The organism is Enterobacter cloacae complex sp. SHL022, from assembly GCF_049237785.1.
Lineage (GTDB): Bacteria > Pseudomonadota > Gammaproteobacteria > Enterobacterales > Enterobacteriaceae > Enterobacter > Enterobacter hormaechei_C.
Genome location: NZ_JBMKJH010000008.1, coordinates 1 through 50,978 on the forward strand (window position 1 = coordinate 1; position 50,978 = coordinate 50,978).

General features: G+C 53.4%; 80 protein-coding genes and 1 tRNA gene (1 of these 81 running past the window's edge). 26 read left to right on the forward strand and 55 right to left on the reverse strand.

From position 1 onward, the window contains the following. Positions 1–169: 169 nt before the first annotated feature. From ACOTZD_RS16465 to ACOTZD_RS16595, 27 genes are all read right to left on the reverse strand, one after another. Positions 170–1,438, reverse strand: a complete 1,269-nt coding sequence (locus ACOTZD_RS16465) for a Y-family DNA polymerase (RefSeq protein WP_126501134.1) — start codon at positions 1,436–1,438, stop codon at positions 170–172. Beyond that, a complete protein-coding gene (locus tag ACOTZD_RS16470; RefSeq protein ID WP_126501133.1) occupies positions 1,438–1,761 on the reverse strand; it encodes a hypothetical protein in 324 nt (107 codons plus the stop codon). Before ACOTZD_RS16470 ends, ACOTZD_RS16465 begins: the two co-directional genes overlap by 1 nt. After that, a complete protein-coding gene (locus ACOTZD_RS16475) occupies positions 1,761–2,000 on the reverse strand; it encodes a hypothetical protein (protein WP_022650864.1) in 240 nt (79 codons plus the stop codon). The genes ACOTZD_RS16470 and ACOTZD_RS16475 overlap by 1 nt, the downstream gene beginning before the upstream one ends. Positions 2,001–2,082: 82 nt before the next feature. Beyond that, positions 2,083–3,396, reverse strand: coding sequence for a phage tail protein (locus ACOTZD_RS16480; protein WP_421636340.1), 1,314 nt, complete (start codon positions 3,394–3,396; stop codon positions 2,083–2,085). Between the two features lie 59 nt (positions 3,397–3,455). Beyond that, complete coding sequence (locus ACOTZD_RS16485) at positions 3,456–4,421, reverse strand: DUF6453 family protein (protein WP_149912261.1); 966 nt, start codon at positions 4,419–4,421, stop codon at positions 3,456–3,458. Position 4,422: 1 nt separating this feature from the next. After that, positions 4,423–8,322 (reverse strand): phage tail protein, encoded by a 3,900-nt coding sequence (locus tag ACOTZD_RS16490; RefSeq protein ID WP_149912262.1) that lies wholly within the window; start codon positions 8,320–8,322, stop codon positions 4,423–4,425. 55 nt (positions 8,323–8,377) lie between these two features. Further along, the gene (locus ACOTZD_RS16495; protein ID WP_047642171.1) at positions 8,378–8,971 is read right to left on the reverse strand and encodes a tail assembly protein; all 594 of its coding nucleotides are present in this window, start codon (positions 8,969–8,971) and stop codon (positions 8,378–8,380) included. Further along, on the reverse strand, positions 8,959–9,690 hold the full coding sequence (locus tag ACOTZD_RS16500; protein ID WP_149912263.1) for a C40 family peptidase: 732 nt from the start codon (positions 9,688–9,690) through the stop codon (positions 8,959–8,961). The genes ACOTZD_RS16495 and ACOTZD_RS16500 overlap by 13 nt, the downstream gene beginning before the upstream one ends. A 12-nt stretch (positions 9,691–9,702) precedes the next feature. After that, positions 9,703–10,473 carry a phage minor tail protein L gene (locus ACOTZD_RS16505; protein ID WP_188348060.1) on the reverse strand — a complete coding sequence of 257 codons (771 nt, stop codon included), beginning with the start codon at positions 10,471–10,473 and terminating at the stop codon, positions 9,703–9,705. After that, entirely contained in the window at positions 10,473–10,823 is a 351-nt protein-coding gene (locus ACOTZD_RS16510; RefSeq protein ID WP_023295181.1) for a phage tail protein, read from the reverse strand. The genes ACOTZD_RS16505 and ACOTZD_RS16510 overlap by 1 nt, the downstream gene beginning before the upstream one ends. 63 nt (positions 10,824–10,886) lie before the next feature. Continuing rightward, positions 10,887–11,294 (reverse strand): hypothetical protein, encoded by a 408-nt coding sequence (locus tag ACOTZD_RS16515; RefSeq protein WP_149912265.1) that lies wholly within the window; start codon positions 11,292–11,294, stop codon positions 10,887–10,889. Positions 11,295–11,370: 76 nt separating this feature from the next. Then, the gene (locus tag ACOTZD_RS16520) at positions 11,371–14,424 is read right to left on the reverse strand and encodes a phage tail tape measure protein (RefSeq protein WP_149912266.1); all 3,054 of its coding nucleotides are present in this window, start codon (positions 14,422–14,424) and stop codon (positions 11,371–11,373) included. Then, positions 14,424–14,711: a DUF1799 domain-containing protein gene (locus ACOTZD_RS16525; protein WP_022651625.1), complete on the reverse strand. Its 288-nt coding sequence runs from the start codon at positions 14,709–14,711 to the stop codon at positions 14,424–14,426. The genes ACOTZD_RS16520 and ACOTZD_RS16525 overlap by 1 nt, the downstream gene beginning before the upstream one ends. 17 nt (positions 14,712–14,728) lie before the next feature. After that, positions 14,729–15,067, reverse strand: coding sequence for a phage tail assembly chaperone (locus tag ACOTZD_RS16530; protein ID WP_016042143.1), 339 nt, complete (start codon positions 15,065–15,067; stop codon positions 14,729–14,731). Positions 15,068–15,132: 65 nt separating this feature from the next. Beyond that, the gene (locus tag ACOTZD_RS16535) at positions 15,133–15,924 is read right to left on the reverse strand and encodes a phage tail tip fiber protein (protein WP_225247914.1); all 792 of its coding nucleotides are present in this window, start codon (positions 15,922–15,924) and stop codon (positions 15,133–15,135) included. A 143-nt stretch (positions 15,925–16,067) separates the two neighbouring features. After that, positions 16,068–17,000: a phage tail tube protein gene (locus ACOTZD_RS16540; protein ID WP_149912267.1), complete on the reverse strand. Its 933-nt coding sequence runs from the start codon at positions 16,998–17,000 to the stop codon at positions 16,068–16,070. A 46-nt stretch (positions 17,001–17,046) separates the two neighbouring features. Further along, a complete protein-coding gene (locus ACOTZD_RS16545; RefSeq protein ID WP_126501506.1) occupies positions 17,047–17,493 on the reverse strand; it encodes a phage tail terminator-like protein in 447 nt (148 codons plus the stop codon). Continuing rightward, the gene (locus tag ACOTZD_RS16550) at positions 17,483–18,082 is read right to left on the reverse strand and encodes a hypothetical protein (protein ID WP_126501504.1); all 600 of its coding nucleotides are present in this window, start codon (positions 18,080–18,082) and stop codon (positions 17,483–17,485) included. The genes ACOTZD_RS16545 and ACOTZD_RS16550 overlap by 11 nt, the downstream gene beginning before the upstream one ends. Positions 18,083–18,084: 2 nt before the next feature. After that, positions 18,085–18,438 carry a hypothetical protein gene (locus ACOTZD_RS16555; protein ID WP_149912268.1) on the reverse strand — a complete coding sequence of 118 codons (354 nt, stop codon included), beginning with the start codon at positions 18,436–18,438 and terminating at the stop codon, positions 18,085–18,087. A 1-nt stretch (position 18,439) separates the two neighbouring features. Beyond that, complete coding sequence (locus ACOTZD_RS16560) at positions 18,440–18,922, reverse strand: DnaT-like ssDNA-binding protein (protein WP_111995326.1); 483 nt, start codon at positions 18,920–18,922, stop codon at positions 18,440–18,442. Positions 18,923–18,924: 2 nt separating this feature from the next. Then, the gene (locus ACOTZD_RS16565) at positions 18,925–19,182 is read right to left on the reverse strand and encodes a hypothetical protein (RefSeq protein WP_198479661.1); all 258 of its coding nucleotides are present in this window, start codon (positions 19,180–19,182) and stop codon (positions 18,925–18,927) included. A 39-nt stretch (positions 19,183–19,221) separates the two neighbouring features. Further along, positions 19,222–20,358, reverse strand: coding sequence for a P22 phage major capsid protein family protein (locus tag ACOTZD_RS16570; protein ID WP_126501500.1), 1,137 nt, complete (start codon positions 20,356–20,358; stop codon positions 19,222–19,224). 16 nt (positions 20,359–20,374) lie between these two features. After that, a complete protein-coding gene (locus ACOTZD_RS16575) occupies positions 20,375–21,127 on the reverse strand; it encodes a DUF6651 domain-containing protein (protein ID WP_149912269.1) in 753 nt (250 codons plus the stop codon). A gap of 320 nt (positions 21,128–21,447) precedes the next feature. After that, entirely contained in the window at positions 21,448–22,554 is a 1,107-nt protein-coding gene (locus ACOTZD_RS16580; protein WP_149912270.1) for a hypothetical protein, read from the reverse strand. 1 nt (position 22,555) lies between these two features. Next, the gene (locus ACOTZD_RS16585) at positions 22,556–23,959 is read right to left on the reverse strand and encodes a DUF4055 domain-containing protein (protein WP_048218134.1); all 1,404 of its coding nucleotides are present in this window, start codon (positions 23,957–23,959) and stop codon (positions 22,556–22,558) included. Between the two features lie 4 nt (positions 23,960–23,963). Further along, a complete protein-coding gene (locus ACOTZD_RS16590) occupies positions 23,964–25,535 on the reverse strand; it encodes a terminase (protein WP_048218138.1) in 1,572 nt (523 codons plus the stop codon). Continuing rightward, positions 25,532–26,104: a terminase small subunit gene (locus ACOTZD_RS16595; protein ID WP_048218140.1), complete on the reverse strand. Its 573-nt coding sequence runs from the start codon at positions 26,102–26,104 to the stop codon at positions 25,532–25,534. Before ACOTZD_RS16595 ends, ACOTZD_RS16590 begins: the two co-directional genes overlap by 4 nt. A 32-nt stretch (positions 26,105–26,136) precedes the next feature. Between ACOTZD_RS16595 and ACOTZD_RS16600 the strand changes: the two genes are divergently transcribed. Both ACOTZD_RS16600 and ACOTZD_RS16605 read left to right on the forward strand, forming a co-directional pair. Then, positions 26,137–26,355, forward strand: coding sequence for a hypothetical protein (locus ACOTZD_RS16600; RefSeq protein WP_126501490.1), 219 nt, complete (start codon positions 26,137–26,139; stop codon positions 26,353–26,355). 90 nt (positions 26,356–26,445) lie between these two features. Further along, a complete protein-coding gene (locus ACOTZD_RS16605) occupies positions 26,446–27,039 on the forward strand; it encodes a hypothetical protein (protein ID WP_058691318.1) in 594 nt (197 codons plus the stop codon). Positions 27,040–27,214: 175 nt separating this feature from the next. Here the strand turns inward: ACOTZD_RS16605 and ACOTZD_RS16610 are convergent, their stop codons facing one another. From ACOTZD_RS16610 to ACOTZD_RS16740, 27 genes are all read right to left on the reverse strand, one after another. After that, positions 27,215–27,466, reverse strand: coding sequence for a hypothetical protein (locus ACOTZD_RS16610; RefSeq protein ID WP_137041944.1), 252 nt, complete (start codon positions 27,464–27,466; stop codon positions 27,215–27,217). Positions 27,467–27,643: 177 nt separating this feature from the next. Next, complete coding sequence (locus ACOTZD_RS16615; RefSeq protein WP_039268941.1) at positions 27,644–27,793, reverse strand: hypothetical protein; 150 nt, start codon at positions 27,791–27,793, stop codon at positions 27,644–27,646. Between the two features lie 4 nt (positions 27,794–27,797). Then, positions 27,798–28,070 (reverse strand): hypothetical protein, encoded by a 273-nt coding sequence (locus ACOTZD_RS16620; protein ID WP_137041943.1) that lies wholly within the window; start codon positions 28,068–28,070, stop codon positions 27,798–27,800. Beyond that, positions 28,067–28,609: a glycoside hydrolase family 108 protein gene (locus ACOTZD_RS16625; protein ID WP_137041942.1), complete on the reverse strand. Its 543-nt coding sequence runs from the start codon at positions 28,607–28,609 to the stop codon at positions 28,067–28,069. The genes ACOTZD_RS16620 and ACOTZD_RS16625 overlap by 4 nt, the downstream gene beginning before the upstream one ends. Before the next feature lie 2 nt (positions 28,610–28,611). Next, positions 28,612–28,887, reverse strand: coding sequence for a phage holin family protein (locus ACOTZD_RS16630; protein WP_137041941.1), 276 nt, complete (start codon positions 28,885–28,887; stop codon positions 28,612–28,614). After that, on the reverse strand, positions 28,884–29,285 hold the full coding sequence (locus tag ACOTZD_RS16635; protein WP_001514183.1) for a putative holin: 402 nt from the start codon (positions 29,283–29,285) through the stop codon (positions 28,884–28,886). The genes ACOTZD_RS16630 and ACOTZD_RS16635 overlap by 4 nt, the downstream gene beginning before the upstream one ends. 430 nt (positions 29,286–29,715) lie before the next feature. Then, positions 29,716–29,958, reverse strand: a complete 243-nt coding sequence (locus ACOTZD_RS16640; protein WP_040117303.1) for a hypothetical protein — start codon at positions 29,956–29,958, stop codon at positions 29,716–29,718. A 189-nt stretch (positions 29,959–30,147) separates the two neighbouring features. Then, positions 30,148–30,837, reverse strand: a complete 690-nt coding sequence (locus tag ACOTZD_RS16645; protein WP_421636341.1) for a bacteriophage antitermination protein Q — start codon at positions 30,835–30,837, stop codon at positions 30,148–30,150. Next, the gene (locus tag ACOTZD_RS16650; RefSeq protein ID WP_094881377.1) at positions 30,834–30,950 is read right to left on the reverse strand and encodes a hypothetical protein; all 117 of its coding nucleotides are present in this window, start codon (positions 30,948–30,950) and stop codon (positions 30,834–30,836) included. Before ACOTZD_RS16650 ends, ACOTZD_RS16645 begins: the two co-directional genes overlap by 4 nt. Continuing rightward, positions 30,947–31,171 (reverse strand): hypothetical protein, encoded by a 225-nt coding sequence (locus tag ACOTZD_RS16655; RefSeq protein WP_045357552.1) that lies wholly within the window; start codon positions 31,169–31,171, stop codon positions 30,947–30,949. The genes ACOTZD_RS16650 and ACOTZD_RS16655 overlap by 4 nt, the downstream gene beginning before the upstream one ends. Beyond that, positions 31,168–31,809 carry a recombination protein NinG gene (locus ACOTZD_RS16660; protein WP_126293242.1) on the reverse strand — a complete coding sequence of 214 codons (642 nt, stop codon included), beginning with the start codon at positions 31,807–31,809 and terminating at the stop codon, positions 31,168–31,170. The genes ACOTZD_RS16655 and ACOTZD_RS16660 overlap by 4 nt, the downstream gene beginning before the upstream one ends. Further along, positions 31,802–31,972, reverse strand: coding sequence for a NinE family protein (locus ACOTZD_RS16665; RefSeq protein ID WP_033486599.1), 171 nt, complete (start codon positions 31,970–31,972; stop codon positions 31,802–31,804). Before ACOTZD_RS16665 ends, ACOTZD_RS16660 begins: the two co-directional genes overlap by 8 nt. Next, positions 31,972–32,427: a YbcN family protein gene (locus ACOTZD_RS16670; protein WP_023277185.1), complete on the reverse strand. Its 456-nt coding sequence runs from the start codon at positions 32,425–32,427 to the stop codon at positions 31,972–31,974. Before ACOTZD_RS16670 ends, ACOTZD_RS16665 begins: the two co-directional genes overlap by 1 nt. A 179-nt stretch (positions 32,428–32,606) precedes the next feature. Continuing rightward, complete coding sequence (locus tag ACOTZD_RS16675; protein WP_058671426.1) at positions 32,607–33,086, reverse strand: hypothetical protein; 480 nt, start codon at positions 33,084–33,086, stop codon at positions 32,607–32,609. 1 nt (position 33,087) lies between these two features. Further along, on the reverse strand, positions 33,088–33,336 hold the full coding sequence (locus tag ACOTZD_RS16680; RefSeq protein WP_063407868.1) for a DNA polymerase III subunit theta: 249 nt from the start codon (positions 33,334–33,336) through the stop codon (positions 33,088–33,090). A gap of 41 nt (positions 33,337–33,377) precedes the next feature. Next, the gene (locus ACOTZD_RS16685; RefSeq protein WP_421636342.1) at positions 33,378–33,878 is read right to left on the reverse strand and encodes a hypothetical protein; all 501 of its coding nucleotides are present in this window, start codon (positions 33,876–33,878) and stop codon (positions 33,378–33,380) included. 45 nt (positions 33,879–33,923) lie between these two features. Beyond that, positions 33,924–34,223 carry a hypothetical protein gene (locus tag ACOTZD_RS16690; protein WP_049110418.1) on the reverse strand — a complete coding sequence of 100 codons (300 nt, stop codon included), beginning with the start codon at positions 34,221–34,223 and terminating at the stop codon, positions 33,924–33,926. A gap of 151 nt (positions 34,224–34,374) precedes the next feature. Further along, positions 34,375–34,590, reverse strand: coding sequence for a hypothetical protein (locus ACOTZD_RS16695; protein ID WP_063407870.1), 216 nt, complete (start codon positions 34,588–34,590; stop codon positions 34,375–34,377). After that, positions 34,583–35,365 carry a hypothetical protein gene (locus ACOTZD_RS16700; protein WP_275378131.1) on the reverse strand — a complete coding sequence of 261 codons (783 nt, stop codon included), beginning with the start codon at positions 35,363–35,365 and terminating at the stop codon, positions 34,583–34,585. The genes ACOTZD_RS16695 and ACOTZD_RS16700 overlap by 8 nt, the downstream gene beginning before the upstream one ends. Beyond that, the gene (locus tag ACOTZD_RS16705) at positions 35,362–35,571 is read right to left on the reverse strand and encodes a hypothetical protein (RefSeq protein WP_063932246.1); all 210 of its coding nucleotides are present in this window, start codon (positions 35,569–35,571) and stop codon (positions 35,362–35,364) included. Before ACOTZD_RS16705 ends, ACOTZD_RS16700 begins: the two co-directional genes overlap by 4 nt. Before the next feature lies 1 nt (position 35,572). Next, the gene (locus ACOTZD_RS16710; RefSeq protein ID WP_341483838.1) at positions 35,573–36,109 is read right to left on the reverse strand and encodes an ead/Ea22-like family protein; all 537 of its coding nucleotides are present in this window, start codon (positions 36,107–36,109) and stop codon (positions 35,573–35,575) included. Next, entirely contained in the window at positions 36,106–36,306 is a 201-nt protein-coding gene (locus ACOTZD_RS16715; protein WP_057059828.1) for a hypothetical protein, read from the reverse strand. The genes ACOTZD_RS16710 and ACOTZD_RS16715 overlap by 4 nt, the downstream gene beginning before the upstream one ends. Next, entirely contained in the window at positions 36,303–36,647 is a 345-nt protein-coding gene (locus tag ACOTZD_RS16720) for a transcriptional regulator (RefSeq protein WP_421636343.1), read from the reverse strand. The genes ACOTZD_RS16715 and ACOTZD_RS16720 overlap by 4 nt, the downstream gene beginning before the upstream one ends. A 1-nt stretch (position 36,648) precedes the next feature. Continuing rightward, the gene (locus ACOTZD_RS16725; RefSeq protein ID WP_421636344.1) at positions 36,649–37,338 is read right to left on the reverse strand and encodes a replication protein P; all 690 of its coding nucleotides are present in this window, start codon (positions 37,336–37,338) and stop codon (positions 36,649–36,651) included. Next, complete coding sequence (locus ACOTZD_RS16730) at positions 37,335–38,300, reverse strand: replication protein (RefSeq protein ID WP_421636345.1); 966 nt, start codon at positions 38,298–38,300, stop codon at positions 37,335–37,337. The genes ACOTZD_RS16725 and ACOTZD_RS16730 overlap by 4 nt, the downstream gene beginning before the upstream one ends. 185 nt (positions 38,301–38,485) lie before the next feature. Continuing rightward, positions 38,486–39,028, reverse strand: a complete 543-nt coding sequence (locus ACOTZD_RS16735) for a toxin YdaT family protein (RefSeq protein WP_421636346.1) — start codon at positions 39,026–39,028, stop codon at positions 38,486–38,488. 30 nt (positions 39,029–39,058) lie between these two features. Continuing rightward, on the reverse strand, positions 39,059–39,292 hold the full coding sequence (locus ACOTZD_RS16740; RefSeq protein ID WP_013095954.1) for a transcriptional regulator: 234 nt from the start codon (positions 39,290–39,292) through the stop codon (positions 39,059–39,061). A gap of 38 nt (positions 39,293–39,330) precedes the next feature. Between ACOTZD_RS16740 and ACOTZD_RS16745 the strand changes: the two genes are divergently transcribed. From ACOTZD_RS16745 to ACOTZD_RS16855, 23 genes are all read left to right on the forward strand, one after another. Further along, a complete protein-coding gene (locus ACOTZD_RS16745) occupies positions 39,331–40,101 on the forward strand; it encodes an XRE family transcriptional regulator (protein WP_013095953.1) in 771 nt (256 codons plus the stop codon). Between the two features lie 10 nt (positions 40,102–40,111). Further along, positions 40,112–40,408, forward strand: a complete 297-nt coding sequence (locus ACOTZD_RS16750; protein ID WP_032638902.1) for a hypothetical protein — start codon at positions 40,112–40,114, stop codon at positions 40,406–40,408. Between the two features lie 681 nt (positions 40,409–41,089). Further along, complete coding sequence (locus tag ACOTZD_RS16755) at positions 41,090–41,491, forward strand: hypothetical protein (protein ID WP_154818531.1); 402 nt, start codon at positions 41,090–41,092, stop codon at positions 41,489–41,491. Between the two features lie 149 nt (positions 41,492–41,640). Next, a complete protein-coding gene (locus tag ACOTZD_RS16760) occupies positions 41,641–41,889 on the forward strand; it encodes a DUF7446 family protein (RefSeq protein ID WP_022651079.1) in 249 nt (82 codons plus the stop codon). Beyond that, positions 41,886–42,044 carry a hypothetical protein gene (locus ACOTZD_RS16765; protein ID WP_058655456.1) on the forward strand — a complete coding sequence of 53 codons (159 nt, stop codon included), beginning with the start codon at positions 41,886–41,888 and terminating at the stop codon, positions 42,042–42,044. The genes ACOTZD_RS16760 and ACOTZD_RS16765 overlap by 4 nt, the downstream gene beginning before the upstream one ends. Next, positions 42,041–42,250 carry a cell division protein FtsZ gene (locus ACOTZD_RS16770; protein ID WP_047633456.1) on the forward strand — a complete coding sequence of 70 codons (210 nt, stop codon included), beginning with the start codon at positions 42,041–42,043 and terminating at the stop codon, positions 42,248–42,250. Before ACOTZD_RS16765 ends, ACOTZD_RS16770 begins: the two co-directional genes overlap by 4 nt. 70 nt (positions 42,251–42,320) lie before the next feature. Then, positions 42,321–43,292: a hypothetical protein gene (locus ACOTZD_RS16775; protein ID WP_063436914.1), complete on the forward strand. Its 972-nt coding sequence runs from the start codon at positions 42,321–42,323 to the stop codon at positions 43,290–43,292. A 7-nt stretch (positions 43,293–43,299) separates the two neighbouring features. Beyond that, positions 43,300–43,584, forward strand: a complete 285-nt coding sequence (gene gamL, locus ACOTZD_RS16780) for a host nuclease inhibitor GamL (protein ID WP_045346704.1) — start codon at positions 43,300–43,302, stop codon at positions 43,582–43,584. A gap of 18 nt (positions 43,585–43,602) precedes the next feature. After that, positions 43,603–44,448 carry a phage recombination protein Bet gene (gene bet, locus ACOTZD_RS16785; protein WP_022651074.1) on the forward strand — a complete coding sequence of 282 codons (846 nt, stop codon included), beginning with the start codon at positions 43,603–43,605 and terminating at the stop codon, positions 44,446–44,448. Then, positions 44,445–45,125, forward strand: coding sequence for a lambda exonuclease family protein (locus ACOTZD_RS16790; RefSeq protein WP_421636347.1), 681 nt, complete (start codon positions 44,445–44,447; stop codon positions 45,123–45,125). Before bet ends, ACOTZD_RS16790 begins: the two co-directional genes overlap by 4 nt. After that, entirely contained in the window at positions 45,122–45,550 is a 429-nt protein-coding gene (locus ACOTZD_RS16795; RefSeq protein WP_421636348.1) for a regulator, read from the forward strand. Before ACOTZD_RS16790 ends, ACOTZD_RS16795 begins: the two co-directional genes overlap by 4 nt. Further along, entirely contained in the window at positions 45,547–45,699 is a 153-nt protein-coding gene (locus ACOTZD_RS16800) for a DUF1317 family protein (RefSeq protein WP_049125852.1), read from the forward strand. The genes ACOTZD_RS16795 and ACOTZD_RS16800 overlap by 4 nt, the downstream gene beginning before the upstream one ends. After that, complete coding sequence (locus tag ACOTZD_RS16805; RefSeq protein WP_421636349.1) at positions 45,696–46,355, forward strand: MT-A70 family methyltransferase; 660 nt, start codon at positions 45,696–45,698, stop codon at positions 46,353–46,355. Before ACOTZD_RS16800 ends, ACOTZD_RS16805 begins: the two co-directional genes overlap by 4 nt. Beyond that, a complete protein-coding gene (locus ACOTZD_RS16810; protein ID WP_047720562.1) occupies positions 46,352–46,570 on the forward strand; it encodes a hypothetical protein in 219 nt (72 codons plus the stop codon). Before ACOTZD_RS16805 ends, ACOTZD_RS16810 begins: the two co-directional genes overlap by 4 nt. Then, on the forward strand, positions 46,567–46,863 hold the full coding sequence (locus ACOTZD_RS16815; protein WP_032665544.1) for a DUF4406 domain-containing protein: 297 nt from the start codon (positions 46,567–46,569) through the stop codon (positions 46,861–46,863). The genes ACOTZD_RS16810 and ACOTZD_RS16815 overlap by 4 nt, the downstream gene beginning before the upstream one ends. Further along, positions 46,860–47,051, forward strand: a complete 192-nt coding sequence (locus tag ACOTZD_RS16820; protein ID WP_148744645.1) for a DUF1382 family protein — start codon at positions 46,860–46,862, stop codon at positions 47,049–47,051. The genes ACOTZD_RS16815 and ACOTZD_RS16820 overlap by 4 nt, the downstream gene beginning before the upstream one ends. A gap of 91 nt (positions 47,052–47,142) precedes the next feature. Further along, a complete protein-coding gene (locus tag ACOTZD_RS16825) occupies positions 47,143–47,358 on the forward strand; it encodes a TraR/DksA family transcriptional regulator (RefSeq protein WP_421636350.1) in 216 nt (71 codons plus the stop codon). After that, positions 47,358–47,720, forward strand: a complete 363-nt coding sequence (locus ACOTZD_RS16830; RefSeq protein WP_421636351.1) for a hypothetical protein — start codon at positions 47,358–47,360, stop codon at positions 47,718–47,720. The genes ACOTZD_RS16825 and ACOTZD_RS16830 overlap by 1 nt, the downstream gene beginning before the upstream one ends. Beyond that, on the forward strand, positions 47,683–47,922 hold the full coding sequence (locus ACOTZD_RS16835) for a DUF4222 domain-containing protein (RefSeq protein ID WP_058683360.1): 240 nt from the start codon (positions 47,683–47,685) through the stop codon (positions 47,920–47,922). Before ACOTZD_RS16830 ends, ACOTZD_RS16835 begins: the two co-directional genes overlap by 38 nt. Before the next feature lie 8 nt (positions 47,923–47,930). Beyond that, positions 47,931–48,161, forward strand: coding sequence for a hypothetical protein (locus ACOTZD_RS16840; protein ID WP_047746161.1), 231 nt, complete (start codon positions 47,931–47,933; stop codon positions 48,159–48,161). Between the two features lie 375 nt (positions 48,162–48,536). Continuing rightward, entirely contained in the window at positions 48,537–48,737 is a 201-nt protein-coding gene (locus ACOTZD_RS16845) for a hypothetical protein (RefSeq protein ID WP_045341128.1), read from the forward strand. An 8-nt stretch (positions 48,738–48,745) separates the two neighbouring features. Then, entirely contained in the window at positions 48,746–49,081 is a 336-nt protein-coding gene (locus ACOTZD_RS16850) for a helix-turn-helix domain-containing protein (protein WP_071888795.1), read from the forward strand. Beyond that, positions 48,964–50,121, forward strand: a complete 1,158-nt coding sequence (locus ACOTZD_RS16855) for a tyrosine-type recombinase/integrase (protein WP_421636355.1) — start codon at positions 48,964–48,966, stop codon at positions 50,119–50,121. The genes ACOTZD_RS16850 and ACOTZD_RS16855 overlap by 118 nt, the downstream gene beginning before the upstream one ends. Positions 50,122–50,136: 15 nt before the next feature. Here ACOTZD_RS16855 and ACOTZD_RS16860 read toward each other — a convergent pair. Next, positions 50,137–50,213: transfer RNA gene (locus ACOTZD_RS16860), tRNA-Arg, on the reverse strand. Positions 50,214–50,516: 303 nt separating this feature from the next. On the opposite strand from ACOTZD_RS16860, the gene ACOTZD_RS16865 reads away from it, so the two are divergent. Then, a protein-coding gene (locus tag ACOTZD_RS16865) for an EAL domain-containing protein (RefSeq protein ID WP_032608685.1) crosses the window boundary here: on the forward strand, positions 50,517–50,978 show its 5' portion. The gene runs 201 nt beyond the window's last position; only the first 462 of its 663 coding nucleotides appear in the window; its start codon is at positions 50,517–50,519; the stop codon falls past the right edge of the window.

Below are 50,978 nucleotides of genomic sequence, written 5' to 3' on the forward strand. Positions count from 1 at the left end.
TTTCTGTACTGTATTAGACAATCCCATATCTTGCCCCTAAATCCCTTTAAACCTCAGCAATATTGGCACATTCTTCCTTCATTCTGCCATCTTTTCAACTACTAATTTTTTTGCAATCGCAATTCTTCGTCCCCTTCTGGAATAAAGCGGACCAAGACATCAAGAAAATTTATCGGACTCTAAGCAAATCTGAATATCTCGTGGTATATCGAGGCGACAGCATTTCACGCTTCATCTGCCACTGCTGCTGTATACCCTGCCCGGCAAAATAGAGCGTGCCCTTTCCGTCCTTTGCATTCAGGTGATCCAGCACTTCCATTAACTTCTCGCTACCAGCTCGAGGCGCACTGTCGTCAAACAGATTTAGCTGGGCCACGCCCTGGCTGAAGAAGTCGCCCAGCATGACACCCGCTTTCTGGTACCGGTGACCGTCCTTCCATATTTTGTCCAGACACTTTACCGCGGCATTGATGATGTCTCTGCTGTCCTGAGTTGGCGTGAGCAGCCTTACCGATGCGCTGTTTCCGTAATACGGCTCATTAAGGGCAAATGGAGAGGTCTTGACGAAAGCGGAGATAAAACGGCAGTACTGATGCTCACCACGTAGCTTTTCAGCTCCACGGGCCGCATAACTGCAAATCGCCTGCCGCATGTGTTCATAGTCAGTAATACGTTCGCCAAACGATCGGCTGCATACAATTTCCTGCTTTACCGGGGCGAACTCCTCCAGATCCAGGCATGGCTCGCCGCGCAGCTCCCGAACGGTTCGCTCCAGAACAACGTTAAAGTGTTTACGGATAATCCACGTGCTTTGTTCTGAGAGGTCTAGTGCCGTTTTGATGCCCATAGCGTTCAGCTTTTTGCTGATGCGCCGACCAACGCCCCAGACATCCTCTACAGGAACCAGTGCCAGTAGTCTTCGCTGCCGGTCGACGTTTGAGAGATCGACCACCCCGCCCGTCTGCCGCTGCCATTTTTTCGCAGCATGGTTAGCCAGCTTAGCCAGCGTCTTGGTCTGGGCTATTCCTACGCCGACTGTGAGATGTGTCCGCTGTAAAATAGTCGCGCGGATCTCTTTCCCGAACTCAGTCAGGTCACGGCAATTCCTTACGCCGGTAAGGTCGCAAAAGGCTTCGTCTATGCTGTAAATTTCCACACGCGGGCTCATTTCTTCCAACGTAGTCATCACCCGGCTGGACATATCTGCATAGAGCTCGTAGTTGCTGCTGAAGCAAACAACCCCAGCTCGCCGGAACAACTCCTTCTGCTTGAAGAACGGCTCTCCCATCGCTATCCCGGCAGCCTTTGCCTCGGCGCTACGTGCTATTACGCAGCCGTCATTATTCGACAGAACGACAACTGGCCGCCCGCGCAGGTCGGGTCTGAATACTGTTTCACAGCTTGCATAAAATGAGTTCACATCGACAAGGGCAAACATCACATCACCGGATTGTCGTCGTCATCCCTCGCATGATTGATGAAGAACGTCAGCCTACCCAGCACTTCCACTCCTTCAAGCGCTAATCCCTCAATCGCTTCACCATCATCCGTAATGAGCGCCTTGCCCATGAGTTTTGCAAATTGTGTGTGCCCGTCGCACAAAATTAACAACACATCTCCAGGTGTCTTTTTCGTTGCTGGCTCTATGACCGCAAACCCCACATCCGTTTCAAGCACCCTGCTATCAGCCCCCATGTTGCACAGAATTGCTGGGGTTAGTCGGCGCTCAATGTAGTCTGTTGCTGGTGAAGGAAATCCCATTAAAGAACCCTCCCCATGTTTCTCAGGATCCAGTACCTGTTGTCGCTACCGTCTGTCGTCTTGTCAGCGAAGCCTGGCTGATTGCGCTCTATCCATGCATTGGCGTCGGCTCGGGTGAAGTGCCAGTTAAAACCACGCAACTTTTCTATAAAGCTGTCTGTTCTCAGGTAGCGGTAGCCCTTTGGGTTAAGCTCTATGGCCGCAATAAAGGCGGCCTGTATATCTGAAATTCGGGGCATAATCTGCACTCCCTTTATTACTGTGTTTATATACAGTAGTTTCAAATGGAATGCAGATCAATTTGGGTTCGCCTATTAATTTTTAAGGCTGAATGTCCTCAGGCTGCTCTGTCAGTTCAAGAGAAGCTTCGGAAGCTCTTGTTTTCCAGATGCTATCCTCTGGCATATCGAGGCGAACGTCGATCCAGCTGTTGGCAGGAACATCTATAGGAGCCCCTTTCGTTTTAACAATTTCGCCTTCTTCGCTGAGTATGTATTTCCGCTTAAAAAGCCGAATCGTCAGCCCACCGCTTTCTGTCTGCTCTGCTTCAACAACACCCAGTTCCCCCATGCCGCCAGGGTCCATTGGCGGCAGCAGCTGCCAGCCTTCTGATGCCAGGCCTGCCGAACCTGTCAGCACATAAACACCAACATCGACCCGGGAAATTTTGATTCCTTCAGCTTCGGTGTTCGCAGTACCGCAGCCGCACCATGCAAAACCATCCTCGGATATATCCGTGCGCTGGTTCTCTTCCTGAGACTTAACAATGCGAGCAACAGGCGATGCCGCTTTTAGTGTGCCATCACTCGCCTTAGTTGTATTACCAGTGTCGTAACAGGTTCTCCATTGCCCATGTACACCACCTTCAAGTGAACGATGAATAATGCCATATGTTCCCCGGCCCGCTATCTGATAAGCATATGCATCATTTGCATGGTGTGAAATACTGACACCAAAAAGAACAACATTACCGCCCTGAAATGCACCATTTGAGTTTGAGTTGAATTGATTTTTTCCTGCAAGCGAATCCCATGATAAATTGAGCGATTTCCCACCAACACCGAAATCCCCCTCAGAAAGCATCTGTCCTGTCGAGCTGTAAGCATCCCGTGTCGCGCTACTTCCCAAATCGAGGTTTGTGCGAGCGCCAGCGGCATTCTTTGCGCCGGTCCCTCCCTGCTCAATGCTGAGAGCTGTTTTCAGCCCAGAAAGGCTGGTAATGTCGCTGTTATCCCCTTTCTTCGCCAGAGATTTTTGACCCGGCACGGTAACGACATTGCCGTTGATAGTGATGGTGACATCAGATGTCCCGTTCATTACATCAGCGAACCCGCTCATGTAGCGCTGGTACATCGTGAAGGTTTCAGCGATATCCTGCGCCAGACCATCCACGCTCAGACTGTCACTCAGAAGAATGGCAAATCGGGTTCCAGCGGGAACAGTTGGGTTAGCTGCTGGCGTTACGGTGAGACTTGTTGCGCTGCCGATGGTGGTAATCTGAAATACCTGCACAGGGCTGGTCATTGCAAAAACGGTACAGCCGTTACGAATAAGAGATCCAGCAGCAGTGAAGTTTGTGCCGGTACCTGTAAGGGTGTTTCCGCTGATGGCGATAGTGCCAGTACTATAAATCATGTTTTCTCCAGGCAATAAAAAACCCCGCCGGAGCGAGGTTGATTAAAAAGACAGTTTATTCAGACGTACATATCGGGTAGAACGGGAAGGTTCAGTGGCGTTACCGTGTCATTACCAAAAATTGCATACCGCTCGCGCCCCAGATATTTCCCACCCTGAACTGAAGCACTGCCGTTCTGTATTTTTATTCCGAACATTCTATACACGTACATGCCATTTACTTCGTGAGCCATCAGCCCGAATCTGCCCAGCGGAACATAGCCGCTGCCGATGCTCACGGCATTTTTCGAAGGTGTCCATAGCTGGTTGAGGTAGACGAAAGGCCGCTTTGTCGTCGAAAACGTGCAGGCCCCGGCTGCATTGAAGATGTTGAGCCCGGTGCCCGGCTCCGGCGCCACGCCACTGGCAAAGATGACAATATCTATCGTGCCGGTCGTTGGAGCATCATCGTTGGTGGATGGAGGGCTGAAGAACCTGACCGTGTTGCCATCGAAATCGACGGTGTTGCCGCTATTGCAGCGCCCAAAGACGATATATTTGGACTTGTCGTACCCCGCTATCGTGGGAACTGCCCAGCCGCCTGTGGGGACATTGACGGTCCCCTTCCAGATACACTGCCCTGACTGCGTGGCATTGGTTATTGAGGTGAAGTCAGTGCTGTTGCTGATGAGAAGACCCACACCACTACGCTGGCCTGACGGAAATATCTGCCAGAGGCTACCGGGGAACGTGTACGTACTTTCACGCTCACTGATGCTTACATCCTTCATCGTGGAGTTCTGCGTCACGCGGCCACCGGATATGGTGACCGAGTTCATTTTATGAAGCAGCCCTGAATCAAGATAAGCCGTCGCGTGAGGGATAAACAGCACCTGCGCCCCGGAAACATAACCGGCAACATCAGCGTACTTGGCTTTCTGGTAGCCACTGTCAAAGTTGGCCCCAAACGACGGGCATCGCAGGCCCGCAGTTATCTCCATGCGCTTTCCGCCGTCATTTAGTTCTATCAGTAGTCCTGTCGGCATTTTATGTCCACGTCCCCAGTACGATGCGGCCGCCACCCGGAATATTAATGGTTACGCCATTACCATTAATCACCGTTGTGTTGCCGGAGCCATTGAAAGAAAAATTACCGTTTGTGGCGTAAATCGAGCCGCGAACGGTCACGTTGTTAAACGTCGCGTAGCCAGATTTGTTGATGTGCCAGCCAACGTTCCCGGTGCCGTCCCAGGTTGAAGATTGGATATAGCTGCCGATCTTGGCGTTTCCAATCGTCCCGTCTCCAATGACCGTGTCCCGGATTATGGTCTGCCCGTTCTGGATAACGAACGGAAGCGTAACGGTCGCTCCTGCCTGGTGAGTAACGGCGAAGCGGTCAGCCAGGAAGATAACCTGCGACTGCATGCCGGACGGCGTATTCTCCACGCCGATCCCCATCCCTGCCGCGTAATACTGACCATTGCTGGATAACCCGACCTTGATACTGTACATCGCCTTCAGGTCCCCGTTAACGTTCGCGATGGCCTGAGCGTTAGTAGTAATGGCTGACGTATGCCCGTTGATGGTCGCCGTAATGCCGTTTATCTGCGTGGCCGTGGCCTGCTGGTAATCGGAGAACGTCTGGTTCAGGCTGTTGATGGATGCCTTGTTGCCGTTCACGTCAGTCTGCAAACTCAGCAGCGAACGCGCCGTTGCCTCCCTGTCGCTTGCCATGACGTTATCAATACGATCGATGCCGGCCTTGCTGTCACCGTACTGCGCGCTGAGTCTCACCTGCTGATCAACCTGCGCCAGCGTACTCGTTATTAGCGCGATAGCGTTATTCTGGATGCCGCCGCTGGCAGTATCGGTTCTTGCTCCCAGCTCCTCCAGGCGGGATGCCATTGATGAAGTCGTGTCGGTGACAACCTGTCGCAACGTGGTGATATCAGCAGTGTTTTGTGAGCTGGCTTGTTCAGCTGCATCTGCCTTACCTGATGCAGCATCAGCTTTACTCGAAGCCGAATCAGCTTTATCAGAAATGACCTGAGTACTCGCAGTGAGCTGATCAACAGCAGTAGCCCTTGCCTGAGCTTCATCTGACAGAGCCTGCCTTACCTCGGTAATTCCCGCTACGTTCTGCGCTGTTTTTGCCTCAAGACGGGTAACATCCGTTACGCGTGCCTCCGTCTCAGTAGCGATCACCTCCCGGAGCTGTTCGAAAGTCGCAGAGTTAGCGCCCTGTTGGGCTGTCTGGCGCACGACAACATCGGCAATAGCCAGCGCGTTTCCGATGATTGCTTCAGCGGTCTGCTTGTTCGAGCCAACCGCAGCAGCAAGGCCGTCTGCGTTCTCTTTGATTGCATCAGCCAGTTCTGCCAGTTTTCCGCTGCTGTCCACCGCGTTCTCGATCAAGTCTTTGAACGTATCGGAGCCTTTCATGTCCTCCAGGATTGCATCGGTGATATCGGATACATCGATGCTGGCCTGCCCGCGCACCCAGTCGGTCCAACCGCTCTGATTCCCGATCCTGTCGACAAGCCGCGCCTGGTACCAGAATTCCTGCCCCGCCTTCAGCCCCATTTGTTGATAAAGTTTCTGCGGATACGGTACAGATGCCAAAAGCATCGGATTCGAACCGTCAGCAGCAATGCTGTATTGCAGCTCAGTGCTCAGGGTGTCGCCGGTATTAGCCGGGAATCCCCAGGTGACGTTGATTCCGAATACGACGTCTTCGGAGGCTTTAAGCCCGACAGGTTTGGGTACATCACCCGCGCGTCCCTTCAGGTGTGTAAGCGCGGAAGTTGCCCAGAGACTCGATGCACCGCCGGAGTTGATCGCGCGTACACGGACCAGATAATCACCCTCGAAGATGCCAGGCACTTCGATATTGCGAAGACCGGTCTCCGGTACGTTAACCCACTCATTGTCGCCGCGCTTCCACTGCACCCGATAGGCTATGACATCCGCCTGTGGTTTGCCGTTCTTGTCGACCGGCGCATCCCAGGATGCCGTCAGGGTAGCCACTCGATGCCCCTGGCGCACTGCATCATAGCTCGCTACCACGATATTGGTCGGCTGGTTGACGAGGCCGGTTGGTATCAGACTAATTGGCGGCGTGTCCAGGCGGGCATTGTTATCGACCGCATCATATTTTGATGCATTATATTCGGCCCCGGTGACTGTGAAGGTGTTTTCTTCATCATCAAATTTCAGGTTCGTAACGCGGAAGTATTGCAGGCGCAACTGCCCGGCATCGATGACGAATACAGCGTTGGGTAACGGCTCTGCCGTGAAAGGCGTGGCGACCACCAGCTGCGTGCCGTTTACGGCCTGGATCACCCTGCTTTCAACGGTACCGCCCCGTGTGCGGATCATCAGTGTGTCACCCGCAACGGCACTGGTTCCCCGATCGGTTGTCACAGCCTTCAACCCGGCGTTATATCCGGTTATACGCCCGCCATAAACACGCCCTGAAAGGCGTTCGTCAGCAAATGCAAACACGGTACCCGGCACGTAGACATAGCCATCAAGCCCGGTCTGTAGCGTAATAATCCGGTCGAGTGAGTTGGAATACACCGCCCACCCGCCACGGCGCTGTGCTTCGCTCTCGCGCGTACAGCCGATTGCGGTGATCTGCGTCTGTTTAAACTTGAACTGCTTAACCAGGTCCGGGAACATCACTGCTGTTGTGCGGTCCTGATAATGATTGTCAGGGTCGCTGAAGTTAATCAGCGCGCTGGAGAAGCGGGTCTTTTCACTGCCGCTCGAGTAAACCGGTTTGCCCACCACCGAGGCGCGGGTAAGGATTTGCAGCTTCGACGTATCCGCCGGCATGTCCGAGACAACATTAAACATGTTGTTGCCCCAGAACGTCATGCCATTGAACCCTGCGGCGATGTCTTTGATTACCTGCCACGCATCTGCCTGCGACTGGATGTAGACATCAAACATGAAGCGCGGCTCGGTACCGTCACCACCCTTCCCGTCAGGTACTTTTTGATCGCAACGCTGGGCAATACGGTAAAGCTCCCACTTATCCAGCATCTGCGCCGTGACGCGTCGGCCAAGACCGAAACGCGGCTCAGTGAGCACATCGAACCAGATCCATGCTGGGTTATTCGTCCAGCCCCACTTAAACGTCCCGTCCCATGTGCCGCTATAGGTTCTGGCTATCGGATCGTAATTCGAAGGGATGCGGATAATGCGCCCCTTAGGCTTACAGGAAACCTTCGGGATATTGTTGAACGATTTGGCGTTGAACGACACATACAGCAGCGCCGTATGGGGATAACGCAGGCGCGCATCAATCACCTCAGTGATTGCCTGTACCTGCGTTTTATTCTGCAACATCTGGCTGGTGCTGTCGTCGGTGTCGCGTACCACGCGGATCTGCCAGCCTGTACTGGCTTTCGGAAGATTAATGCGATGGGTCAGTTCATAGAGAGAACTGAGTTTCTCTGTCACGGTTCTTGTCATGACCGTAGAGAACGCACCACCATCTACAGCAAGATCGATATGGTACTTTACGGTAGTGCCGACAATATCCCCGTCGTTTTCCTGCTGCTGCAAACCCGGAATACCAATGCGAACGAGCACAGCGTCAATCTGGGTGTTACTCAGCGCGCGCGTCCAGGGCGTGGCTTTTGTCAGCGATACGCCAACCGTAGTTTCGTTCTCCACTGCGGGAAAACCCGGAATCGGCGTCTGGGTCTGTGTTCCCGGCCGAAATTCCCAGGAAACGTTTTCAAAGTTCATCGTTCCGTCGGCGTTTCCCAGCGGCGTACCGTCCAGGAAAATGCTGGTCGCATCCAGACCACCAGCAAACTCACCTTCCCCGAGCGCCAGCAGCATGCGGCAGCGCGCCATTGACTGCGCCGAATCAGGCTGTTCTACAGGTGTGTGCTGCTTCTGGCTGCCACCCTTTGCACCAGTGATCGCTTCCATATTAAATCCATAAAAAAAGCACCCGACTGGGTGCTTGATATTCAGAAAGGTGTTATCAGATGTCTTCGGCGACTATGCCAGCGCTGATGATGGCGCCGCCAATCTCGCGGACGCCATAGAGAAGCGCGACCGGGTTTCCCATCGCAAGGGTATTCACTGAGCCACCAAAGGCATAAGAGGGTTTATTGTCAGGGTCGTCTCGGCCCTGTAACCCTTTGGGCTGGGGCGAAAGCATCTGGTAGATACCGCCGGCCATCATTGACGCGCCCGACATCGCAAGGCCTGTGCCAAACGTAGCTAAAGCACCGGAGCTAAAGTAAGAAATTGCGATACCAGCCACCACCATTACAGCGCCCAGGATGGTCTGAAATACTCCGGCTTTTTTCGAACCTTCCATAATCGGCGCAATGCGGATATCACTGTCTCCTGTCAGCTCCTGGAAGTCCTGAGTGCCGATATTCCTTTTTCCGCGGAACACGGCGAAGGTCATGCCGTTTTTTTTGGCATTCATCAGGTAGTCTTCCAGCCCGTCGAAGTTGATACACAGGGCTTTGACCGCTTCGGCAGATGTCTGAACTGCCAGTTTGTGCACGCGCCCGAACCGCGCGCCCAGTGCGCCATACAGACGAATGGTGGTTAAACGCGCCATGGCTTTATCTCCTGCGGCAGGTTTTTGTGACGAACGCAGATCATCGTGCGGTCTTTGAAATAGCCTCGGGCATACGGGGTAATGCAGGAAGGCTGGCCGTAAAGGTGATGGAGCAGTTCACCTTCTTCAGTGATGATGCCCGCATGGTTCCACTTATCGGAATCAACCTGCATGATGACCATACAGCCTGGTGCCGGATCGCACTCGACGAATCCTTCCCGCTCCCAGTTTTCGAAATAGAGATTGTCCGGGTACTGACTTTCCCACCACGGGTAATCGACGCGGAAATCGTTCAGCGTGACGCCCTGAATGGCGTGCCAGTCCATAATCAGCCCCCAGCAGTCATTCGAACCCAGGATAAACGGACGTCCGATAAGCGGCACCGCCTCCGGCATTATCTCGGCGTATTCATCCCTGTCCGGTGAGTAAATACCCCAGATCACGCCGGAGTTATTGCACTGCTGGCGGTCGAGATCGGACGGTATAGGCCGGGCACCGTCGCCCGGGTGGGAGTGGATGACGCGAATAATCGTCCCGATATCTTCGGCGTTAGCCCAGTGCTCGCCGTCGATGCGAAAATGCTCTGTCGGATTTTCGTGCGTATTCGGCACGGGAATGTAGCGCTGGCGACGGCCAGACTGAATAACGAAGCCACAGCACTCACGCGGGGATTCCTCCAGTGCATGCGCCCGGATAGCTGCCATTATGGTTTTATTCATTGGTACGTCCGGTTATCGGATAAAGAGAACGGTTGCCGGGAAGCCACCAAAATCGAGGATTGCCGCGTCAGGGTCTGCCAGGCCAGCGCCAAATCGTTTACGGCAGTCACTGAGGCAACCGCCACACACATCAAGGGCAGGATCTGATACTGGGTTTCCTTTAGCGTCGAAATACGCAGTGCCGTTATAGGTGCATCCATCGCCGCTGCGATACTGACCGCGCAGCGCCCATTCACAAAGCGATGTGATTTGTCGGGTGGGGATCACAAGGCTCTGCAAATCGGCTGGGCTGCTGAGTGCCCAGGTAACCACCTCATCATCTTCGGAGGTTTTGGTGTCAAGCCAGAAGGTCTGAAGTGTGAACATTGACGAATCAGCTGTCGGGTTTACGCCACCAGGGTAATTTACGGCATCGAGATAGACCGCATAGGTATCGATAATGCTCACTTTTGCGTTAACCATGTCCTTAAATTGCAGACACAGCGCAGTGATATGGCCGTCAAGGTTTGAGACGCTGAGAGTGGGCTCCGCCGCCTGGTCTGTTGAAAGCTCCAGGCCTGAAACCTGAAACGGCCAAAAATCGTAGGTGTTGCCACCGAAGACGATTGGCTTGGGTCCAAGCCTTTCTTCATCTCCATTGGCAGCATCAATTTCTTCCGGTGTATGGGGGAAAGGTGCGTAGTGGAATCGGTGAATCCCGCCACTGAACTCTGAGGCGTCAACTTCAACCAGGCGGACCCTGCCACCCGGCGCCAGCATAGCCGCCTGATCGACTAATGCCATTATGCGTACACTCCGTAAGCCCGTTTGATGGTGAACGTCAACTCAGCATATTTGCTGCTGATCTGCGTTTTACGAACCGAATCGGCTACGACGCGGTAAAGCCCCTTTTCTTCACCTGGTGGCGTAATGATGAAAGCCTTCACGGTATGAGCAAGGAGGAAATCACGAATCCTGTCCACTTCCGATTCGGCGCCTGTGTGCTTCATAGGGATCTGAATAGCCGTGCTGTTAATACCGTTGTCAGCAACCTGCTCATAGCCATCACCGAACTGTGCCGCGCGTACTGCCTGGCTATATTCAATCGCACCAGCACCGAGCTGCGAGCGCCAGCTGTATGTATCAACTGCCATATTTACTCCATAAAAAAACCCGCCGAAGCGGGTTGTGTCTGTAGTTTGACAGGCGAATTAAAGTCAATCAGGGTAAATAGCAAAATCACCTACTGATCCAAGTCCTATTCTATAACTAATTGTTTTACCCTCGGAAACCTTGCCAAATTGCGCCGTTAGGCCGCCATAACAAGCCCCTGTGCCTTGCGCACCGAAAACATGATCACCAGGGCTCAGAAATAGCGTAACTTTTTCTCCTGCCTCAAGATCAGCAATTGGCTTACTGTCAGCGAATACCCTTACAGAGCACAAGCTACCTCTCAACCCGCCATCCCGTTTTATAATGACCTGACCACTTCCATCCCTGTTGGTTGTAAAAGATGGGTCAATTAAACGCTGGGCCGGAACCTCTTTGGCCTGCTCATTAGATATAGGTTTGGTGGCACACCCAGACAAAATGATGATGCCCATGACCAAAATAAGATTCTTCATGTCCCTATCTTCCCTCGGTGAAAGCTCGGACTAATCCTAACAGTATTCGGTCAATGGAAAAACCCGGCGAAACTGGCTACCTGCCTTTACTGAAGTTATAGATCATGCCGCCTGGTTTCAGGTGCTTCTGGATAACCTGCAACGCAGCGTTCTGCATTTCATCGGCGAGCGCACGGCCCATAGCATCACCAGAACTGGAGGTATGAGCCGTTGCCGAACCACCAGCATCGACGTTAACCGTGGTGTTAATGACCGGAGCCATGCCACCACCGCCCTGAGCGCGCACTCCCAACCGTCCGGCAGAATCTTTTGCCAGTGGCATGATCGCCTCCGCTCCTGCTTCAGCAAATACGCCCCCTTTGGCGAATTTAGACGCTCCCTGGAAGGTAAAATACTGAGGAGTATCGTATACACCGTTGACATACTTGCTTAGGCCCGGCGATTCATAGACACCGCCTTTAGCATTAAAGGTTAGCCCAGCAGCAGCGTTAGCATATGATCCGCCAGGAGTACTGCCGCCTTTACTGCCACCGTTTATCCAGCCCATCGCGGCCTGTACTGTATAGGCCACTATAAGTTGGTTGGTTATCTCGAGGATCATCTTGAGCATAGATTTGCCGAACTCTTTAACTGACGCGGTGCCAGTTGTCATAAGTTCAGTCAGCATGTTGCTCAAGCCGGTCAGGGTGGAACTGGCGACGTTCTTCACGGCATCATAGGTATTCGTGGCGGCGTCAAGATATTCATTCCAGCCAGCAACAGCCCCTGCTTTCCAGTCGCCACGTAATTTGTCCTCTTCGGCATAATATTTCCTGAGAGCCGCCAGTTCTTTTTTATAACCGGCATCGTCAAGCTTACCGCCACCGTTGAGCCAGCCCTGGCGAAGCTGCGCCTCTTCCATTATGCGCTGCGTTTGCCGACTGCTGAGGCCTGCACTGTCGCGCAATGCATCGGTTTTTTCCGACATCTGCGTGACGTATTTATTCGCCTGCTTCGCCAGGCCGTTAATCTTCTGCTGCGCCTCTACTTCCTTATTCTTCTGATCAACCACCTTGGCGGCGTTCAGAATGGCCTCACGGCTCGACAGTAAAGATTTCTCCTGAGCAGTCAGCGCGCGGGTTTTGGCAGCTTCATCCAATTCAGCAAATCGAGATTGCTGTTTACTGAACTCGGTATTTTTAGCGTGGGTTTCGCCGGTTTGTCGGAGGGTCTCGAGCGTTTCAGTTAACGTTCTGGCCTGGGCGCGGTAGTTCTCCAGGGTGCGATCGCCAGCTTCCAGAGTGGCTTTCGCCTCTTTGGTCTTTTTGGCTGAGTCTTCGGCAAGCTTCGATACCGCATCCCTCGATTCGCGGCTCGAGCCACCCTCCCCTTTAACGGTGACACCTCGCGCTTCGGCTTCATAGCTCGCCTGTGCGTTGGGGGCAGTTACGCGTTTCCAGAGTTCATCGTAGCGTTTTTTATTCGCCGCGATCTCTTTGTCAGCTTCAGCCCCGGCCTTCTTCATGGCTTCTACATCCATGCCGAGGAAATTAGCCAGCGCCCCGCCACCAGGAATTTTCTCTGCCCAGCCAGCGATTGTGCCAGTGAATTTGGCGTCCAGTGAAGTAATGTTGAGGAAGAGGTCTTTAATCGAAGCTTTAACAAGTTCGAAGATATCGATGATCTGGTTTCCCCAGGCGCGCACGGTAACACCTATCTCACCAAAGGTGTCAGAAGCGCTCTTCTTCAGGCTTTCCCATGTTCGACCGATATTATCGGTCGCGTTGTTGGTCTCCTCTGCGCGCTTTGCCATGACGCCAGCAAACAGGTTAATGGCTTCGGTAACAGCCGCCTGCTCACCCTTCTGCTTACGAAGCTGGATGATGTGCTTAATCATGGCCTCATCAACGAAACCATATTGCTCATTGAGGCTGGCCAGCCCTTTAACCGGGTCGCTGACAATTTTGCCGAAGTCGGCCATTGCCGTTTTGGTATCGTTTCCGGCCTTACCCATGAGGGTGATGGTCGTTGCGATCTGCTTCATCTGGCTGGCGGTATATTTGCCAGTATCGTTCAGCGTAACCAGCGTATCGACGGTGGAACTGATCGATGTATTCGTCTTGCCGGCCACCTCCTCAGCAGCTTCGTTGAGCTGCTGCATTGAAGCAAAGCCAGCCCCTCCCATCATAATGACCGAGCGGGCCACCAGGTCGAATTGCTCTGATGAATTATATGCTGCGGCAGCCAGCAGGCCGATTGTGCCAATCAGACCACCAAGTGCGATCGTGGTTGGGTTAATCATGCCAGCCATGCTGCGGATGTATTCGCCGACGCCAGACAGCGCCCCCTGAACCGAGCCGAACTGGTCTTTAATCTGCCCGCCCTGTTGCAGCAGGATCAGGAACGGAGACTGGCCGCCAGCCAGCTGCGTAGCGATATCGGTGAACTGTGCCGGAAGCGTACGCATCGCTGCGCTGTACTGGCCAACAGAGATTCCAGCGCGCCGGGCAGCAGCTTCCTGCCGGGATAGCGCCTCTGGCAGTACGTCAGCGACACCAGAGAGGCGCTCACGCGTCTGGTTAAGGATTGTGTTGAAGTGCTCGAACTGCGCGCCGTTAATGCGCCCTGCTTCGAAATGGGCTACCAGCTGTGCGTGCTGTTCATCCAGTGAGTTGAACGCACGGATTGTCGGGTCGATGGAACCCAGCAGGTTCTTTAACGCTGCGGACTGCTTCTCTGCCGCCTGGGTAGCGGCTAATTCGGCCTGAGCGCGCGCCGCGGCTTCTCCGGTATCGGTCAGCTTGAGACGGGTGTCGTCCAGGATTTTGTTGTAAGCCTGAAAGGTCTCGGTATCCAGGAAACCTTTGACCTGAAATTTCCGCAGTGATTCTTGCTGCTCATCCAGGCGGTTTAAGGCCTTGGTAACCGGATCGATATTCTCCAGCAACCCCTTGAGCGCGTTCTGCTGCTCCTTAATACCTTCACTACCCTGTTTCGCAGATTCAGCGCCAGCGCGAAACACGCTATTCAGATCATCTGCTTTATCTACAGCACCGGCCGCCGCCTGGCCGAGTTTATCCAGTTCGTTGCTGGCTGTTTTCAGGTCAGAAACATCGGCCCGCAAAGTAATCGAGGCGATCTGGTCTGTCATTATTTCGTCTCCTTATGCATTACCTTGAGAGCCTCACTTTCCATAATCTGAAGATCAGCCATGCAGGTCGCCGCATCCTCAACCCCGTGTAACTCGAACATCCAGGGGAGAACGTTGTAATCCAGTCCAGTGGCCCCGCTCGCGCCGACGCGCCACTGGGTTGCCAGGGCAGAGAAGATGGTGAAAGACTTCCACACAGAGGGAAGGATCCCCACCTCTTCCTCCACGTCCTCAGGCGTCAAACCAAAAGCGCTCAGCTCCGCGAGCGTCGGTCCCGGCGTATACAACGCTGCGGCGACCTGCCTCAGTTTTTTTCGCGAATCCCCATCAGCTCTTTGGTGTACGCCATGCCGATGCTGTCAAAAGCACGCGGATAGTTTTGCAGGAGAACAATAACGTTTTCGCGGGTAAACTCGTCAGGAAGAGCCCATCCTTCGACAATTTCCATGAGATAGTCAGCTTGCGGCTCGATAACAGCCTTTTTACCTTCCGCAGCCTTTTGCATCTTCGCATCCATGGAACGCAGCTCTTCAAGCGTTTTATGGCGGAAAGTGAACGTCAGCTTGCCGTCTTCGGCACCAGCGCGTGGAATGCTCGCGGTTACAGAAAAAGTTGGGTTGGGGATCAGAGAAAATTTGGTCATTTCGGTTCCTTAGAAAACAAAAACCCGCCGTAGCGGGTTGAATATTCGTGTGCGTGATGGGGGGGTTATCGTTTGAACAGCAGACCGCCTGGCTTGAGCGCCTTTCGGAGAGCATCGTTCACCGCATCGTGCATCGCCTGTTGCAACCCAACTACTGAAGCTGTTTGCGCATCAATCTTTGCCTGGAGGGATGCGAACAAATCGCTTTCACGCACAGCATCAATGACGGCCTGCTTCGTTTCATCGCCAAGCGCGATATTTATCTTCGCTTTTGTTACGACGGCGTTTCCGATAATTGATTGAGCGGTTTCATGCACCGTATAGCGATCAGCCATAAACTCAACGTTGCTCTGGCCATCTTCAACACCGATGGTCATGCCAGCTTCGTGTGATTTGCCAACGTTGTTGATATTCAACTTCACGTTATAGTTCGTAGACAATACGCCACCGCCAATCAGCGCTTCGTGGATGTAAGCCTTGCCGGTTTTATCGACAAACCAGCCACCTTTAAGGCCATGAAGTGCGCAGCTGTTACGGATCTCTTCGTCCAGCGCCTCTACAATTTCTCCGACATCGACAGAAGAAACCCCTTCGACCCAGTCACTGGCTCGCCAATCTCGTGCTGAGCCATCCTCTGCAATTGGACGCAGGCGCACCTGCAATCTCTCACCAGCTTTGAGGCCGGAAATAAGGCATACGGTAGCTGGCCAGAAGATGCGTTCTTTCATAAGTCGGCCATCTTCATGAAGGTATTGCAGTTCTAGCACCGCGCAGCCACCCGGCCATTTCCATTCGACGTCCACACCAAAAGGTTTGGGAGTGGTTTTTACGTAAGGGACGATTGAAGGTTCTGACAATTTAATTTTCCTTTTAGACGTGAGCCTGTCGCACGGCAAATCCGCCGAAAGTTAACGGTTTGCCCAGGCTCACAGCTGAAAGACTTTCTTCGATGTGCGCGTGCGATGCGCATAAAAAAGCCCGGCGTACCGGGCCTGATTAGTTAGCTGATCGTGACAGTACACGCAGCCGAGGTGATGGTTTTGCCCGCGGCGTCGGTGACTTCACAGGTGTAAACGCCAGCATCACCGGATGCGACAGACGAAATGTTGAACGTCGATGCGGTTTTGCCCGGAATAGCGGTGCTGCCTTTCTTCCAAACGTAGGTGTAAGGTGCTGAGCCGCCCTTCATTACCACCGCCAGATCCAGCGCTGCGCCTGTAGCAACCGATTTGGTGGCCGGCAGGTCGGTCAGGAACGCCAGCGGCGTCACGGATGAATCGGCGATCGGGTAAATCTGCATGTCCGATTCGAAGTTCATGCGCGCCTCGTTACTTTCCACAGCGTTGATTTCCGTGCGCGGAACGCGCTGGAACGAGACTTTGGCTGAGTAGAAACGATCGGCTTTGCCGCGTGGGTTATGGAACCAGACCGCGGTGGTGTCGCTGGATTCATCGAGGTCAATGAGGCGTTTGTAGATCGCCAGTTGAGGGTCATGTGCAAAGGTGTAAACCTGAACCACCGCGTTTTTAAACGTTGGGATAGTTCGCGCTTTGTCATCTTCCAGGAACTGCACGCTGATATTCTGCTGGTCACCACCTTCAGTTGACAGTGTCATCACCTGAGGCATGGTGATCCATGAGTCGATTTTGCGCAGCGTGCCCGCGCCAGTGCCTGCCGGGAATTTGGTGGTGTCGGTAGTATCGAATGCTTCCAGCACGATTTTATTACTGGTCACCGATTTGACGCGCAGCACCATATTATCGAGCTTTAACCAGCCGGAACTCACCTGAACTACGTCACCGGCCAGAATGCCGGAGGCCGATGCAACGGTCAGTTCGCATTCCGTCGCGTTAGAGGCAGCGGTAAAGGTGATTGGGGCTTGATAGGCCTTGGCCACGTTCACACGCGAGCCGTTAGGGATTGCGAATGCCATAGCACTCTCCTGAATTTAGCTAATAAAAAACCCGCCATCTGGCGGGTCAGTAGTCAGCGCGGTACTGCATGCTGACGGGAATGGTGTAGGTTATGGAGCCACTGGACCCGTTGGGCGCCGAGGTTGGCCGGTCCTGGATGGGTTGTCTCACCTGCGGCGGCCCATTGATGTAAACCGTCAGATTACCGTCCACCAGCGGCAGTCCTTCAGGGAAAGCATCTGCCACCGACTGGGCCAGCCCTCTCGCCTGAGTCACGCCTGATCCTGCGGTAGTAATGATGTTTACCTGTAATATCCCCTGATAGGTACGCATCAGACCTTCTATGTCCTGACCTACAGTTTGTGCAGGTAAAACATAAACACGGGCGTATGGCGCATCCGGTGGATCGAATACGATATTCGGCCAGGCGATCGGCAAGCCGAGAGAGGCCGAGATTATGGCTACCCGGCTCTCCAGCAGGTCAGCTATTCGCATGGACTGATCACCGACCATTGCGTACCTCGCTCATTGCCTCTCGGAAATATTGCGCAGCATCCAATGCGGTCAGTCCGACCATGCCGCCGGGCGCCTGATTCGAATGACCATTCTCCAGCGCCTGGGCATATGGCAGGTTATTGGTAAAGTAAATCGAGTTCACCTGCCCCACCCGGAACACTTCAAGCACCGCCAGCCCGCGGGTGTTGGAACCCTGCCCGGAAGCATCTGGGGTATCGTTCGTCTCTGTAGGCTGGCTGTCGAGCCCCACATACCAGTTATTTTTGAATCGCCCCCCGACATAACCCTCTGGCTTTTTGATGTCCATCGAATCGTTGACACGCAGGCCTCGCCTGAGCCGCCCTGCTTTTGTAAGGTTGGCCGGATCATCACGTAGCGCCGCGTTATGCTCTCGCACGGCGGTGTTATAGGCTGATGCCGTCTGGTTTACCTGCCAGATTTCTGGCTGCCCGACAGGTGACATGTCCACCAACCGCCCGAGGATTTTGATACCCGTCCGGCGGACCGCCTCCTCAATCTCCTGCTTTGAACCTTCTACGAACAACTGAATGGCAGCCAGGAACGGCTGATTTGCAGAACTGGTCATAATCAGGTCCTCAGCTGGATGTTATAGGAAATCAGCACGCCTGCGGGCTTAACCGGATTCGGCTGAACTACGCGCCACTTTTTGCCGTCGATATCAATGAGGTCGCCAATGAGCACTTCCGTTTCAAACGTGGCCGCCAGTTTCTTATCGCCCGTAGCAATCAGTGAACCGTCGATTTCACGCGTGGAGTATTCGGTGATAACGCCGGTAACGGTCGCTGTAATTGGCTCGGTGATAACCTCTTTCCCGTACTGATCGCGGGTGGTAGTACCTCCGCGAGTCAGTTGGTAGGCTTTGCCGTTCTCCGTCAGCAGCCGCGTTGCCGTGGCGCGCATGCGGCGATAGTCGATTGCCATGCTACCCCCTTTCGATCCGGACCTGGTTGCCGCCGACCACAAGCCCGCGCAGCGAGGAATAGAACCAGGGGAATGATGGAGTAGCCTTATTCGTTCCCGGCTCGTACTGCACAGAGACCGCCCCTTGTACGCTCTCAGCTATGACCGCGCCGCCACCGGAGACCGACGGCGTGAGATCAATCTCCTGCGACTCGATAGCCAGGCGGCATTGGGCATCAATCAGGCGCTGTGGAATAGCATCATCCGGCAGGTCCACGCCATCGAAGCGTACGCCGGAGCGCGGCCAGGATAGAGGCTGAGATGCGCTGGAGCGCTGACCACGCCAGGACCTTCCTTCCAGAAAGTCCATCGACTGCATCAGCATCTGGCTACACTCGCCATCTTCGGCAGGAATGGTGTATCCGCGCGCAGCGGCAAAGACCCGCAGGTCGGACACGCTGGCGTAGCTGTTAAAGTCCGGCGAATGGGGATCGGCAACCAGCATGGTTATTCCTCCAGACGCCAGTCCAGCGCCAGCCAGTTATCCACTTCAGCAGGGTGAACATCAGCGCGCAGCGGACCGCCGGGGAACTCTGGGATATCACGCACCATGACCACCAGCTCAATACCTGGCTGTTCCTGCTGCTGTTCCTGCTGCTGTTCCTGCTGCTGTTCCTGCTGGGCAGGGTTATTATCAGCGGTCTGCTGAGCTGCAAGCTTTTCCGCTTCACGCTGCGCGCGCTGCTCTTTTGTTAATCCGGCCATCGGGCCTCCTGAATAACAAAGGGGCCGAAGCCCCCTGGGTTAACCCATGATGATGGTGGAATGTTCAGGCTGAACGGAGGCCACACCCCACGCCACACCAACCTCGTAACGCACCTGACGGTACTGGCGGTACAGCGCGATCTGGAAGGTAATACCAGAGACCGGATCGGTTACGTTCATCACGTCATCAGCGGTATCGCCGCCTTTTGGCATGGCCGGGGTACGGCAAGCCAGCAGGAATGCGTTACGGTCAAAGGCAACGTTTGGCACGAACTCGCTCAGCACAGTGACAGTCGCCTGATCTGGCAGATCCTGACGCAGGCCAGGTGCGCCGATGGTGATAGTCGAAGAGGTTGCCGCTACGACCATGTACTGGTTGTCATCGCCATCGAACTTCACTGCGGTCCCGGCAGCAATACCGCCAGTACCAGCAGAGATAGCAATAATGATGTCGCCCTCTTTCTTCTCACCATTGACCTTATAGCCCGCCGCCGTGCTTTTCGCGGTGCGTTTGATGTTGGCGGATTCGTGCAGGTTAAAGCCCATCACACGACCAATGATGCCTTCACGCAGCAGCTGATCGGTACCGGCTTCGTTCGCTTTGAACAGTACGGACTGTTTACCACGGATTGACGCCATCGCTTCGCCGCCCAGTACCATGCGCAGGTCAGTGGTTGGTGCGCCGTTATCAGTCAGCACCTGACGAGCGTTCGCCGCATCAGACAGGTCGTCTTTGACACTGAACGGTGTATCTTTTGGCGCACCGACAGCGCGGGAAGACTTATAAGCCAGCGATGCCAGGTCAGCATCCATTTCGTTGCTCAGTGCGCGGAACGCCTGAGAAAACTGGTCAGCCAGGACAACGTCATAAGTGCCTGATGGTCCGATGGCAAGCTGCTCTTCACCATTCCATTTGACCGGGGCCATTTTGGATTTGGTGATTTTCACGTCCACGGTACCAATGTTCTGATCACCGTCGTTTGGCGCGGTTGCCGCCGGAGTGATATCAACGGTGGTGGTTTTTGGTGCTACCGGTGCGGTCACGGTTTGGTCTTTGGCCGCGGCATCGGCTTTAGCGTTACGGGCCACCGCCGGGATAAAGCCCACCTGCTCACGGGATACGCGGTTCAGTGCCGTGTAGATGGTCGGGATCAGGCCAGTCAAAGTGTTGGACATTTATTTTTCCTTTCGATTAATCAACGATGCTCGTGCCGCCGCCAATCGCAGCCTGTTGTTCAGCTGGTGGCAGGGCGTCAAAAGCAGCGCGTTTCATGGTTTTCTGCCCAGCCTGATGCTGCGACTGGTGAGAACCACCGCCGCTGTTGCCGGACGCTTTGAGGATGTAGTCTTTCTGCGGGTGCGACTCGACCAGAGATTCCAGCGCTTCATCGAAGCTGGCCAGCTCGCCGGGCTTGGTGCGGGAGAACACCTTATTGCCCTGGCCGTCGTAGGCCACAACCTTGCCGTCTTCGATTTTGAAGTTCTGCCCGAAGTACGAACGCACGAACTCACTGGGGATCGCCATCTTCTCGGAGATGAATTTGGAGCCACCAAAGCGGCCGCCGATCATCTCGTCGTAGAGTTGAGTTTCCAGTTGCTGGGTCTTGCTGTTCGCCTCTTCGAGTTGCTGTTGGAATACTTTGGTAATCTCCGCCTTTACCTGGTCAACGGCACCAGCATCGATCAGTTTTTTCTGGTCGATTTTGGTCATCATTTCCAGGGCTTCGAGCGCCTTGGCCGGGTCGGTGATGCCAGAGAATTTCGCGAGATTGGCTTCCGCCGCTTCCTTCGCTTCACGGTGAGTTTTCGCCTCACCATTCAGGGAGGTGATTTTGGTCATCGCTGCGACCGCATCGAACGGGATTTCTTTGCCATCATCATGGATGTACACAGGCATACCGTTTTCAACGACCACATTTCCGTTAGCATCAAGTTTCAGTTTCATTATTTTTGCTCCAGCCTTCCGGCCATACGTAATGGGTCATCCGACCCGGGCACCGCGTCGCATCCGCTCAGCGGCAGGCATAAAAAAAGCTGCCCGGAGGCAGCCTGTTAGATAAATTCGATGGTTATGTAACCGCGCAGCTTGCGGGAGTAAATTTCACCCCGCTTTCGCTTGTGGATCCGTAACGGGTGTGGATGAATACAGGCTATACCACGTTTGACATCAGCCCATACACAGCTCTTTATCTCATTGCCATTAACGAACACCCTTCGCCTTCCACGACCATCTCCAACGTAGTGAAAATCTTCGTTACGCATACCCTATTCCTCAAACGCCGACGCATCCACGCGGCGCAGTTCGTCCAGGGTCAGAAACTCCCCGGCATCATTGAACATCTCAGGCACGGTGATTTTGCCGTCACGCAGCATCCGCGCGCGAGTAACGCCCAGCACCTGCTCCTGCCGTGCGTACGGTTGCCTGACGAGCCATTCGGCATAGCTGGTATGCGATGGCACCTGTCCATCCATCGAAGCGCGTGTGGCGCTGCTCAGTTCGCCAGAGGCTATCTGCAATTCCTCCCACGATTTAGTGATCAGAATTTCGCATGAGCGACAGCAGAAATGAATTTTGCCGGGCCCGCGCAGATATGGGATTGCATGGCCCAGCGGCTTACCATCGAGCGAATAGAGTTTGCGATCTCGGATGATGCACCACTGGCTGGTATGGGTGTCCAGCGTCGAAGACCACTGCTTGGCCTTTACGATATCGCTGTTGGCCAGTGCAAATTCCTGGCGCGCTGTAGCGGCCACATGGTTCACCGCCGTGCGGGTTACTACTGCAAGGTCACGACGTGAAACATTTATAACCCCGTCCTGGCGGTGGAGTTGCGGCGTGCCGGCGACCCGCTTCACAATCTGCTCGACGGTTTCACCCTGAAGAAATCCGGTGCGCACGGCACTGGTAATTTTTTCCAGACGATCCGATTCGAGTTTCTTGCCCCACTCTTTCAGCAACCTCCCCTGGAACGGCTGCGCCACCGCAGCAGCGTAGACCTGTTCCGGGACAATGCTTTGCAGCGGGACGTGCTTAAGCACCTGACCGGGAATGAGGCTGCTGAACAGGTCAAACTGATACCCGGTCTCATAATCAGCGTAACGCGTCAGTTCGCGCATCAGAGCAACATTGACCGATTCGTAGGCCTGCTGGTTTAGATCGCGCACACCAGCCAGTAGCGATGCAAGGCGACGCGCGCTGTAGGTATCAGCGCGCTTACCCTCCAGCAGAACAAGCAGCCGGGCAGCCAGATCAGCATCCATCCTGTTAAGCAGCCCCACCATTCGTCGGGCAACACCCGTCCCGTAGCGCGTCACGTAAAGTCCGTGAGCTATGGTCTCGTCCTGCAATCTGTCGTTTACCGAACGAGCCATATCACACCTCGCCCGGTGGCGGTTCAGTCAGAGATGCTGACTCAGCAAGCAACTCGCTCAGAACCACATCGGGATCCGCGTCGGCATCAATCAGGTTGAGTTTTTGCAGGGCTTTGATTGCATCGATACGGCGAAGGTCACCGCCCTGACGCAGCGACTGAATGGCCATCGCCGCTGGTGGATTAAACTCTTTCGACTCGACATCAAGCTCGGTGCGCACGTCAACGTTGCCGCCTTCCGCTTCACCGATGTACTCAGCCATGATTTGCAGGATATTGTCGATCGCATCTTCGAGACTTGTCGCCATGGTATAGAGCGGTGACTGCTCCTGCATTTTCTCTTCTGAGGTCTGGTCTACCGATTTAGTTGAGGTGTTTTCGGTGCGCAGCAGCTTCGCACCCGCCTGTCGCATCTGCTCCACCAGCTCTGCCAGCGACTCTTTGCCGGCACCGATGGAGGAACCTGTGTGCTCGACGTACTCCAGACCCTGCCTTTGCCGATCGGAGAATGAAGTGGCAGAGGATGAGCCAATCACAAGTTCTTGCCCCTCTTCCAGCCCGAACACCGTAAGCAACGGCACCCGGGCGACATGCAGAATGTTGTCCTGCTCGCTCTGGCTCTGCCAGTGCTTGATATTCAGCAGAGCCATGTTGAGAAGCGGCGGTGAACCACACATAAATCCGGTGCGTTTGGTGTAGAGCGTGACCAGAGTGATATCCTGGCGGGATGTCTGCCACCCATCGAATAGCGCCCAGTTCGCGGCACCGTCAGCATCCTTGGCCTTGCGGTAAATTTCCACCTTTCCAGGTGTCAGGTACCGAATTTGCTCGACCTTAGTCTGCCCGAAGTCGTCGCCGTCTTCGACCACAACCTCTTTGATACGCAGCGCAGTCAGCACCACTTTGCCGTCCACCATTTTCGACTTCCAGCCAATTACCTGGCGTGGATTGAGCATGGTGACATAGGGGCGCGCGCCGGTAGCTTTCTCTTCAGCTTTGGTTTTCACCTTTTCGGTGTCCACCCTGGGATAATCCACCAGCGCGTGGGAGAGGCCATACTGCATCGCCAGACCGAAGAATGCCTGCGCCCATACGTCCAGGCGCGTCCCTTCAAGGTCGAAGTTTTTCGCATACTCTCGCAGCTGATCCGGCACATTCTCGGCAAGCTTAATGGGCTCGGCGAATACACGCCCGATGTTTTGCTTAATGGTCTCTTCGTAGGCTGGCAGAAGCGTGGCCACGGCCAAACGTTTTTTGTAGTCCTCCCTGTCTTCTTTTGGCCAGCGCGGTAGATATTGCTCGCCCAGCTGTCGCATATAGAGCGTGCCGCCCATCAGGGCATCGTTGATATCCCACGCCTCGACCATGTTCCCATAGTCCAGATTGGGTGTTGAAATGTCAGGCATGGAGTTAGAGCCTCAGATTGGTGACTTTGCCGACTCTCTTCGGCGGTGAATGCAGAACGGCATATCGGGTAGCATCCCAGTCGTGATCTTCCTGTTGGGTATCTACATCGTCGGGGTTTTTACTGTCGCGCACGAGTACCGGCACACGGCTGATCCAGCCACGGCAGTAGTCGAATACGTAAAATGCAGGTTTCTCCGGGATGCCGGATTCCAGTTTCTTACCTTCATTGACAGCTTCGAGCATATCGGCAAACAGAGCGGCGCCGTTAACGCGCGATCCCGGCTTTTTGTTTGCTTCAAGCCATTTAACGCCCTGGGACTCCATCTTCTGCGCAATGGAGAGTTCATCATCGCCTGTATTGTATATGGCGCTGTCAGCCGGGCCCGGTGTAACCTTCTTGCAGATGCCAGGCATGATGTTCAGTTGCCCCTGCGTCACCCCGTTAAGCTTGATTTCGTCAGGCTCAGCAAGTTCATCGCCCACCAGCCGTTTATCTACCCAGGCAACGCCCTTAGCGACGTTTGTTGATGACATATTCAGGCCTTTGTTCAGCTCGTCCGGTGGGCAGCCGTACCACTCGCCAATAAGAATCAGCGTCCCAGCAGGCGGGCAGAACTGGCGGCCATCAGGCAGTTCTGCGGCGGTTCCGTCGGATCGTGCCCACCAGAGGTTGGAAAACGGTTTCGATTCGCCCCAGTCATGCGAGCGGTCGACCGTCCAGCTATCCGGTATGCGGAATGGCTTGATGACATGATGCGAGGCATTCCACAGATGGTCGAAACGTCCGCCGCTGGTAACATCCCACGAGCCCTCAACCCACGCCTTACGGCGATTCGGGTCTTTGATGGCCATCAGCGTTGCGATGTACTGCGGATCGAGGTACGGGTTCTCTTTGAACGAGCCGTGAATCGCAACGCGGGTAAGCGTGACGTCCTCTTCCCGCTCGGTCTGCGGGTTGAATACCTTCTGTGTTTCGCGAATGATAGTGCCGCGCGGCGCCGGCTCAATGAATCGTTTTTTTACCCAGGTGTGGCCGATGCCGAACGGGTTTGTGGTGCTGAAAGTCTCCAGCGGGATCGGCTTAAGTAATGAACCATCTTCCAGCGGGTAATTCTCTGGCCGGAACGATGAGCGCCGGCAGGAAAACATCATCTCGTAAAACTCAGATGACTGCTGCTTGGTCAGTTCGTTGAAACCGATGAACGGGAATTCCTGCCCGTGATAATCCCAGTAATCGCCCTCCTCCTTGCCGAAGCGAAACAGGAGTTCTTCTCCAGTCGGCCATACCCAGCGCAGCTCGGATGCTGACGCCAGATAGCGCGCACCGTCATTAAATAGGCGATACATACGCTTCGACTGGGTGATGATGTCGGTGAGGTTTTTATACTCGGTATCGAAAATGACACCGCGCCAGAACGAGCCGTAGCCCAAACCAACCAAGCGACGAAAGCGCGCCAGCTGAGCAGCGGTCTTGCCCGGCCCACGCGTGCCCTCGTAGAGGATCTCGTTACACGGGCAGCTCAGGGAGAGCGATTGCGATCCCGGCAGAGGTTTCCAGACGGCTTTGTAATTCATCCACCCAGAACCTCGCTCTGTTGCTTCTGCGCTGCTGCTTCCCAGTCGTCTACGTTATCGCAGGACGGTACCGGCATAATGCTGTGGGTTGCAGTGACCTTCTGCTCCACCTGCTCTTTGAATGCCTGTACACGTACATGCTTGCCAAGCAGTTCGAGATTTTTAACTTTGTCAGGCCACTTAATCTTCTTGAGGATGGTTTCCGTCGTCTCCTCGTCGAAGTTCTGAATGGTGGTGCTGACATCCAATCCGGTAAGCGTTGTTCGCCATGACTTAGGCCACATGCTGATCGCCTTTAGGCTTCCGTCGTCGTTAAGGATGTCCAGAACGTCCATCTGGTCGATCTCAACCAAGCGCCGGAGCACATAATCAGCATCAATTCCTACGTCCTCGTTGCGCTTGATTTTAAGTTCGGCGATTCTGTTTTGGATGACAGGTTTTGACAGGTTCTCGGATGCGGTACGGTTAGCTGTTTTTGCGCTGTACCCCGCCCGAATAGCCGCTTGCGTGGCGTTTAAATCGATGAGGTACTCGCGACAAAACATCTCTTGCTTGTCGGTGAGTGCCATTTTAATACCTTTGTGAGGTGCTGATGGGGAACGTGAAAATTTACGCTGGCTTGGTTAACGGCGACCTTATGCCAATCATTGAGGATAGAACCTCTGAAGAAATCGTTACTGCCTTCACAGGCGATGACACTGGCGCACCATCAACATCTGTGACGATTGAGGTGATTACCGAAAGTGGATCAAAAGTCAAAATTTACATACCAAATAGTTCAGCTCAGGCAAGTGTATCAGTGGACGGAAAACGAGTTTAAACTACAACAGTTAACCGATGCTGAAGTACGCTCCAGTCCGGTTTCGTCATGCATAATCCTTATAACGCTTTGAATTGATAAAGGACTAATATGATTCAAAATTTATTGTTGGAAGCAATAAACCATGAACGAATGCATCAAAAATTGTACGAGCTTAATACTTACTTCTACAACCGTAAGCACGAAACTCAGATTCGTGATGAATTAGTAGTTATCATAAATCAGATAAGTTCGGTTATTGCTATAAGTGAGCATCCAAAACTTAGAACTGGCGCTGTAGATTTATCGATCTATGAACGGCCATTATCTTGCGAAGACGAATGCAGTATTGCAACAATAGAGTTAAAGCATCACTATCCAAAAGATTTACTATATGAACAGGTGCAAAAAGACATTATCACAGACCTCTCAAGGTCCGTTGTTTCACAAACATCTCATTTTGTTCATGTAATTCAACAAAGAACCGTTTCTTCCCATCCCAAAATTGGGAAAGTTAAGTTCCTCGAACGCGATGCCGATAACATATCACCCTATGTGAAAACCCTAGAAGAATTGGCATGTTTCCCACAAGATTGTCAGAAAAAATCAGTTTGCATTGAGGTGCATGGAACAGTGATGTCCACATATACGTTCAACATTTACACCTTACGACTGAACACATCACCGTTTACCAATTTAGGCTGACGTCGTGACATCTTGCCCGTGAAGGTTTCGCCTGTTTGGGTGGTCAGGGTGATTTGGTAGATGCTGGACATGATTTAGCCCTTCAGGTTGAAGCCATTAAAAAAGCCACTAGGATGGAGTGGCCTTTGTGATGGCAATCAAAGCCCTGCCAACTAAGGGGATGAGGGCTACGCCGTCAATAATGATTCATGAAATGAGCTTTGCATTCTTCATCACATGCAGCTGGGTTAAGCGGACCCAACCGTAAATAGCCGTTGATTACTATCCACGTCGGGCAGTTGCCGTACTTTTCAGTAGAGACCTCCTGTTGGGCATGAATTACAGCGTAGAAATCTGCCGCAGGGAAATCTTGAAAAATATCGTACTTATATTTTTCCCCATCTGAACTCTCGAAAATAAGCGTAGAAATAAGCTTAGCGTACTTCATGATGCCTCCTTTTTTGTGAAGGATCAGATTATTACTTAAGCCATTATTTTAAAAGCATTATCGAAGCCCCTCAGTGAAGAGCTTCTGTAACGACCTACTTATTTTCGGTCTGCTTATCCCATTCCTCGCGGAACTTGGATGGGTTGTCGAAACCTTCACTGCACTGGTTAGTTTTCATCACTTTGCCCCCGATTCTTTTGTTTTCTGGCAGTTCACCTGCCACGCTTTGTTATGCGCCAGGATGTCTTTCTTCGTCTGGCGGTCCAGAACATCCCAGTCGTGATCCGTTCCGTATATGGGTTTAACCCAGTCGCAAGCCGTGTCCACTACTTCAACCTTTACGGGTCCAGTTGTCCCGCAGCTCGCGATCAACATCGTCGCCAGACATATGGTTAACAGTTTGCTGTACATTGCTGGCCTCTTTCGTTGCTTCTACCCGGCGTTTGGCTACTGCTTCAGCGGATGCGGCCTTTTCTTCTGTGCGCTGCCGGTCTGATTTTTCTTCAGCCTGTTCACGCCCGCGAAAACGGCCCAGACCAAAGGCACCAAGCACCATCAGGATCGCAACCCCGATTGCCGCCAGTACAGATTTGAGTGTCGTCATAGGCTCACCCGCTCGCGCATCCAGCCATAAACAAATGATTCGTTAGCCGGCCGCTGCTCTGCCAGCTCAAGATAACGCTGGCCCTGGCTACAGTTCAGTGCGCGAAGCAATATGATTTCCCCTTCGCCGCCTCGTTTCTCCAGGAAGGACTTTAGCGCGCTGATGCTACGTGGGCCGATTTGCCCGTCGGCGATCAGATTCGGATAGAACTGCTGCTGGTTATTGAAAACGTTCAGCCAGCGCTGAAACCATTTAACCTGCACCGATGGCCCCATGTTCACACCGGTATCGCAAAGTTCGGCGGCAATAGAAGGGGATACTTCTGCCACCTGGTCAAAGCGCGGGCCATACCAGTAATCAGACTCAAGGATCGCCAGAGCCTGCTCACGAGTAAGATTTCGCATATCACCGGTATAACCATGCGCGCGGGCAGTTGCCTGAGTAATTCCCAAGTTCGTTGGCCCACCCTTATCATTCGGGTGATCAACATAACCGCCCTCTTTGCCGAGGATGGTGTTAAAGATATCGTCTTTGGTCATGGCTATTCCGTAATGATGACCTTCGCCAGGTTCCCGCGTGCCAGCCACACCGCCATGCAGATGACGGAGTTAAGCAGCAGATCGCCTAGATTAACCTGAACGTAGTGGCCGAGAAGAATGTTGAAGGCGTTGAATCCGGCGGCAAGGATGACCAGGTAGGCCAGCACCGCGACACTCAGGCGATGACGCTTTCCCTCTTTCCGGAAAAACATCAGCCTGACCATGATTAACAGGCAAACTATGGCGTTTGCATCCATCAGAAGAAGCTGCCATGTCATTTATCTTCCTCCCCCAGCCCCGGCATCTTCCCGCTTTTGGATTTACGGAGAATACGCAGCAGGACTGCCACGGAAATGGAAGCAGTGACAATTGCACCGACAGCTGGCGATACCTCAATGCTGGCCGGTGGCTTCATCAGGCTTAACGGCGTGTTGATGATTCCGGCCATGATTTTCGCCATGGGCACGGAGAAGAACACGCCACTGATAAACGATATCAGCGCAAAGATAGCCTGCTTCCAGAGTTGATGGGGATCTGAGGTCAGAACGTATAGCGCAGTTCCGGCGAGTGATCCGAGCATCACTGCTGGAGTCGCCTCCGGAAACAGCGTGGCAAAGGTTACACCGACTGATGACGATGTAAGACCAACGCCTACGATAGTGAAGGTCTCAGACATATTTATTCCGTGTGTAGTTGGTTCAGGCCCTCGGGACGATTTAACAAGTAGGCGTGTCGATGATGGTTCCCGGAGCCTGAAAATAAAAAAGCCAGCGACAGGCTGGCAATGTGAGGGTAAGGCAATGTTGGCTCTCTGGCCGTAAATACCCTGGCTGGGTTAAGTGTGTGGCGATCGGACTCGAACCGATACTCAGGTTCAGCATTAGCATCATGCCTGCCCTGCTGGCTATGCCAGTTGATGCATTACTCTACCCATTCAACCCGCAAGCGGGAATTAAGTTACACCACAACGGACAGAGCACTGAGCATTTCGTTGGCGCTCCATGCTGCTGCGTGGGTTGGGTTATGAGCCCTTCACGCCAATGCTCTTTCCTGTTGTGCAGATACAAAAAAGGCCGCCTGAGCGACCTGTTTGTTGGTTTTCACCTTCACCGCATCATGAGCCCACGTATAAAGCCTTTGAAGCCTTCAGCGTGTCGCCTGTAATGCGATGTGCACTCATCGATAACATCATGAGCTGACACAAAGCGAAGCGACTTACAACCGACCTCTTTGTGCAACTTGTTTTTGACGTTGAATATTCGAACACTAAAAGCATCATCCACCTTTCTGATTTCGTAACGATAGGTGATGTTGTTAGTGCCGCCAACATAAAGCTGGAAGTTCTTCATGATGAGGCCTCTCTGTTTTCACTGGAGGCCATATTTTACATAAGTAAAAAAAGATTATTAACTTTTAAAGACCACTTGGTTTACATAAAGCACAAAAAACAAAGCCCCGCACGGTGGCGAGGCTCTTAATTCTTTGTCGACCTACGAAGCAATGGCGACGATATCAGATTTACATGAAATATATGCGTTTCAATCCAGTTTTGCAAGACTTCTGTCGAAATTTGTCGCCTTTTGTTGTGAACGTGATCGCGTAACCTGCAACAAAGCACCGCTATCCAGGCGTTGGAAGATACGCCTCATCTCCACCCAGCGCTCCGTAAACGTCTCGGACCAGTTCTTTGGCGTTACACCGACCAGTTCCGCCATCTTCTGATATTCGTAAGTCTCACGGCCCGCCAACTCCCTTTTGACGTCCTGCGCCGCCAGCCAGATAAGTTTCTTCAGGCGCTCCAGTGTCTTGCCCGCAACCTTCTTCGCGCCAAGTTGCTCCCTGAACTCCGCCCACGCCCATTGAGTTATCGCCACCTGGTACTCGAAGCGGATATTCTCGCTGTAGTTCCAGAGCAGCCATGCTTTCTGGTGGTCTTCAAGCGACAGGACAGCGCGGCGCCAGGATGCGGTCACAAACTCAACCGGCCCCACCAGTGCGATGGATGAGCCCTTTGCGCGGGACTGGCTACCGCTCATCGGTGGGCCGTCCGGGTTGACCATGCGCTGCTTATCTTTGTCGAATACCTTTTTCCGTCCCCTGCTGCGCGCAGTCGCGGTGAATTGCGCGTTCTCGGCGAAAGCTACCAGTTGCCCTTTCGTTGCCCCGCTCAGATCTGCGGTCGCCACAATGAGCTGCTGACGTACGTATTCCAGTTGCTGACTGTTCATGCGGCTTCCTTATGTGGCTGGTTGGTTTTGGTCTGGCTGTGCTTTGCTACTGGTGGCAGGTTGGCGCGCTTAACGCTTTCTGCCTGGTACCGGAGGAAGTCGGCGTGGTTCATGCTGCCTCCGCCATTAGCTGTTCGTACGTCAGGTAAAGGCCCCAGCAACTGAAAAGGACGTGCGCTTTCACTACAGCTTTTTCCTCATTGTTCCAGCGACAAAACCAATTGATTGCGCCGGATACCTCGCGCTCTATCTGGTGAGCGCCATCAAGATGGATCGGATACACCACGTCATCAAAGACAGCAGCGGTAGTCATTGGGTACTGTATTTTGCTCATGCTGCGTGCTCCTGTTGACGTGCGCGGCGCTTCTCCAGCGACCGGGCTTTGCGGGTGAATATGGATTTGATGCGCTTCAGATATGGGATATCGAACCGGCGCGGCTCGTTGTTAGACTCAAGACGCTCAACTCGCTCCAGGCCAATGCGGTCGATAAGACGGATGCGATACTCGACGGCATTACCGCTCAATTGACGATTGCACCGGGTGCAGGCTGAGTGGACGTTAAACACGTTGAATTTGAGGTGTGATGCAGCTCCGCGCGAACGGTAATGACTGGCATCAATGGCGCTACCAGTGAGGTAATTGCATTTGCCGAGGAGCGGATTGCCGCAGCTGACGCATTCTTTCCCCTCGTCCCGGATCCGGATGTAGCGGTTGAAGGCCGATTGAGCCTCCTTATCCCACTGGGATTTAGACTTTAGTGACTCGCGCTTTTCTTGTCGGCGTTTTCGCCCTGCCTTCTCTGCCTCTTTCTGTTCACTGATACGCTTAGCGGCCTCTTTCACCTTCTGCTTTGCCCTCAAATCCAGCGCGTAGATGGCGCCATGCTCAGGACAGCACCACCAGACGTTGTCGAAGGTAGCGGTGAATTTCTCTTTGCAGACCTTGCAGGTTCGACGGGTTGGTTTACGCATGATTCCTCCGTGCAGCGAGACGCAGCCATTTCTGATCCACCAGGCGGGCGGTGTAGCCCTTCAATGTTGGGATATCAGACGGCTTAATCGCGGGCTTACGCTTACGGCGCGCCGGAACGCGGAAGATTTCGTTGGTGATGACGCGGGATAGTGGAGTAGACATCACGCCTCCTGCTTATCGCGCAGCTGCTGGTATTCGCAACCGTTCGGAATTGTCAGGGCCAGACCGAACTGGGCGCACCACATTTCAACCTTCACCAGGAAGATATGCATTTCGCCTGTATCGAGGTCGGCGGTGTGGCGTGGCTCCCAGGTCGTGGTTTTCTCACCGGTGATGAAGTCGGTGTAGGTCACCTCTTCACAGCCGAGATAGGTTTTCTTGAGGTTGCGCTTAACCCACTCCGGAGTCGCGTCGGTACGTCCGGAGCTAACCAGGTACTCGCTGATTTCCGTGTACCACATGTGGCTGAGAGCGTTCTGCGACAGGCTGCGCTTCTCGCGCCATGGCTTAACCTGAAGGCGGAAGCATTGCCCGGCATCCAGCAATGGCTGAATCTGCTGGCCGATGGCCGCGAAGTTACCGCGATGGAGTTTGATGCCGTCTACTGGCAGTGTCATACGGCCTCCTTAACGGAAACCGCAGAATGCAGAAAATCGCAGGTGCATTTCTGCATCTGTGACAAGGTGAGGAGTTCAGATTGTGGTCGCATTTAAGTCCCCTTAAATGCGCAGAAGTCACCGGAGTTGTTCAAGCTCCGATGACATGATTATGGCGGGTTGATTTCAGAAAATCAAAGTTAACTTATGCCAAAATTCACATCTGTAAAACCCAGAAAATGAGCGTTAGGGTTCCACAACTGAATGACCTCAAGGCTCTCGGGGATTGAGCCTTTATTTTTAAAAGCTCCGTCTGGAGGGGAGCCGTGTTTGAACGTGGCTACGATGTGCTGGTTGAGTAAATCTAAAAAATATGTTCCAGCCTCTTCCCTGCTAATGCCATCGCTCTCTTTGATCCGTGCGACCATGTTTCTCGCGGTATCGATAGCGAACATAATGTTTGCAAACTCAGAGAAAGACCAGTCTGAGCTTGTTTTCCCACTGCATGATGAATTTGCCCTTTCTGCTTGATAACTAAGCAGGTCTTGGATATTTCTTCGCCTTGACTCGATTAGCGAAGCCTTTTGATAGACTAGCCCTCTCCATGTTATGAAAAGGCTCGCGGAAGCTGCGATAGCTGATGCCACACCGGCTACGGCGCTCCATACCTCGGAAGTCATGCTACTTTACCTCTTCATTCTTGATGTAACGGGGGTCGTTTGCCTTAGGAAGGCTGATACTCAACTCTCGATAATGGCGTAAACGCTCAAGGAAGTAATCTCGCAAATGCTCGGGTTGCTCACGCATCACCACTTCAGCGATAACCGGCATGTTCAGACGCTCTTTGTACGCGACGCCGGACGCAGCAAGGTCAACGTTTACTTTGTCCTGCTCTTCTTTCGGTTTGGCTGCAATGTTATGCTTTGACATAGACTATCTCTCTGAAGTAGAAGCATTTATGTTTCAATCGCTTAATCTGCCAGATCAGCATCAGTTGCTATCATTAAGTTGAAAAAATTAATGGCATCATTCCATTGTTCATAAATCTTAACTCCAGCGCTCCAATCTCCATTCCCCTTAAATAAAGCTCCGGGGGCATCGTTATAATTCAGCTCTTCGAATAGTTCCATATTAATCTGATTTATAAAGTATTCTTTTAATTCTTCACTTTCCTTGTCATCACTGTACTCACTATAATCTTGTATTATTTTCATCGCCTGTCGCAGACTTCTGACAATGTTTGCTCCATCATGGAATGTCCAATCGGAACCTTGCTTCCCTTTGGCATATCCGTTAGCCCTCTCCGCGCAATTCTTTAACGACTCATAAGCATTCATCCTGCTTTGCAGTTGAAGAGATTTCGTTGCTGTCTGTCTACTTAAGAATGCTGCATATGCTGCTGCCAATCCACCAAGAGCCGTAATCGCTGCAATAGCCATGTTCCAGTCGGCACTAGTAAATTCCCAATTCATAGTTACTCCAAAAAAAATCCCCTCTGGTGTTGAGGGGATTATAATTTATTTTTGTTCTGAAGGGGCGCCTTTGATAAGCAAACTCTCTGGTATTGGTTGAGGTTTTAACCTGTCAATTAGAGCATTAATCTGTACTGAATCTGTTGATACCCCGATAGCAATTGCATATGTTTTCCCGTCATACTTATGCTGAACGACGTCAAAAACTAGGGCTGGTCTAACGGTGGCTGGCTCATTGGCAGACTCAACAGCTAACTCAGTAACCCGTAATTTATCTCTTGGATAATCATACCGTTTTATTTGACCGGTTAGGCCTTTACCTATAAGCAAAAAATCAATTTCCATAAACCCTCCGCATAATAGTCCATTGTCCACCTGTGCTTATCACATTAGCATTTAGCCTGAATAAAAACATGAGATGTAAAATGCTTTATCTGCCAACAATCCAGATGTGATCACTCCAGCGCGGCTTTGCGTTCTGCGGGGGATTTAGGCATCAGTCGTCATCCTCGTCGTCGTAATCGCAGGATGCGAGCAGAGGATTCATTCTCTGCCCTACCTCACCAGCGTAACCGCGGCGGCCGAGATTGAGCAGTACGCCGTAGATTTCGAACATTTCGGTTCGCTCGTCACCAATCTCAAGCTCACATGCTAGCGCGTGGCATTCAGTAGCGAGCACCGATATCTTCTGAAGCAATTCGACCTTATTCACCTTTCACCTCCTGCGGGGAGGCTGGGTATGCACTTCCTTCCTGACCTGGCTCATTGCTGCCGGTGCAGGAGTTTTTATGGTCATTTGCTCTGGGACATCTCTTATTCCCGCAATCAGGGCACACCACAAAGCGCATATCGTTCAAGACCACAGGGCGGCATGTGCGGCACCAACAATCCGGAATTACCGGAGAGTTGCCGCTGGGCGACTCGGCAAATTTTGGCGAAGAATCCAGAGCTGGAGCGGTCTGCATGGTGGTGGGCGTCTCGGCGTTTTCGACACCCTGAAGCATGGCGGCGCGTATTGTGCGAGCAATGTGTTCACGAAGCTGCTGGCTCCCGTGATACTTGACTGCTATATCACGCAGCTCGTTCACCAGCTCACGGATCTGATGGTCTTTCATTGCTACCGGCGCTGGCGGGGCGGTGTCCTGAGTAGATCGCAACTCCTCAAGCTCCTCCCCGATCTGCTTAATGTACTCAATGACATGGTTAGATAGACCGTGGCAATTGTCCTGAAATAATCGTTCAGAAACTTGGTTGTGGTCTTTTAGAGTTGGGTTTCTGTTGCTTTTAATGAAGGCAACAATGTCATCAAGCGCATTTTTACTTCCGACATGGCTTATCACCGGCTCCGCTTCGAGCGATGCCAGCGCTAGCTTCATCGCAGCGAGCGCCATAGCCGCATCTTCGTTTACTGCGCCTGGCATAGCATCGCGCTCTTCTTCAAGCTCCGCGATAGTCTTCAGGAGCCATTCTTTGGTAAGTGTGCTCATGGTTTAGCCCTCGAAATATAATGGCGTGGTGCGAAAGCGCGGGTTCGGTCCTTGCTGATGCGCCATCCATGGGAACGAGCCTCCTTCGCGCATTCTGACCACGTGTTACCGACGTACTCGCCAAACTCTGGACCGTGCCACGATTCTTCTGTACAGGTCTTGCAGTCGCAGTAAAGATGCATGGTGTAGTTGGCTGCTATGGGCATATCACTCTCCTTTACCGGCTGCGGCTGCCATCATTTGCAGATATTCGTCTGCATCCTGAACCCATTGACCACCAACGCCGTAATAGCGGTGTGTAACAATATCGATGGTTGCCATAGGGTCATGCTCAAGCAGTTGGCGCAGAAAGCCTTCGAGTTCGCCAGCGCAGTGTTTCACGACAGGAAGCTTCCCCGGGTGCCGAACGACGAGAAACTGGTTTCCTTCTTCGCGAATTTCATTGCGCTCCAGCTCAGTAATCCGCTTCTCTGCGGCTTCCAGCTCATCCTTCAGACGCTTTGTTTCGCGCTGAACGTGCTCACTGATAAACCTCAATCCAAGTGCGGACGCGCAACCCTTCGGTGTCAAAAGTCCAAGCTGAGTACAGATAGTTGTTGCTGTGAAGCCGCAACGCCAACCCGCAGCGGCATCAATAACCGTTTCGGCCAGAATGTTTTTAAAGTCATCTCTGCCAAAATTTGTACCAGCAAAGGCCTTGCTGATTGCTTCGTCTTTCAGCGCCTGTTTGTCGATGTTGCTCATTGGGCGGCCTCGCTGGTTAACTTTTCGAGAATGGCATCAAGAGCCTTACGTTTTCCGATATACCCGCCACCAACCCACTCTCCACGAAGCAAGGCGTAATATTTCCCGTCGTCTTCGTGATATGGGCCACGGATAGACCAGTCGGTTGTGATGGCGTCGACCGCCTTTTTAGCTTCTGCGAAATCCATCATGCTCATAACCCTACTCTCCCCCAAACCATTAATACTCGCTTCATAGCCGCGCTGTTGCGGCACTCCTTGCAGATCACGTTTGTCTCTGTGCGCTGCACCAACTTCGAATTCCCCTTCGGCATGGCAGGTATGGTTTCCGGTGCGTATTTCATTCCGTAGCTGGTCAGCCGATACAGCCGCTGGCCGTGCTTGCCTTCGAACTCGATCAGGCCGTCTGCAAACAACGTGCTTAACGGGCCGGAAATCTTTTTGGTGGTCATGCCGATCATGGTGGCAATGCGAGCACTGTTCAGGCCCGGGTTATTACGCAGAGCTGCAAGAATCTGCCCACGGATTGTTATGGTCATCTCACACCATCCCGTTCGACTTGTTGCGCTTGTACTTGGCCTGAAGCAGTTGGATCGGCGTCGGCCCGTGCTCGGCAGCCGGGGCTGCAATCGCCCGGCGTACCGGCGGCACTGGTTTACCCTCGGTGACGCGCTTCTCCCACATGTCCAGCAGATCGCCCGCTTCGCGCGCCAGCTCACCATGTGTTAACTGGCGCTCTGTGCTGCGGTGGCGCAGTTCAACGCAGATGTGGTACATGACCGGCTGCGACCAGGGGAAATGCTCACTGGAGGTGAATTCAAACGAACGGTTACGCCAGTCCCAGTATTCGGCGATCACCTGGTCAACGTTGACGCCCAGCACGCCGCCGCTCTGTTTGCACCAGGCGACGAACTGGCCCGGCGACGGCAGGAAGGGACGCTCCTGGCGGCGGGCAATGCGCATACCAGCATCGACCTGTGCCATTGAGTGGATACCGTTCTCCTGAAAAGCCAGCAGCCACTGACGGCGGAATTCGTCCAAGTCACGCTGTTCGCGGAAGTTCGCCATGCTGGCCGGGAACGCGGCGCGCAGCTCGTTGAACAGCTTGTTGAATACCTGCGCTACCTGCTCGACCGGCACGCGCTCCTGGTACTGCTCTGGCAGGTTATGGGCCATGCGGCTCATCTGCTCGCGGTCGTGGTTACGCATCTGCTCTGCAAGAGATTTCATCGCATCACCTCATAGGCCCAGTCAGTGTTGTTGAAGTCCAGATCCGGCTTAGCGGCGCGCTGCTCGCCACCAGCATTGCGCTGCATTGTCAGCTTGTCCCACTGCTTACGCAGGCTTTCCGGGCTGAGGATGTTGGTCTGCCAGAAGTGGTGTTTGCTGGCCCAGTCATACAGCGCGCAGATGTCCTGGTGCGACCGGTTGTCTATCTGGCGCATCAGGCGAACGGTGTTAGACCAGGAGGTCATGTCCGGGGCTTTGCAGGTTGGGTTAATCAGCTTCACCCTGGAGGAAATCCACTTAGCGATCTCGAGGTCTTCAGCCGATCCCCACTTCGCACCGGATGGGGTGTAAACCGCAGCTTCTGGATGAGCTGATAAAAATTTCTTCAGACGTGCGTCAGAGGATTCGTCAGAATTCTCGGACGAAGATCTTTTAATGTTTTTATTGTTGTTATTACATTGTTGTTCATGATTCTCGGTGAAACGCTCGGGTAAATGCGCTCCGTTATGCGCGGCATAACCTTCCGAAGCCGCGCCATTACTGGATTCGCCATGCTCGGCATTAAGCGCGGAGATATGCGCGTTGATACGCTCGGGTAAATCGTCCATTTTTTGAGCATATTCAGCGTAATTTGTGATGGTTATCACAGAGCCCTTTCGCTTCTCTCCGGAGCGAGAAATCATCCCTTCACGCTCGAAAACATCAAGCATCCTGTCTACGGCGTGGCGACTGCATGGCTTCCCTTCCCTGTCGCATAAATTCAGCCCGAGATCGGCTGAGGTGGTGACCAGTTGTCCGGTTTGCAGCGGCCATTTGCGCCCCTTGAAGTTTGCTGTATATGGCTGGCGAGCAGCACACAGCAGCAGGTTTTCCCACAGCGTGCGCAGGAAGACGTCCTTCGACCAGGTTTGCTTAAGAACACTCCGGTACAACGGGATGAATCCGGTTTTCTGGTTCTCCATCCGGTTGCTCCTGGCGGCGGAATGCGCCGCGAAATTTGCGTAAGCGACGTTCGACACAGTTAAACCTCCTGCGCCTGGCGTTTTGGATTAGCGTTTGTCATAATGACCTCGCAATTGACTAGCGTTTGTTGCACCAGAAAGTCGGTTCTGTTCGCGCAGACCGGCTTTCGCCATTTCTGTAGTTCTCACATAACCCCCAGCATCGACGTAACCATCGTCATCAATGGCCCTACCTGCTCCGGCATGAGGCGGAACAGCGACGCTATACCCTCGCTTACTTCTTTCAGCTTCTGATGCTCTGGAGCGTCCAGCAGCACGGCCTGTTTAGCCTCTGCGAGTTCTTTCTCGGCCTCAGCCAGGCGAGACATTTTGCAATCGGCGCCGATCAGGCGAGTGCGATACTCAACCGGCAGGACCGCCATGATTGCGGGCGTCAGCTGGCGCACGTTCTCGCGGTACTGTTCGGAGTCGAAACGGTTATCGAGGAAGCGAAACAGCTTCTGGCGCGCCCGGCTGATATCGTCCGGAAAGCTGATGGCGGTCCCGCCCTGCTCCAGGTATTCGTTGATGATCAGCGCCGAAACGACGTCCTGATTGTCCAGCGCCGACGACCATGCCCGGACCGCATCGCGGATCTTTTCGTGGTCTGGCGCCGCTTTAGCTTGAGCGCGGTTTATCATCGCTCCCGGGTGTATTCCGGTATTGTGTTGATACGCAAGTGAATGCATTGCTTTCCCTTTCGTGGTTAGGGCCGCCGGTTAGGCGGCTGTGTTGTCGGCCGGTGACGGGAACAGCGTCGGCAAATCAGGGCGAATCTGGTATGCCTGAATCTCGCCACCAGTTGCTTTAACGATGCTGTTCACATGCTCCGGAGAAACCTTCGCTTTGTTGTGTAGCCACTTGTAAACCGCCTGCTGCGACACTGCGCACGCTTCACCAAGGGCTTTTTGAGAGCCAACGATAGTGATAGCGGTTTTAATGGTTGGGTTCATAACAACCTCCGTAGTGAATATGAATGAAGAATAAAACTATGGTTGTATTTAGTCAACAACCATTTTCGTTTGATGGAATAAAACCATGGTTGTACATTGCGCGTATGAAAACGACACTCGCTGAAAGATTGAAAGAAGCCAGGACATTACGAGGCCTTACGCAAAAGGCTCTCGGGGATCTGGTTGGGGTGAGCCAGGCGGCTATCCAGAAGATAGAAACAGGAAAAGCCAATCAGACAACGAAGCTGGTTGAGCTGGCTAATGCGTTAAAGGTAAAGCCTGAATGGTTGAGTTCCGGGGAAGGCGCTATGCTTCTCACTGGGCAGGATGAAGCCATCCCACCGTCTGATCAGTGGGGTACCGTTGAGCCTTGGGATAATTCAACCCCATTACCTGATGACGAGGTAGAAGTGCCATTTCTAAAGGATATTGAGCTGGCCTGCGGCGATGGGACGTTCCCTCGCGAAGATTACAATGGCTATAAACTCCGCTTCTCAAAAGCGACTCTACGCCGAGTTAATGCCCACAGAGAAAGTGTTATCTGCTTCCCCGCACATGGGAATAGCATGGAGCCAGTTATTCCGGAAGGAACGACTGTCGCTATCAATATTAACGACAAAAAGATCGTGGACGGAAAGGTCTACGCCATCAGCCAGGATGGATGGAATCGCTTAAAAATACTTTATCGTGTGGGCCCGAACAGGCTGAGCATTCGCAGCTTTAATCATGTCGAGCACCCAGACGAAGAAGCGGACCTTGATAGCGTCCAGATAATCGGAAGAATGTTTTGGACATCAACAATATGGTAGGGAAGCAACTATGAAAAAATTCTTATGGGCAATATTATTTCTGACACCTCTGGCGGCCAATGCTGAAGAGTCGGCTCTCGATCAGCTAAAGCAATCACCAGCCGCAATCTGTAAAGACCACGCACAGCCAGATCAGTGCAAAGTAGCAGTCCAGGCTACGATGCTGGCTGTTTACAACATCACTTCGCTTGATGCTGGATGCGAGAGTAGTTCTGACGAAGTTAAAGCAAAAATGAACAATGAGCTGAAAGCGCAGTGCGCGGCAGCCAAAGAGATCTCCGATTACCTGAAAAGCCAAAACCGATAAATACTCCCCACCCATGAAACCTCGCTCCGGCGGGGTTTTTTATTGTCCAAACCCCACCACCAAAAATTTCTTAAAAATAAATTCCTTTCAAATACAACCAAATAAAACCAAAACAACCATTAATACAACTATTGTTGTTGACGATAAAACAACTATGGTTTTTAATGAGTCCATCGAAACGAAACATCGACAGCTGAGCGAAGTTAGCCAGCGGCGGACAGCAAGTCGCCTGCTCATTAAGAATTCAGTCAAGCAGCAAATCACCCGGAGCGCTCCTGGCAAATTGAAATGGCGCCCAATGGGATTGAGGCAGGTGTGTAACGCGTGGCGGGTATAGCACACGAAGAGGACTCCGCACCGGAATGGTTTGCTGCTCAGTTCCCGAACATCGGGGAATCTTCAGTTGGAATGTTTTGGGCTGGCAGACGGTTATCAGCTAGTTGGTGAGGTAATGGCTCACCAAGGCGACGACGGCCTTCCCTGCTGCTTGAAAGTGGGGAGCCAGCACCAAAACATTTCTCCCGCATCAGCGGGCAAATCACATGAGGTGAAGTATGAAAGAGACAATAGCAATTATTGGTGCTGACGCTCTGTTTACGAAGCGCCCTGACATGTCAGAGGTTAGCGACATCATAAGTTATCTGATGACACGCGATTCATATGCACACCCAGAGGACGCAGATGGTGACCCGGTTAAGCGGTACGCCATCGTTTGCAAAATCACGGTTGAAGAAATTGATTAAGGCTGCCAGTGGCGGCCTTTTTTTCGCCCGTCAGCGGGTAACGACAGAGGGTAAGGCGATGGCATGTAAGTGTTTCACAGAAGTTAAGGAAAGGATGGTAGAACGCGTCAAAGAGGCGCTTGGTGACGCCGTTCATTCGATGGATGAGTGTGATTTTGGTAACCGCGTTTGGGTTCTCGAAAAAGGGGACTATTGCCAGGTAATGCTCCCGTTCAACGTGCGATATCGAAAACGCAAGAAAAACGGGGATCCGGAGCAGCGCCTAACAAACGCTGACACCAAACTCGCAATTAATTACTGCCCGTTCTGCGGGACAAAGTTCGAAGGTAAAGCCGCCTAAACAGCGGCTTTTTTCATACCTCACCGTTCTCGATGAGTGCGGTTAGTTATGACAACCGGCGGCCATCCACTGCCCATTGAAACACTGAATAAATGCGTTGAAGTCTTGTATTAACCGTTCCGTTCGCCGCGATAAGGCCAAGAGGATTTATGAGCAACCCTATCACAGTAGGTTTTTCAGGCCTGACGAAGCGAATTTTCGCGGGTCGATCAAAGCCAAGCAAATTGGCGCCCGGCGTTCGTGAGTTCACTGGTGAGAAATTTGATGTCACAGACGAGGCGCTATTTGCAGTGGCCCATCTTCTCGCGGTTCGTGATGACATCCTTATATTCCCGACAGCTGATGGGAAAGAGATTCACCTACGCGCCGACATCAAAGAAAAGCGGGAGGCATCATGACAGTCACCCACAACGGCAAGCAGTACACCGCCAAAAAGCTCAACGATAACGAGTGGCAGCTGACGTCGGTATCGTCACCGCGTGAAAAGCTGGTACTTAACCGCTGGCAGATGCACGTTTCTGGCCTGCTGGCTCAGGTGGAGGGTAAAAAATGATGTCGCACTACGGCACCACCCCGCTCATTCGCCAGTGCGTCACTCCAGGCATGATGGCATTGCATGAAGGCCGCACTTATCGCGTCTCCGCAGTCATTCAGGAGCGCAAATGGGTATACCTGCACACCGATGCAGAAATCATCCGCCTCAGTGACTGCGTGATTGACGTCCTTCTGGACGGTCACGGCAACCCTATCCAGCACTAACCACCCTATTCACCCGATCGGCCTGGCTCAATGCGGGCGGGATCTGCACATCCTAATTTCAGGAGAAACCATGAGCGAAGTAACGGACTTAGTCGTCATTGAGAAACAGAACGCAATGGCGGTATTCACCACCAAAGAGCAGCTAGACCCGATTATTGAGGCGATCGAGAAAGAAGCTCGCAGCCTGGTACCGGATGTGTCGACCCGTAAAGGCCGCGATGCTATCGCATCCATGGCGCACAAGGTTGCCCGTTCCAAAACCTACATCGACAACGCCGGCAAGGATCTGGTTGCTGAGCTTAAAGCCCTGCCGAAGCAGATCGACGAAAGCCGCCGCATTGTGCGTGAGCGGCTGGAAGCGCTTAAGGATGAAGTGCGCCGTCCTCTAACCGAATGGGAAGCCGAGCAAGAACGCATCAAGGCTGAACAAGCCATGAACGCTATGCACGCCGAAGCGCTGGTGATGAACGAGAACATCGATTTGCAGCGCGCGATTCAGTTCGAAGCAGACCACGAAATGGCTCTGCTGATGAACAAGGATTTCGACCGTGAACGCGAAGAGCAGCGCCGCCAGGCAGAACAGGCTCAGCGTGAACGTGACGAGCGACTGAAGCAGGAAGCGGCAGAACAAGCCCGCCGCGATGCCGAAGCGATGCACAAAGCAGAGATTGAAGCCGCAGCGCGCCGTGAAGCTGAAGAGAAAGCCCGTGCAGAGCTGGCTGAACGCCAGCGCGTCGAAGCGGAACAGCGTGCAGCTCGCGAGAAGCAGGAAGCGGAAGCCCGTGCGGAACGCGAAAAAGCCGCGGCGGTTGAAGCTGAACGCCTCAAAGCAAAACAGGCAGAAGAGAAGCGCCTGGCTGAAGAGAAGCGCATCGCCGACGAACAGGCTAAGCGCGAAGCTGACGTGAAGCACCGCAAGACGGTCGGCACCAACATCGTTAACGCGCTCACCAGCAACACCAGCTTAACCCGCGAACAGGCTATCGAAGTGCTTACCGCCCTGAAAGATGACCTGGTCCCCTGCGCGAAAATTCATTATTGAGGCAACCATGAACGCATACCTCACTTACGACCGCATCGAAGATCGGCGCTGGGCTGAACAGCAGCTCACCGACGAGAAAGAGAAGTGGATCGACGACCGGGCACAGCAAATCATCGACATGATGCCAAAAGAGCCATCCGGACTCTTCCACTTCACGGTCCCGATTGACTCCAGCCCATACGAAGGACTTCGCAGCGATAAAGCTGGCGAGGCCTACAACGATTTCATTTCGGCAGTTGCTTACGCCCAGGCGGAATACGACTGGGAACACCGTACCGGCTGCCCGTTTTAATTTTTGAGGGGATTAACGATGGCAAACGAATTAACAATCACAGCGACGTCGCTTCAGGAGATAGGCGTCGACGTCTCCACCTGGAGCGCGCTGAAGAACAGCATCTATCCTGGCGCCAAAGACGAATCGGTAATGATGGCGCTTGACTACTGCCGCGCCCGCCAGCTGGATCCGTTGCTCAAACCTGTCCACCTCGTTCCGATGTACGTCAAAGACTCGAAAACAGGGAAAGGTGACTGGCGCGACGTGGTCATGCCGGGCATCGGGCTTTACCGCATTCAGGCAGACCGTTCTGGCGATTATGCCGGTGCCCGCGAGCCTGAGTTCGGGCCCGACGTAACTCAGACGCTTACTGGTGTCGAGGTGACCTTCCCTCAGTGGTGCAAATACACAGTCTACAAGCGCATGCCCAGCGGCGAGATCGTCGAGTTCAGCGCCAAAGAATACTGGATTGAAAACTACGCCACAGGGGGCCGCGACACCACGGCGCCGAACGCGATGTGGAAAAAGCGCCCATACGGACAGCTGGCGAAATGCGCAGAAGCGCAGGCGTTGCGTAAGGCCTGGCCCGAGATCGGACAGCAGCCTACCGCCGAAGAAATGGAAGGCAAATCATTGGACGTTGATATCCGTGACGTCACGCCGCGCAACACCACAGAAGCGCTTCCACCAGCAGCAAGCGAAGAAACGCTTCAGGCGATCACCGATCTCTTAACGACCTTGGATAAAGACTGGGAGAAAGACTTCCTCCCACTGTGCAGCGACATCTTCAAACGGCAAATTCTTGAGGCGTCAGAGCTCACTGAAGAAGAGGCACAGAAAGGGTTTGGCTTTCTTCAGAAAAGAGCTAAGGCGGCAGCATGACACCAGAAATTATCCTGTCCAGGACCGGCATTGACGTAACCACTATCCAACAGGGCGATGAGGCGTGGCACCGGCTGCGCCTCGGCGTCATCACCGCCTCAGAAGTACACAACGTCATAGCCAAGCCAAGATCTGGAAAGAAATGGACAGACATGAAGATGTCCTACTTCCACACCCTACTCGCCGAGGTATGCACCGGCGTCGCGCCAGAGGTTAACGCCAAGGCGCTGGCCTGGGGAAAGCAGTACGAGGAAGACGCCCGCACCCTCTTCGAGTTCACCACGGACGTGAAAGTTACGGAGTCTCCGATCTTGTTCCGTGACGAGAGCATGCGCACCGCGTGCTCCCCTGACGGCCTGTGCAGTAACGGGTTCGGCCTTGAGCTTAAATGCCCGTTCACCTCCCGCGACTTCATGAAATTCCGCCTTGGCGGTTTCGAAGCCATCAAGTCTGCGTATATGGCCCAGGTGCAGTACAGCATGTGGGTGACCGGGAAAGAAGCCTGGTTCTTTGCCAACTACGACCCGCGCATGAAACGCGAAGGTATTCACCACGTCGTAGTTGAGCGGGATCCGCAATACATGTCCTACTTCGACGAAATGGTGCCGGAGTTCATCGAGAAGATGGACGAAGCGCTGGCGGAAATTGGCTTCACGTTCGGGGAGCAGTGGAAATGAAACGCACGCCATTCTACCGCAGGCCCGGGCGAACCGGGCAATTCTCCGGCCTCCGTGAGCGCGTTATCTGGATGATTCAGACGCGCGGCCGCCCGGTAACCGGCAGCGAAATCGCTGAGAAGTTTGGCGTCACGCTCATCGAGTTCAACCGGGTCGCCAACGGCATCACCCGCGGTTCCGGGCAGATAGCGCAGATCGTTGAGTCGAAGAAATGGCTCAACGAGGACGGCATCTGTGACCGCACCTTCGACCTCGTAACGAAGCCGAAGGTTGTAACGCCGCAGTGTAAATCGCGGCTATTCACCCGGCGCGCAATAGAGCAGTCGCAGGAAGGTAGACGGCAAGAATGCATAGCGCGTGCCGCCCGCCGTCGCCGCCTCATTGCTCAGGGCCTCTACATCGACGAAATGGAGTCCATCCTATGACTCACGCTCACGACGACATCAGGGTTGGCACACTGTGCCTTCCCTTCACTGGTAACGGCTGGCTAATGCCATGGGGTGAAGTGGTCAGCAATCCACTAAAGGCGCAGCGGCTCGCTGAGGAATATCGGGAAAGGCAGGAGGCGGCATGACAGCGAAATACTCACTTCTGTATGTCGATCCGCCATGGTCTTACGGCAACACCATCAGCAATGGCGCCGCTGCCGACCACTATTCCACCATGAAGCTAATCGACATCAAACGCCTGCCAGTCTGGGAACTTGCCGCCGAAAACGCTGTGCTGGCGATGTGGTACACCGGCACGCATAACCAGGAGGCTATCGAACTGGCAGAGGCCTGGGGTTTTACCGTTCGCACGATGAAAGGGTTTACCTGGGTGAAGCTGAATCAGAACGCCGAGCTGCGCATCAACAAGGTACTGGCTGAGGGTGAAGTCACCGACTTTTACGATTTCCTCGATCTGCTTAACGCCGAGACGCGCATGAACGGCGGAAACCACACCCGAGCCAACACCGAAGACTTGCTGATTGCTACCCGCGGCGCCGGGCTTGAACGACAGCACGCCGGGATTAAGCAGGTTGTCTACAGCCCGCTCGGTGCGCATAGCGAAAAGCCGTGGGAAGTACGGCACCGGCTGGAGCTGCTTTACGGTGATGTGCCTCGCATTGAGTTGTTCAGCCGCAGCGCAGCGCCAGGCTGGCATCACTGGGGAAATCAGTGCGACACCGCCGCGGTAGAACTGCTACCCGGCTGCGCCATCGACGTTGTGAAAACGGAGGCCGCATGACGCCAGAAACAGACAATGCCATCCGATCCGCCTGCCGTCGCTGCACCGAGGAAATCCAGCAGGCCATGCGCAAGAAGCCAAAGCCTAACTGGAACGAAACGGTGCCTCCCATCATCAACAAGCATCACAAGAAAATTGAAGCTCTGGGAGTTAGCCTCCTGGAGTTCGTCGTATATACAGGCAGGCTTAATCGCCGCTTCGGAGTTGAATCGTGAAAGTTTATATTGCCGGGCCCATGAGCGGCCTACCTAATTTTAACCGTTCCGCTTTTAACCATGCGCATTTTCATCTCTGGTCGAAAGGCCATATTGTTCTGAATCCCGCCCGTCTACCAGATGGATTAACCCAGGGCGAGTACATGGACATCTGCCTGTCTATGCTTCGCTGTGCTGATGCTATCTACATGCTTGAAGGCTGGGAGCACTCCGCTGGTGCCCGAGCGGAGAATGCCCTGGCCGAGAAGCTGGAAATGGAAATTATCTTCCAGGAAGAGGATCGCGCCGCATGAACAGAGCCTCTCCAGTTGATTTGAGGAAGAGCCTCGAAATTGCCAATAACCTCGCGCAAATCGGGATTCGCTTTGTGCCGATCCCGGTGGCGACCGAGGAAGAGTTCCAGACGCTTGCCGCCGAGCTATCGCGACGGCTTGAGCAGATGGCGGTCGAAGCCGAAAAGAATGAAGGCGGCGCCGCATGAAGGCACTAATCACCCGGGAGCTTAAGGCTCCTTTTTTATTGCTGGCGTTCACCTTCAACCGAATTAACCGACAGTTCCGGGAGTATTGACCATGGACATCATCGATACCGCAGCAGAGATTGAAGAGCTTCAGCGTAACGCCGCCCTTTCCGCTCACCGCATCGACCGTAATGCCGTATCAGCTGAGCGTTGTGAAGAATGCGACGAACCAATTCCCGAGCCGCGGCGCGCTGCCGTCCCCGGCTGCCAGACGTGCGCGGAGTGCCAGGTCGTCATTGAGCTTCGGAATAAACAGAGAGGCATGTGATGGATTACAGCAAACTCAGCGATGGTCAAATCAGCGTGCTTCTCGCAAACCTTCTTAAGCCGAAATATGAAGCAGAAATAAGTCCTCATCACTCAGGAGGTGCTCAACTTAGCTGGGATTGGTGTGGAACCAAAGCAACCACTGGCTTCTTCCCTTTGCACAAAGCGGAAGAGCTTTTCCCGGTAATGAAGAAACATCGGATCCGGCTCGTTCCATCAGGAAAGACTGTGTGGATGGCATCACACGAATTAGGTGTCACCGCCACTCACCGTAATCCACTTCGCGCGGTAGCAATCGTCTACCTCCTTTTGCAGGAGTCAGCCAATGTTCCAGCTAATTCAACGGGGTCAGATTTACGCTGACCAGCACGGCTGGCCCGTCATCATCCACAGCTGCACATCACAGATAGTCCGCTACTGGCGCCAGGGCCGGATAAACACCGCTTCAATCGACAGATTCAACAATGACTTTGAGCACCTCGATCACCGTGAGGCGACGCAGATACGCGCCGAACTGGAGACGAGCGAGCACATTAAATCGCTGCGCGCCCAGCGTGCGGCGTAAGGAGAATTATGAGCACCATTCAGGACATAAGAAACCAGCTATCAACCCTGGTCACCGAGGCGCACAAAGTGGCGTGCTCCCTCGATATAGGTGATGAGCGAACCGAGGCTTTCGAGCTATACGAAGCGCTTCGTCGACTTCAACGCCAGGGTGCCGCTGGTGAAATACATTCCGCAACAAACCCACTTCTCGCATCACCATATTACGACGGGGACTGGGACGAAGATGAAGACGACTGACGCAACTGATAGCCAGTTATGAGCTGGCTATTGGGTGCGAAAGCACTGCAACGTCATCCATTTTGCCCGGCCCCGCGCCGGGCTACTTTTTGGGAGTTCACCATGCAAATAACTCTTCCGAAGTGGATTGGCTTTCTAATTATGCTGATTCTCCGCCCTGGCATTACTGCATCCTGCGCTGCATATCTGATGCTATATGCAGATGGCAGTTGGTATCACTTCCTATCTGGCGCACTGGCCTTCAAATCCTGCATCGAAACTCACGACATTTACAAAGAGGTCAGAGATGCAAGGTAATCCCGTTATCTGGCTCATCGCCGCACTTATGGTGCTGGGCGCTCTCATCTCATTTCTTCACGAACCGGAAGGTGTGCAATGGCTGCTTTTAATGTGGGCGCATTAGTCCAGAAGAAGACCGGCGGTATACATGGCGTGGTGGATAGCCAACTGGAACCGGAAGGCGTTCACCCGAAAGCCTGGGTGCGATGGGATGACGGCAATTATTCAGTGCACGCGGAAAACGAATTACGCGCGGCAACACCCGACGGCCCGCAGTTCTATAAAACAATGTCATAGGAGGGGAGATGGTTACAGCAGAGCCACTCACTGCGCAAAAGGCAGCGAAACTCCTGAAAGTCTCACCGAGAACTGTCTACCGTCTTATCGACTCGGGGCAGCTGGCCGGGAAGAAAATCGGGAACAAATACCGAACGACCGACGTCGCCTGTATTGCGTATTTACATGACCCGCGCGATCCTGTTTCCGCGAGCGCGGGTGAACATAAAGGAGAAATTTTATGTCAATCACCCTCAGAGGCGGCATCTGGCACTGTCATTTCGTTACGCCGTCAGGGAAAAGAATTAGACGATCTCTTGGTACGGGGGACAAGAAACAAGCGCAGGAGCTGCACGACAAGCTGAAGGCTGAAGCGTGGCGGGTGGATAAAATTGGGGAGCTTCCCACAAGGACATTCGAGGAATGTTGCATCAGGTGGATCCGCGAGAAGGAGCATAAGCGGTCACTCGATGACGATAAGACCAAAATCGAATATTTCCTACGGCATTTCTCCGGCCGGGATATTTCAACCATCACGGCTGATCAGGTTCATGAAGCTGTTTCGAAGATGGTCAACCGCAAGCATATTCAGGTGTGGGAGTCGCGCCGGGACGCGGCTATACGCCGGGGGAAAGAACCGCCGCCGTATGTTGAGAAACCGGTAAGCCAGGCCACAAAGAGCCAGCACCTTTCTTTCATGCGCTCTCTGTTCAAGGCTGCGGCTAATGACTGGGGATGGATTAAAACTGCCCCAGTTATAAAAACGAAAAAGCCGATCAGCAAACGCATCCGATGGCTGACCAGGGACGAGGCAGAACGGTTAATTGCCTGCATGCCGGAGTCGATAAAGCCGGTGGTGATATTTGCACTGGCAACCGGCCTGCGCCGCTCCAACATCATTGATCTGGAGTGGCAGCAGGTCGATATGCAGAGAAAGGTTGCATGGGTAAATCCGGAGAACGCGAAGGCGGGCAAGGCTATCGGCGTGGCTCTGAATGATACCGCATGCAGGGTGTTAAGGGATCAGATCGGGAAAAGTTCCAGGTGGGTATTCGTTCACACGAAACCATCAACGCGCCCGGATAAAACCGTCACTCCGGCTGTCAGAAAAATGCGAGTGGATGACAATGTCGCCTGGCGCATTGGACTGGAAAGAGCGGGTATAGAGGACTTCCGTTTTCACGACCTCCGGCATACCTGGGCGAGCTGGTTAATTCAGTCCGGCGTGCCGTTGTCCGTTCTGCAAGAAATGGGCGGCTGGGAGTCCATCGAAATGGTCCGTCGATACGCTCACCTGGCACCGAACCACTTAAGCGAACACGCACGGAAAATTGATGCCATTTTTAGCAACCATGACACAAATACGACACAAGGAGAAAATCAGGCTGGCTTGAAACTGGCGTAAGCGCCTGTTTTTAAATGGCACGCCCTGTAGGATTCGAACCTACGACCTACGGCTTAGAAGGCCGTTGCTCTATCCAACTGAGCTAAGGGCGCACGGAGAAGAGTGTACTTCGCGGTGGTGAAACGCCTGGAATTATACGGTCAATGCGTAGTGAGTCAATGCCTTTTCCGCCTTCTCTGGCGATAATGACTAGCTGATTGTAAATACGGCTGTTTTTTCAACATTTATCCCTCTTTTACGGGCTGCGAAAAGGCTTAGCCGCTTTTAAGTAACGCCTGCTGTTTTCCTGTTTACTTCACCTTCACACTGTCCTGCGGTATCCCGGCCGCCTGGAGGCTGGAAGTGAACAGGACGACGGAGTGACAGCGCCAGAGCAGACAGGTTTTCCCGCGTGCGTGCAGCACATCTCACACGACATTACAGGCATTAAGCTTGAACCTATTGTCGCCCTCTCCTCTTCACGCGCGGTGGGAGCCGAAGTGCTCAGCGTGCTGTCGCCGCATCAGCAAAGCGAAAGCTTTTTCCAGGACTGGTCAGCCACCCGGGCGCTTGTGTTGCTGGAAGCACAGATCGCCGCGTTAAAAAACCCCTTCCCTTGTGACAACCTTTTCATAAATTTGCCGATAACCGTTCTGACCATACCGGAAATGTTCCAGCGTTTACTGCAACTTAACAGCCCACCGCTGAACATTGAACTCGTGGAACCTGCCTCGTTCTTTTCACTCTCAGACCCGGTACGTCAGAGGGTGAGTTGTGCGCTTCAGCAGTTGACCGCGCGGGGACACCGGATCTGGCTGGACGATATTGATGAAGCGTCAGGGCAAGCATTTTTATCCTGTCGCCTGCCGTTATGCGGA

Bases quoted from the DNA above. Each gene is read 5' to 3' on its own strand.
- ACOTZD_RS16465 (WP_126501134.1), bottom strand. From the start codon at position 1,438: ATGTTTGCCCTTGTCGATGTGAACTCATTTTATGCAAGCTGTGAAACA.
- ACOTZD_RS16470 (WP_126501133.1), bottom strand. From the start codon at position 1,761: ATGGGATTTCCTTCACCAGCAACAGACTACATTGAGCGCCGACTAACC.
- ACOTZD_RS16475 (WP_022650864.1), bottom strand. From the start codon at position 2,000: ATGCCCCGAATTTCAGATATACAGGCCGCCTTTATTGCGGCCATAGAG.
- ACOTZD_RS16480 (WP_421636340.1), bottom strand. From the start codon at position 3,396: ATGATTTATAGTACTGGCACTATCGCCATCAGCGGAAACACCCTTACA.
- ACOTZD_RS16485 (WP_149912261.1), bottom strand. From the start codon at position 4,421: ATGCCGACAGGACTACTGATAGAACTAAATGACGGCGGAAAGCGCATG.
- ACOTZD_RS16490 (WP_149912262.1), bottom strand. From the start codon at position 8,322: ATGGAAGCGATCACTGGTGCAAAGGGTGGCAGCCAGAAGCAGCACACA.
- ACOTZD_RS16495 (WP_047642171.1), bottom strand. From the start codon at position 8,971: ATGGCGCGTTTAACCACCATTCGTCTGTATGGCGCACTGGGCGCGCGG.
- ACOTZD_RS16500 (WP_149912263.1), bottom strand. From the start codon at position 9,690: ATGAATAAAACCATAATGGCAGCTATCCGGGCGCATGCACTGGAGGAA.
- ACOTZD_RS16505 (WP_188348060.1), bottom strand. From the start codon at position 10,473: ATGGCATTAGTCGATCAGGCGGCTATGCTGGCGCCGGGTGGCAGGGTC.
- ACOTZD_RS16510 (WP_023295181.1), bottom strand. From the start codon at position 10,823: ATGGCAGTTGATACATACAGCTGGCGCTCGCAGCTCGGTGCTGGTGCG.
- ACOTZD_RS16515 (WP_149912265.1), bottom strand. From the start codon at position 11,294: ATGAAGAATCTTATTTTGGTCATGGGCATCATCATTTTGTCTGGGTGT.
- ACOTZD_RS16520 (WP_149912266.1), bottom strand. From the start codon at position 14,424: ATGACAGACCAGATCGCCTCGATTACTTTGCGGGCCGATGTTTCTGAC.
- ACOTZD_RS16530 (WP_016042143.1), bottom strand. From the start codon at position 15,067: ATGACCAAATTTTCTCTGATCCCCAACCCAACTTTTTCTGTAACCGCG.
- ACOTZD_RS16540 (WP_149912267.1), bottom strand. From the start codon at position 17,000: ATGGCATTCGCAATCCCTAACGGCTCGCGTGTGAACGTGGCCAAGGCC.
- ACOTZD_RS16545 (WP_126501506.1), bottom strand. From the start codon at position 17,493: ATGGTCGGTGATCAGTCCATGCGAATAGCTGACCTGCTGGAGAGCCGG.
- ACOTZD_RS16550 (WP_126501504.1), bottom strand. From the start codon at position 18,082: ATGACCAGTTCTGCAAATCAGCCGTTCCTGGCTGCCATTCAGTTGTTC.
- ACOTZD_RS16555 (WP_149912268.1), bottom strand. From the start codon at position 18,438: ATGGCAATCGACTATCGCCGCATGCGCGCCACGGCAACGCGGCTGCTG.
- ACOTZD_RS16560 (WP_111995326.1), bottom strand. From the start codon at position 18,922: ATGCTGGTTGCCGATCCCCATTCGCCGGACTTTAACAGCTACGCCAGC.
- ACOTZD_RS16565 (WP_198479661.1), bottom strand. From the start codon at position 19,182: ATGGCCGGATTAACAAAAGAGCAGCGCGCGCAGCGTGAAGCGGAAAAG.
- ACOTZD_RS16570 (WP_126501500.1), bottom strand. From the start codon at position 20,358: ATGTCCAACACTTTGACTGGCCTGATCCCGACCATCTACACGGCACTG.
- ACOTZD_RS16575 (WP_149912269.1), bottom strand. From the start codon at position 21,127: ATGAAACTGAAACTTGATGCTAACGGAAATGTGGTCGTTGAAAACGGT.
- ACOTZD_RS16580 (WP_149912270.1), bottom strand. From the start codon at position 22,554: ATGGCTCGTTCGGTAAACGACAGATTGCAGGACGAGACCATAGCTCAC.
- ACOTZD_RS16585 (WP_048218134.1), bottom strand. From the start codon at position 23,959: ATGCCTGACATTTCAACACCCAATCTGGACTATGGGAACATGGTCGAG.
- ACOTZD_RS16590 (WP_048218138.1), bottom strand. From the start codon at position 25,535: ATGAATTACAAAGCCGTCTGGAAACCTCTGCCGGGATCGCAATCGCTC.
- ACOTZD_RS16595 (WP_048218140.1), bottom strand. From the start codon at position 26,104: ATGGCACTCACCGACAAGCAAGAGATGTTTTGTCGCGAGTACCTCATC.
- ACOTZD_RS16605 (WP_058691318.1), top strand. From the start codon at position 26,446: ATGATTCAAAATTTATTGTTGGAAGCAATAAACCATGAACGAATGCAT.
- ACOTZD_RS16610 (WP_137041944.1), bottom strand. From the start codon at position 27,466: ATGAAGTACGCTAAGCTTATTTCTACGCTTATTTTCGAGAGTTCAGAT.
- ACOTZD_RS16620 (WP_137041943.1), bottom strand. From the start codon at position 28,070: ATGACGACACTCAAATCTGTACTGGCGGCAATCGGGGTTGCGATCCTG.
- ACOTZD_RS16625 (WP_137041942.1), bottom strand. From the start codon at position 28,609: ATGACCAAAGACGATATCTTTAACACCATCCTCGGCAAAGAGGGCGGT.
- ACOTZD_RS16630 (WP_137041941.1), bottom strand. From the start codon at position 28,887: ATGACATGGCAGCTTCTTCTGATGGATGCAAACGCCATAGTTTGCCTG.
- ACOTZD_RS16635 (WP_001514183.1), bottom strand. From the start codon at position 29,285: ATGTCTGAGACCTTCACTATCGTAGGCGTTGGTCTTACATCGTCATCA.
- ACOTZD_RS16640 (WP_040117303.1), bottom strand. From the start codon at position 29,958: ATGAAGAACTTCCAGCTTTATGTTGGCGGCACTAACAACATCACCTAT.
- ACOTZD_RS16645 (WP_421636341.1), bottom strand. From the start codon at position 30,837: ATGAACAGTCAGCAACTGGAATACGTACGTCAGCAGCTCATTGTGGCG.
- ACOTZD_RS16650 (WP_094881377.1), bottom strand. From the start codon at position 30,950: ATGAACCACGCCGACTTCCTCCGGTACCAGGCAGAAAGCGTTAAGCGC.
- ACOTZD_RS16655 (WP_045357552.1), bottom strand. From the start codon at position 31,171: ATGAGCAAAATACAGTACCCAATGACTACCGCTGCTGTCTTTGATGAC.
- ACOTZD_RS16660 (WP_126293242.1), bottom strand. From the start codon at position 31,809: ATGCGTAAACCAACCCGTCGAACCTGCAAGGTCTGCAAAGAGAAATTC.
- ACOTZD_RS16665 (WP_033486599.1), bottom strand. From the start codon at position 31,972: ATGTCTACTCCACTATCCCGCGTCATCACCAACGAAATCTTCCGCGTT.
- ACOTZD_RS16670 (WP_023277185.1), bottom strand. From the start codon at position 32,427: ATGACACTGCCAGTAGACGGCATCAAACTCCATCGCGGTAACTTCGCG.
- ACOTZD_RS16675 (WP_058671426.1), bottom strand. From the start codon at position 33,086: ATGACTTCCGAGGTATGGAGCGCCGTAGCCGGTGTGGCATCAGCTATC.
- ACOTZD_RS16680 (WP_063407868.1), bottom strand. From the start codon at position 33,336: ATGTCAAAGCATAACATTGCAGCCAAACCGAAAGAAGAGCAGGACAAA.
- ACOTZD_RS16685 (WP_421636342.1), bottom strand. From the start codon at position 33,878: ATGAATTGGGAATTTACTAGTGCCGACTGGAACATGGCTATTGCAGCG.
- ACOTZD_RS16690 (WP_049110418.1), bottom strand. From the start codon at position 34,223: ATGGAAATTGATTTTTTGCTTATAGGTAAAGGCCTAACCGGTCAAATA.
- ACOTZD_RS16700 (WP_275378131.1), bottom strand. From the start codon at position 35,365: ATGAGCACACTTACCAAAGAATGGCTCCTGAAGACTATCGCGGAGCTT.
- ACOTZD_RS16705 (WP_063932246.1), bottom strand. From the start codon at position 35,571: ATGCCCATAGCAGCCAACTACACCATGCATCTTTACTGCGACTGCAAG.
- ACOTZD_RS16710 (WP_341483838.1), bottom strand. From the start codon at position 36,109: ATGAGCAACATCGACAAACAGGCGCTGAAAGACGAAGCAATCAGCAAG.
- ACOTZD_RS16715 (WP_057059828.1), bottom strand. From the start codon at position 36,306: ATGAGCATGATGGATTTCGCAGAAGCTAAAAAGGCGGTCGACGCCATC.
- ACOTZD_RS16720 (WP_421636343.1), bottom strand. From the start codon at position 36,647: ATGACCATAACAATCCGTGGGCAGATTCTTGCAGCTCTGCGTAATAAC.
- ACOTZD_RS16725 (WP_421636344.1), bottom strand. From the start codon at position 37,338: ATGAAATCTCTTGCAGAGCAGATGCGTAACCACGACCGCGAGCAGATG.
- ACOTZD_RS16730 (WP_421636345.1), bottom strand. From the start codon at position 38,300: ATGGAGAACCAGAAAACCGGATTCATCCCGTTGTACCGGAGTGTTCTT.
- ACOTZD_RS16735 (WP_421636346.1), bottom strand. From the start codon at position 39,028: ATGCATTCACTTGCGTATCAACACAATACCGGAATACACCCGGGAGCG.
- ACOTZD_RS16740 (WP_013095954.1), bottom strand. From the start codon at position 39,292: ATGAACCCAACCATTAAAACCGCTATCACTATCGTTGGCTCTCAAAAA.
- ACOTZD_RS16745 (WP_013095953.1), top strand. From the start codon at position 39,331: ATGGTTGTATTTAGTCAACAACCATTTTCGTTTGATGGAATAAAACCA.
- ACOTZD_RS16750 (WP_032638902.1), top strand. From the start codon at position 40,112: ATGAAAAAATTCTTATGGGCAATATTATTTCTGACACCTCTGGCGGCC.
- ACOTZD_RS16755 (WP_154818531.1), top strand. From the start codon at position 41,090: ATGGTGACCCGGTTAAGCGGTACGCCATCGTTTGCAAAATCACGGTTG.
- ACOTZD_RS16760 (WP_022651079.1), top strand. From the start codon at position 41,641: ATGAGCAACCCTATCACAGTAGGTTTTTCAGGCCTGACGAAGCGAATT.
- ACOTZD_RS16765 (WP_058655456.1), top strand. From the start codon at position 41,886: ATGACAGTCACCCACAACGGCAAGCAGTACACCGCCAAAAAGCTCAAC.
- ACOTZD_RS16770 (WP_047633456.1), top strand. From the start codon at position 42,041: ATGATGTCGCACTACGGCACCACCCCGCTCATTCGCCAGTGCGTCACT.
- ACOTZD_RS16775 (WP_063436914.1), top strand. From the start codon at position 42,321: ATGAGCGAAGTAACGGACTTAGTCGTCATTGAGAAACAGAACGCAATG.
- gamL (WP_045346704.1), top strand. From the start codon at position 43,300: ATGAACGCATACCTCACTTACGACCGCATCGAAGATCGGCGCTGGGCT.
- bet (WP_022651074.1), top strand. From the start codon at position 43,603: ATGGCAAACGAATTAACAATCACAGCGACGTCGCTTCAGGAGATAGGC.
- ACOTZD_RS16790 (WP_421636347.1), top strand. From the start codon at position 44,445: ATGACACCAGAAATTATCCTGTCCAGGACCGGCATTGACGTAACCACT.
- ACOTZD_RS16795 (WP_421636348.1), top strand. From the start codon at position 45,122: ATGAAACGCACGCCATTCTACCGCAGGCCCGGGCGAACCGGGCAATTC.
- ACOTZD_RS16800 (WP_049125852.1), top strand. From the start codon at position 45,547: ATGACTCACGCTCACGACGACATCAGGGTTGGCACACTGTGCCTTCCC.
- ACOTZD_RS16805 (WP_421636349.1), top strand. From the start codon at position 45,696: ATGACAGCGAAATACTCACTTCTGTATGTCGATCCGCCATGGTCTTAC.
- ACOTZD_RS16810 (WP_047720562.1), top strand. From the start codon at position 46,352: ATGACGCCAGAAACAGACAATGCCATCCGATCCGCCTGCCGTCGCTGC.
- ACOTZD_RS16820 (WP_148744645.1), top strand. From the start codon at position 46,860: ATGAACAGAGCCTCTCCAGTTGATTTGAGGAAGAGCCTCGAAATTGCC.
- ACOTZD_RS16825 (WP_421636350.1), top strand. From the start codon at position 47,143: ATGGACATCATCGATACCGCAGCAGAGATTGAAGAGCTTCAGCGTAAC.
- ACOTZD_RS16830 (WP_421636351.1), top strand. From the start codon at position 47,358: ATGGATTACAGCAAACTCAGCGATGGTCAAATCAGCGTGCTTCTCGCA.
- ACOTZD_RS16835 (WP_058683360.1), top strand. From the start codon at position 47,683: ATGTTCCAGCTAATTCAACGGGGTCAGATTTACGCTGACCAGCACGGC.
- ACOTZD_RS16840 (WP_047746161.1), top strand. From the start codon at position 47,931: ATGAGCACCATTCAGGACATAAGAAACCAGCTATCAACCCTGGTCACC.
- ACOTZD_RS16845 (WP_045341128.1), top strand. From the start codon at position 48,537: ATGGCTGCTTTTAATGTGGGCGCATTAGTCCAGAAGAAGACCGGCGGT.
- ACOTZD_RS16850 (WP_071888795.1), top strand. From the start codon at position 48,746: ATGGTTACAGCAGAGCCACTCACTGCGCAAAAGGCAGCGAAACTCCTG.